Source organism: Streptomyces sp. NPDC020490, assembly GCF_044335305.1.
Classification (GTDB): domain Bacteria; phylum Actinomycetota; class Actinomycetes; order Streptomycetales; family Streptomycetaceae; genus Streptomyces.
This window is the reverse complement of the sequence record NZ_JBIRUY010000035.1, coordinates 1-55,253: the sequence shown is the minus strand read 5'-3', so window position 1 is coordinate 55,253 and position 55,253 is coordinate 1. Positions and strand designations below refer to the sequence as shown.

Genomic DNA, 55,253 nt, shown 5'->3' with positions numbered 1-55,253 from the left:
GACCCGGCCTCGGTCGAGTTCGACCCGACCCTGTACGGCATGGCCGCGTCCTACGACGACCAGGGCAACTACATCTACCCCGAGGGCTTCGACCCGGAGACCAACGACTGGCTGCCGGGCTACGAGAAGCAGCGCGAGGAGTGGGAGCGCCAGTACGCCGAGGCGCAGCAGCGCTTCGAGCAGCACCAGGCGCAGGTCATCAAGTCCCGCGAGGCGGACGCCCAGGCCGCTGCCGAGGGTGGCGAGGCCGCCGCTCCGGCCGCGTCCGGCGGCGGTTCGTACTCCTCCGAGGGCGGCGACACCTCCGGTGCGCTGGCTTCGGACGAGGCGCTGGCGGCGCTCCGCGAGAAGCTGGCCGGCGGCCAGAGCTGACCGCTCGCTGAGCTGTAGGTCCTTCAGCCGAGGGCCCGTACCCTTCCCGGGTGCGGGCCCTCGGCGTTGCCCGGCCGTGCCCCGAAGTCGCGTGCCCGCGGCCGCCGGTGATGCCTGATCAGCGGCGCGGGCGGGAATGCCCGTGTTCCGAGGGTGGTTGTGCAGTACGAACACGAGGAGGAGCGGTCACTGTGCTTGATCCGCAGGGTTTGTACGCATGGGAGCCGAAGGGCCTGGCCGTCGTGGACATGGCGCTCGCCCAGGAGTCGGCCGGTCTTGTCATGCTCTACCACTTCGACGGATACATCGACGCGGGCGAGACCGGCGACCAGATCGTCGACCGGCTCCTCGACTCGCTGCCCCACCAGGTCGTCGCCCGTTTCGACCACGACCGGCTCGTGGACTACCGCGCCCGCCGTCCGCTGCTGACGTTCCGGCGCGACCGCTGGACCGACTACGACGTGCCCGCCCTCGAAGTGCGGCTCGTCCAGGACGCCACCGGGGCGCCCTTCCTGCTGCTGTCCGGGCCCGAGCCGGACGTGGAGTGGGAGCGCTTCGCCGCGGCCGTCCAGCAGATCGTCGAGCGGCTCGGCGTGCGCCTGTCGGTCAACTTCCACGGCATCCCGATGGGCGTCCCGCACACCCGCCCCGTCGGCGTCACGCCGCACGGCAATCGCACCGACCTCGTCCCCGGCCACCGCAGCCCCTTCGACGAGGCCCAGGTCCCCGGCAGCGCCGAGGCGCTGGTCGAGTACCGCCTGATGGAGGCCGGGCACGACGTCCTCGGCGTCGCCGCGCACGTGCCGCACTACATCGCCCGCTCCGCGTACCCGGACGCGGCACTGACCGTCCTGGAGGCGATCACCGCCGCCACCGGCCTGGTGCTGCCCGGGGTCGCGCACGCCCTGCGCACGGAGGCGCTCCGCACCCAGACGGAGATCGACCGGCAGATCCAGGAGGGCGACGAGGAACTCACCGCCCTGGTGTCGGGCCTGGAGAACCAGTACGACGCCGTCGCGGGCGCCGAGACCAGGGGCAACATGCTCGCCGAACCCGCCGACATCCCGTCGGCCGACGAGATCGGGCGCGAGTTCGAACGGTTCCTCGCGGAACGGGAGGGCGACAACTGACGGCCCCCCGGCACCCCGGCCGGCGCCGGGTTCTCTAAGCTCGGCTCATGCTGAAGGTGGGCCTGACCGGTGGTATCGGCGCCGGCAAGAGCGAAGTGTCACGGCTGCTCGTCGCACACGGAGCCGTCCTGATCGACGCGGACCGCATCGCGCGTGAGGTCGTCGCGCCGGGCACGCCCGGCCTCGCCGCGGTCGTGGACGCCTTCGGCGAGGAGGTGCTCGCCGCCGACGGCAGCCTCGACCGGCCCCGGCTCGGCTCGATCGTCTTCGCCGACCCGGACCGGCTGGCCGTCCTGAACTCGATCGTGCACCCCCTGGTCGGCGCCCGCTCCCGGGAACTGGAGGCGGCCGCCGCCGAGGACGCGGTCGTCGTCCACGACGTGCCCCTCCTCGCGGAGAACGGCCTCGCCCCGCTGTACGACCTCGTGATCGTCGTCGACGTGAGCCCCGAGACCCAGCTCGACCGGCTGGTCCGCCTGCGCGGCATGACCGAGGAGGACGCCCGCGCCCGCATGGCCGCCCAGGCGACGCGCGAGAAGCGCCGGGAGATCGCCGACATCGTCATCGACAACGACGTACCGCTCGATGACCTGCGGCGACGCGTGCGAGAGGTCTGGGAGGAGCTGCAGCGCAGGGCCCACGCGGCAGGGACAGAACAGGAATAGCGGGTCACGGCCGGGCGTTGAATCCCTCCAGCGAGGGAAGGATTTCGACGTGCCCGACACCAGCGGTTCGACCGGACGTACCCCGGAGACGCACGTCATCGACTTCCGCGCGGCCGAGCAGCTGCTCAACGCGCGGGACCCGCGGGGCGCGGTGAAACTGCTCGACTCCGTCATCGCCGCCCACCCGGAGAACACCGCTGCCCGGCTGCTGCGCGCGCGTGCCTTCTTCGCCGCCGCCCAGCTGCGGCCGGCCGAGCTGGAGTTCACCGTCGTCCTGGAGCGCGAGCCGGACAACGCGTTCGCCCACTTCGCGCTCGCCCGCACCTACGAGCGGCAGGGCAGGCCCGACCAGGCCAGGCGGCACTTCCGGCTGGCAGCCGCGCTGGACCCCAACCCGCAGTACCTGCGGCGCGCCCGCTTCGAGTCGTCCTGACCTGTCCGACGGTCCGGCCGGTCTACCGCCCCGGTTCGTCCGGTGGCAGGTACGGCGGCACGTCCCGCCCCGGCTGGTAGTGCGGGCCCTGGCGGATGTGCCTGAGGATCAGGGTCATGTCGGTCATGACCAGCAGGAACAGCACCCCGCACGCGACCGCCCACCACACCTGCCCCACGAGGGCGAAGGCGACGGTGCCGAAGACCGACCAGGCCAGCCCCCACAGGCTCAGCCAGAAGCGCATCCGCAGAGGACTGCGGGCGGTCGTGGGTTCACTGCCCGTACGCATCGGATCACCACTCCTTCCTGGCACGTACCGCTTCGGAGCGGAGGTCCGCCCGAAGCGTCCGGACGACGAGGCCGGGATCCTGCTCGATCCCGCGGTACCCCACGAGGACGTCGGTGAACTGACGGGATTCGGCACGTGGGGCACCGATGAGTTCCGGCCGGAGCGCCGGTCCAACCCTGTGACAGCATCACCGACCGCTTCCGCAGGAGATCCCCGTGTCCGAGACCACCTCTCCCGTCACCGCCGCTTCCGGCACGAACGTGTCCGGCACCACCGCCTCCGGCACCGCGCGTTCCGTCGTCGCCGGGGCCGCGTTCCCGCGCGGCCGCCGCGCCCGGATCGCCCTGCGCACGGTGCAGGTGCTGCTCGCCCTCTTCTACGCCGTCGCGAGCGCTCTGCCGAAGCTGATCGCCCATCCCACGGCCGTCGAGTCGTTCGACAGGATCGGCTGGGGCAGCGCGGGCATGTACACCATCGGCGCCCTGGAACTCGCCGGTGCCGTCGCCCTGCTGGTGCCGGTGCTCCAGTCGGTCGCGGCGGTCGCCCTGAGCGCGCTGATGGTGGGCGCGTTCATCGTCCAGATGACCGTCTTCGACGGGCAGAACGCGGCGACGCCCCTGATCCTCATGGTGCCGCTGGCGCTGATCGCCTGGGCCCGGCGGAGCTCCAACGCGGACCTGCTGCGGCTGGTGCGCGGACGTGGCTGAGCACCCTGCCTGGCCCATGGCGGCGTCCGGCGGGGCCGCGCGGGCCCGGGGGTTCGGACACCCCCGGGAGCGCCGCCCCCGGACGCCGCCGCTGTGCGTCACCGTGCGTCACCGTCCGCCCGGCCGTCCTGCGCCACCGCCCGGCCGCCCCGCGCCACCGCCCGGCCGTCCTGCGCCACCGCCCATAAGGCCGCGCAGGCGTTCCAGTTCGCGGCGGTCCCGCTTGGTGGGGCGGCCCGCGCCGCGGTCGCGGATGCCGGCGGGCGCGATCGCCTCGCGCGGCGGCGGGGGCGGCGAGTTGTCGACGTAGCACTGGACCGCCACGGGGGCGCCGACGCGCTTGCGGATCAGGCGCTTGACGACGACGACCCGCTCCCGGCCGTCGTGCCGCAGCCGCACCTCGTCGCCGACCCGCACGGAGTGCGAGGGCTTCACGTTCTGCCCGTTCACGCGCACGTGACCGCCCTTGCAGGCGGTGGCGCCCATCGAGCGGGTCTTGATCAGGCGCACGGCCCAGATCCAGCTGTCGATGCGCACGGTCTCGCCGGGCGCCGGCCCGGCCGCCTCGGCCGCGGCGATCGCGGCGGCGACCTTGGGATCGACGGCCTGCGCGCCGTCGCCGGCGGCGGCCTGCGCCTTGCCGGCGGCTTGCGCGTCGCCCGCGGGGTGCGCGTCGCCGGTGGCCTGCGCGTCGCTGCCCGCGGCCTGCGTGTCGCCCGTGGGCTGGGTGTCGCCCAAGGCCTGCGTGTCGCCGCCCGTGTCGGGGCCCGCGGTCTGCGGGCCCCTCTCCTCGTCACCTTCCAGAGCCATGTTCCCGACCTTAGTCCTCCGCGCCGGGAGTCCCCGAGGGATTTCCGGTCCTGCCGGGCCGCGGCCCGGCCAGGAACACGGCGCTGGTGAGGACGCCGAGGAGCACGACGGCGGCGTTCAGCGCGACCGCCGCCTTCAGGCCGCCGAGCACCGCCGTGGCGCCCGAGCCGGTCATCGCCGCCGTGGCCACGGCGCTCATGACCGGCGTGCCCGTGCGGATGCTCTTCCTCGACGAGCGCTACCGGGAGCTGTACCCGGAGCGCGACGAGGAGGCCCGCCTCGCCGTCGCCTCGCTGCGACTGGCGGCCGGCCGCCGGCCGGGCGACCGCGGCCTGGCCGAGCTGATCGGCGAACTGTCCATGAGATCGCCCGAGTTCGCGTCCCTGTGGGCCCGCCACCCGGTGCGCACCTGCACCTCGGGCGTCAGGCACCTGCGCCACCCGCTGGTCGGCGCGATGAGCCTCGCCTTCGAGGACCTGTGCGTCCCCGGCACCGCGGGGCAGCGGCTCATCGCCTACATCGCCGAGCCCGGTTCCCCGTCGGAGGCGGCACTGCGGCTGCTCGGCGGCGGCGTCACCGACGTACCGTTGGCGCATGGACAGCCTGGCCGAGCTTGACGCCCGTGTCGCCGGGTGCGCCGCGTGCCCCCGGCTCGTGGAGTGGCGCCAGGAGGTCGGCCGGACCCGGCGTGCGGCCTTCCGGGACTGGACGTACTGGGCCCGGCCCGTGCCCGGCTTCGGACCAGCCGACGCCTCCCTGCTGATCGTCGGCCTCGCGCCGGCCGCCCACGGCGGCAACCGCACCGGCCGCATGTTCACCGGCGACCGCTCCGGTGACGTGCTCTACCAGGCGCTGTACGACGTGGGGCTCGCCTCGCAGCCGGCCGCCGTGTCCGCCGACGACGGGCTGACGCTGCACGGCGTCCGCGTCACGGCGCCCGTGCACTGCGCCCCGCCCGGGAACAGGCCGACCCCGGCCGAGCGGGACACCTGCCGCCCCTGGCTCGTACGGGAACTACGGCTGCTGCGGCCGACATTGCGCGCGGTCGTCGTGCTCGGCGCCTTCGGCTGGCAGGCCGCGCTGCCCGCGCTCGCCGAGGCGGGCTGGGCGGTGCCCCGGCCGCGGCCGGCCTTCGCCCACGGTGCCCGCGTCCCGCTCGACGGCCTCGACCTCTTCGGCTGCTTCCACGTCAGCCGGCGCAACACCTTCACCGGCAGGCTCACGCCCGCGATGCTGCGGGAGGTGCTGCGCACGGCGGCGCGGACGGCGGGGCTGCCGGTGACCGGCTGAGCCGACGGCTGCCAGGACAACGGGCCTGCGTGTCGCGGGACTTGCCGTGCCAGGCGGGCGTTCCTTCACGACAATGACCGGCATGAACCTTCCTGACGGACTCATCCCCCTGGCCGACGGGCTCCATCTGTGGGCCCCCGGGCACACCGGCACCTGGGGCTTCGCGAACTGCCTGCTCATCACCTCCGGCCGGCAGGCCGCCCTGGTCGACACCCCCTACGACCGGCCGATGACCGAGGCGCTGATCGCGGCGGCCGGGCGGGTGCTGCCGGACGGCGCGGCCGTGGAGACGATCGTCAACACGCACGTCAACGGCGACCACACCTTCGGCAACGGCTGCTTCCCCGGCGCCGAGATCATCGCCACCCGGGCCGCCGCCGAACACGTCTGCCGCGAACCGTCGCCGGCGCAGATGCACTTCCTCACCCACGGCACACCGGCCGACGAGCCCCTCGGCTGGTACGCCCGCGAGCACTTCGGCCGCTACCGGTACGAGGACGTCGAGGCGGTCCCGCCCACCCGCACCTTCAGCGGCCGGCACGAACTGCGCGTGGGCGGCGTCGAGGCCGAGCTGATCGAGGTCGGCCCGGCGCACTCGGCCGGCGACCTCGTCGTCCACCTGCCCGCGCAGCGCACCGTCTGCGCCGGGGACGTCCTCTTCCACGGCGACCACCCGGTCCACTGGAACGGTCCCCTCGCCGGGGTCGCCGCCGCCTGCGAGACGATCCTCGGCCTGGACCCCGAAACCGTGGTCCCCGGACACGGCCCGGTCATGAGCCCGCAGGACGTTCGCGACCAACTCGCCTATCTGCGCGGACTCGAGGAACTCGTGCACGCCCGTCACGCGGCCGGCCTCACCGCGGCCGAGGCCGCCGCCGACATCATCGCCACCGGCTACCACGACCACCTCGGCCTGCCGGAACGGATCGTGATCCTGACCGCCGTCGAGTACCGCCACCTCGACGGCGACACCGGCGAACCGGACCTCGTCCAGCTCGCCGCGCGGGCCGCCGACTGGGCCTACCGCCACCGGGGCCCGGGAGGCCCGGGAGCGTCCCGCCCCTTCGTGCCGACCCCGGCGGAGGGGACGGCGGCGGCAGCGGCCGGGGACTGACGTGTCCGGCCGGCGGTGCGCTCAGGGACGCCAGACGTAGCGCACGTCCGGCTCGCGCTCCTCGTTGCCGCTGCCGTCCGTGTACTCGACGGCGACGAAGCCGTGGCGTTCGTAGAACCGGTGGGCGGGCTTGTTCACCTGGAAGGTCCACAGGCTGAGCCCGCCGGGACTGCGTTCCTTGGCGAGTGCGACGAACCGGTCCCCGAGACCCCGCCCGCGCCAGTCGGGGCGGAGGTAGAGCTGCGACAACTCGTCGCCGGCGAGCACCATCACGCCGACGATCCCCGCTCCGGCGTCCGCCGCCACCCACGTCTCCCGCAGCGGCACGACCACCTCCCGGAAGTGGTCGCGCACCTCGTCGTCGGAGCGCGGGCTGACGACCGTCGGCAGCGCGGCACGGAAGGACCGCAGCCAGACGTCTGCGGCGGCCGAGGCGTCGGCGGCCACGGCCCGGCGCAGAGTGACGGCGGACGATACGGAGGTCAAGAGCGGATCCTTTCGGCTGTTGCCGGGTGCCGGTTGCCAGTTGCTGGCTATGAAGGTCAGTTGTCAGTCGTCGAGGAGACGGTCGTCGGAGTGGGCGCCGTAGAACTCGCTCTGGCGCGCCATGAGGTCCCGCATGGAGGTGCCGCGCGGCACGCCGTACACCGTGCCGGGGAAGTCCAGCTCCTGCTGCACGGCCCACAGTTCGTCGTGCTGTCCGGGAGCGAAGAGCCGGGCCGTCGGCGCCCCGGCCGCGATCCATCCGATGGGTACCACGGTGCCGGGCGGCAGCACGGAGTTGACCTGCAGCACGCTGTTGATCCGCAACTCGCAGCCGGCGCCGGCCACCGCCCCCGGGAAGACCGAGGCACCGGTGGCCACGAAGACCTCGTCCTCGATGGACGCTCCGTTGACGTGTGCGTGCGGACCGACGAGCACGGCGTCGCCGATGACGGCGGGGTGCCCGGCCCGCCCGCGCACCAGGGCGTTCTCCATGACCACGACGTCCGAGCCGATGCGGACCTCCCCGTCCTCGGCGCTGAGCACGGCCCCGTGGAGCACTCGGGTCCGCTCGCCGAGGACGACGGCGCCGCACAGAACGGCCGTCGGGGCGACGTACGCGGAGTCGGGGACGACGGGGCGCTGTCCACGGTGCTCGATCAACATATGGCTCTCCTGCGCTGCTCACGAGGGGTTCGGACGGCGGACGTCCTGCCGATCGTCCGCCGTGCACGCCGGGCGCGCATCCCCATATCGGGCAGGGTGCCGGCGCGGCCCGCGGGTCGGCGACGACGGCCGGCGGAAATCCGTTCGACGCCCCGCACCCGCGGACGCTACCAATCCGACGGATCCGCGTAGCCGGGCGCCGCCCGAGCCGCGTTCCCGCGGTCCGCGCCGTCGGCTGGGAGGGCGAGGTCTGCGAGGCCGGTGCCTGGGGCGGCGGAGTCTTCAGCGGGAAGGACGCTTCCGGGTGGAGCCGTTGCTGTTCCACCTCGCCGGCGTCCCGGCGTACCTCGTCGTCGCCGAACTGGCCGTCAACCGGGTGCCGCGCGGTGAACTGCCGCGCCCCGCGGCGTACCCGCCGGCCCTGCCGCGGAGCCGTTGCCGTTGCCGTTGCGGGGAAAACGTCACATCACCGAAATGCCCGCGTTCCGTCTTTCCCGCGTGTCCGATCTATCGTGGGCACCACATCTCTTCCGCCCGGCCACCGTCGCCCGAAGGCACACCCCCGCCCTCGTCCGGACAGGAGCCCCGTGTCGCGCCCCGTCGCCGTTCCGCCCTGGCTCGCCCACGCCCTCCGTGCCCAGCGCGGCCCCGTCCCCTGGAACGCGGTCACGCGGGGAGCCCTGTCCGCCGGGCCCCTCCTCGCCGGCGCCGTGCTGCTCGGCCGTACCTCGCTCGGTGTCGTCGCCGCCATCGCCGCCATGCTCGCCGGGATCAACGACCGGCCGGGCAGCCGCCGGGCGGCCGTGCACAGGATCGGTGGGCCGGCGCTCGCCGGGGCGGGCGGGCTGCTCGTCGGGACGTATGCCGGGGACCATGCCGGGGCCGTGGCGCTGACCTTCCTGCTCGCCGGTCTCGGGCTGCTGGCCGGCGGGGTGAGCGCCGTGGGTCCCGTCGCCTCCGGGGCCGGTACCCAACTGCTCGTCGCCTCCGCCGTCGGGGCCGGGATGCCGCTGCCCGACAGCGGACCGGCCAGGGCGCTGGCCTTCCTCGCCGGCGCCGGATGGCTGCTCGGCCTGCGGCTGCTCCTGCCCACGCCCGGCTCGCTCGCGGGCGACTTCCGGTTCGACGGCGAGCGGGCCGCCGTGGCCGCCGTGTACGACGCCGTCGCCGACCTGCTCGACGCCGTCGGCGGTGACGACGCCCTCGTCCGGCGCGCCGCGCTCACCGCCGCCCTCGATCACGCGCAGGACGCGCTCGCCGGGCCCCGGCTGCGGCGGTACGCGTCCTCCTCCGCCGAGCGGCGGCTGCACGCGCAGTACGCCGCGGCGCTGCCGCTCGCCGAGGCGGCGACCGCGCTCGCGTGGGCCGGGGACGCCGTCGCCGGCCGGGCCTCCGAAGGGCCCCGGCGGCTCGCCGCCGCCGTACGCGGCAACACCCCCACCGGGCCGCTGCCCGCGCCCCACCGGTCCGCGCCCGCCCTGCGCGCCCTCGACGACGCCCTGCTGCACGCCGCCGACGCCTTCGACCGGGGCCGGCCGAGCGACCTGCACACCCGGCGGCGCACCGCCGGGGAACTCCTGCGCGTGGCCCACGGCGCCGGCGGCCGGGAGTACGGCCTGCGTGTCGCCCTGTGCTTCGGGGCCGGCGCCGCCGTCGCCCAGGCGCTGCACCACGCCCGCTGGCACGGGCAGCACCAGCACTGGTACTGGCTGCCCGCCACCGCCGTCTTCCTCGTCAAGCCCGACCTCGGACCGCTCGTGTCGAGGGTGCTGTGCAGGGCGGCCGGGACCGTGCTGGGTGCCGTCGTCTTCGCCGGGTTCGCCGCCGTGCTCCCACGGCCGGGAGGGCTCGTCGCGCTGGTCGCCGTCAGCGGGGCCCTCATTCCCGTCGCCACGCGTCACTTCGCCGCGCAGACCGCCGTGGTCACCGTCCTCGTCCTGGCCCTGGTGATGGTCGGCGGCGAGCCGCAGGCCTCCGTCAGCCGGATCGGGGAGACCCTGCTGGCGTGCGCGATCGTGCTCGTCGTCGGGCACTTGCCGATGCCGGGGCAGCGGGGCGGAGCGGTACGGGCCCGTCTGGCGGCGGCGAGCGCGGCCGCGCAGGCCTACCTCAACCAGGTGCTCGGTGAGTCCGCCGACCGCGCGGAGCGCTGGACGCTCCGCCGCGAGGCCTACCGCACGCTAGCCGAGGCCCGTGCGGCCATCGCCCTCGCCGCCGCCGAACTGCCCCCTCTCGCCCGGCACTCGGCGGGCGCGGACCAGATCGTCGCGACCCTGGAACGGCTCGTGGACACGACCACCGCCTGCGCCGTCCACCTCGACGACTCGGGCCGCCTCTCACCCCGGCATGCGCGGCAGCTCGCCGAACTGGTCGAGGAGTTCGGGCAGGGGCGCGGACCGGTGGGCCTGTCACTGCCCGAGCTGCCCGTCGCCGGCCTCCCGGGGCACGCGCCGGTCCTGGCCACGTCCTCGCAGGCGCCGTGCGCCGCAGACCACGGAGAGTCACAGCGAGTAGGGGATCGGAACGGCAAGTGACAATGATCGTCGCAGAGTGATCACGTCCTCACACTCCGCGCGGAACAAGTGTCAAGTACGTCTCAGTCCCGCAACCGGGCGGGGCTTTCCGGCTGTCCAGGGCGTTAACTCCTACAAGCTACGACGCTTTACTGGAGGTGCAGGGTGGTGAACGGGCGAACAGTGCTCGAACGCTTTCCCGCGGGCGGGCCGCGAGGATCGTGGCCCGCGGAGGAGTTCGCGCACGCGCGGCGTCAGGAAGGTCTGCCCGCCGAGGTTGTCATGGACCTCGCGACCGACACGTTCCTGGTGATCGTCCGCACCGGCGAGGCCGCCGACGCGACGGCCTGAGGGTCGGCCCGCCTCCGGGCGGGCACCCGGCCGCTAACCGCTCCGCCCACAGGCCGCTGTAGCTCCGCCTGGGTGCGGCCGTTTCGGATGCGGCCAGCCGGGAAGCAGCCGCCTCGGGTGCGGCCACCCGTCGGCCGGGGCCTCGGTCTCACGGGCCGGGTGAAGCTAGGCGGTCACCGAACGGGACCACGTCGGGGTCGTGCCCGTCACCCGGCACAGCGCCAGGTACAGCGGGATCGGCGGGGTGTACGGCAGCGTGCCGTCCGGCTTGTGGATGAGGCCGGGGACCGCCGGGGCGTCCGGAACGACCGCCCCGGCGGCGTACTCGGCGGGCGCGGGCCACTCCAGCGCGTAGTCCGAGTCGGAGGGCACGATCCACCACCAGTGCGTCTCGTCGGCGTAGACGCACCCCACCCGGGGCAGCCGGGGCAGCACCAGGGGGCCGAGGCGGGCGGGCACCGACACCGCGTCGCAGCCCAGCGGAGCCGTCATGCCCTCCGGCACGGGCAGCCGCCGGGGCGTGCCCGGCGAGTGCAGCCCGCGCTGCAGGCGGACCAGCGTGTCCAGGCTCAGCACCTGACCGCCGGACGCAGCCCTCACGCCCATGCGCCCCCCGTCCCGTACCGCGATTCAGGTTCGTCCTCGTCGCCCGGCCCGTCGACCGGACCGGGCTTGGGCCGGGCTCCCCAGCCCAGGTCGTTGCACGGCCCGCAGTCGTGCCGGGGCTCGTCGGCCTTGCGCGGCAGTTCCGCCCAGACCAGCAACCCCGGGCCGTGCTCCTGGGCGCCCCAGGCGCGACAGAGCGAGTCGATGAGGAGCAGTCCCCTCCCGTGCTCCTCCTCGGGCCGCGCCCGCGCCGGATGGGGCTCACCAGGAGTGCAGCCCTGGTCGCGCACGGCTATGCGCACCAGGTCGTCGCCGTCGTGCAGCTCGCAGACTATGTGCCTGCTCGCGGTGTGCACGACGGCGTTGGTGACCAGTTCGGAGATCACCAGGGCCGCCGTGTCGCAGACGTCCTCGCACACCGACCAGCCGTTCAGCCAGGCCCTGGCCAGGCGTCTGGCCTGCGCGGGAGAGCCTGGATGTGCGGCCAGCTCGAAGCGGAACCGGCGCTCGGCGGCGGCCCGGTCAGGGGTCACCCCCGTGGTGGCGCCGAGACCGACCTGGCGGTCTGCGGCAGCGTCTGTTCCTAAGGGCGCGGACGGAATCACGCTTGCCACTATCTCCCCGGCGTGAACACTTGGCAAGTGTCACTATGAAAAATGCAGAGTGCGGTGTGACGTTGTGGACGGTCGTGGCACACTGCTCGCAACAGCACCTCGAACGGCGCCAGTTGGGATCAACGGGGATCCGCACAGATCTTCGAATGGGTCTTCGAATGGCGCCGTCGGGCTGTCAGGATTCATTCGTGGAGGTGGAGCGTGAGCGAGCCGCGGTCCGCGCCGACGGTCGGTCAGGTCGTCCTCGGTCGCCGTCTGCTGGACCTGCGGGAACGTGCCGGACTCAAGCGCGAGGAGGCCGCCCGTGTCCTGCGTGTCGCGCCGGCCACCGTCCGCCGCATGGAGATGGCCGAGGTCGGTCTCAAGATCCCGTACCTCCAACTGCTGCTGAAGTCCTACGGCGTCTCCGACGAGGAGGCCGAAGCCTTCGTCCAGCTCGCCGAGGAGGCCAACAAGCCCGGCTGGTGGCAACGTTTCCACGACATCCTGCCCGGCTGGTTCTCGATGTACGTCAGCCTGGAGGGCGCGGCGAGCCTCATCCGCTCCTACGACCCGCACTTCGTCCCCGGCCTGCTGCAGACCGAGGACTACGCCCGCGCCGTCATGTGCTCGGGTGCCGTCGGCCAGACCCAGCCCGAGGACATCGAGCGCCACGTCGCGCTGCGCATACAACGCCAGGAACTGCTCACCCGTCAGGACGCGCCCCACTTCTGGGCCGTGTTCGATGAGACCGCACTGCGCCGCCCCGCCGGCGGCCCGGAGGTGATGCGTGCTCAGATCGACAGACTGCTCGAGGCCACGAAGCTGCCCAACGTGACCCTGCAGGTCGCGCCGTTCGCGAACGGGCCGCATCCCGGCACGTTCGGGCCCTTCGTGCTGTTCCGATTTGCCATGTCAGAACTGCCGGACATGGTCTACAGCGAGTACCTGACCGGCGCCGTCTACCTCGACGCGCGCGCCGAGGTGGCGACCCACCTCGAGGTCATGGACCGCATGGCGGCGCAGGCCGCTACGGCACATCGCACGAAGGAGATCCTCCGGGATATCCGCAAGGAGCTGTGAATGGAACGCATCAAGCCACGCAAACACGTCTACAACGGCATGCCCGCACGGGAGCTGGGCAGCGAGGGCTGGCACAAACCGTGGAGCGGCGGCAACGGCGGCAACTGCCTGGAGGCGATGAAGCTCGCCGACGGCCGGATCGCCGTCCGCCAGTCGACCGACCCGGACGGGCCCGCGCTGATCTACACCACCGACGAGATGACCGCCTTCATCGAGGGCGCCAAGGCGGGTGAGGCCGACTTCCTGCTCTCCTGAGCCATGTTTTCAGCCGATTGTGTTCATCGACCCCCCTCCCACCGGCACTGAGTTGATCATTGATTACGTCAATTGCGGCATAAGTCAACGGAGTTCCTCATGACCGGGCACCAGCAGCCTTTCGTCCGGATCGACACGAGCAGACCCCATCCCGCGCGGATGTACGACTGGTATCTCGGCGGAAAGGACAACTACCCCGTCGACGAGGCCATGGGCCGCCAGATGCTCGCCCTCGACCCGCGCGTGCCGGTGATGGCGCGGGTCAACCGGGCGTTCATGCACCGGGCCACCCGCTGGCTCGCCCGGAACGGGGTACGGCAGTTCCTGGACATCGGTACCGGCATCCCGACCGAGCCGAACCTCCACCAGATCGCCCAGGAGACCGCCCCCGACGCCCGCGTCGTCTACTGCGACAACGACCCGATCGTCCTCGCCCACGCCGCCGCCCTGCTGCGCGGCACGGACGAGGGCGTGACGGAGTACCTCCAGGCCGACGCACGCGATCCGGACGCCATCCTGGACGGGGCGCGGAAGATCCTCGACCTCACCCGGCCCGTCGCCCTCTCGCTCATCGCGCTGCTGCACTTCGTCCCCGACGAGGACGGCGCCTACGGGCTGGTCGGCCGGCTGCTGTCCGAACTGCCCTCCGGCAGCTACCTGGTCCTCAGTCACGCCACCGCCGACTTCACCCCCGAGGAGTCCAAGGCGGCCACCGAGAAGCTGAAGGCGGCCGGCGTCACCCTGGCGCTGCGCTCCCGCGAGGAGTTCACCCGTTTCTTCGACGGCCTCGAACTCGTCGAGCCCGGAGTCGAGGTGCCCCAGAACTGGCACCCCGAACTGGGCGACCCGGTCCCCGGCCAGGACGACGGGGTGATCCCCGGCTACGGGGCGGTGGCCCGCAAGCCTTAGCCGCGGTTGCCGGCGGCCGACCCTGGCCGCTGCTCTCTGCAGCAGGCTCTGGCCGCCGCTATAGGCAGCAAGCCTTGACCGGCCGGACGGCTCCCGCCCCAGCTCCCGCTCCCCGCGTCGGCGGCGCGGGAGCGGAGCGCCTCACCCGCGGGCGGGAGCACCCCGCATGGCCGTCGCATGGCCGTCGCATGGCCGTCGCGTGGCTGTCGCGTGGCCGCCGCGCGGGCGTCACACGGCCATCGGCCGGTCGTACGGGGAGATCGGCGCCGGCAGCCGCGAACTGCCCGTGAGATACCGGTCGACGGCCGCCGCCACCGCCCGTCCCTCCGCGATCGCCCAGACGATCAGCGACTGCCCGCGCGCCGCGTCCCCGGCCGCGAACACTCCCGGCCGGTTCGTCGCGAACCCGGCGTCCCGCGCGATCGTCCCGCGCGGCTCCGTCGTGAGCCCCAGCTGGTCGATGAGCCCGTCACCCCGGTCGGGCCCGGAGAAACCGAGGGCCAGCAGCACGAGATCGGCGGGAAGGGAACGCCCGGTGCCCGGCAGCGGGCGTCGCGTCGCGTCCACCTCGACCAGGTGCAGCGACCGGACGTGCCCGCCCGCGTCCCCGGTGAACCGGAGCGTGGACGCCGCGAACAGCCGCGCGTCCACGTCCGCCGCGGGCGCCGTGCGAAGATCACGGGCCTCCTCGTGCGCGGGCGACAGCCGGTACACCTTCGGGTACGTCGGCCACGGCTCGGTGTCCTCGTCGCGCTCGGTCCCCGGCCGGCCGTAGATGTCCAACTGCGTCACCGACGCGGCGCCCTCGCGCACCGCCGTCCCCAGACAGTCCGCCCCCGTGTCGCCGCCGCCGACGATGACCACGTGCTTCCCGGCGGCGGACATCGGGGAGACCTCCAGATCCCCCTCGCACACCCGGTTGGCCAGCGGCAGGTACTGCATCGCCTGGTGGACGCCGGCCAGCTCCCGTCCCGGCACGGGAAGTTCACGCCACGCCGTCGCTCCGGTGGCGATCACGACCGCGTCGTACCGGGCGCGCAGTTCCGCGGCCGCCACGTCCCGCCCGACCGCCGTGGACGTGCGGAATCCGGTCCCCTCGGCCCGCATCTGCTCGATGCGCCGGTCCACACGGTGCTTCTCCATCTTGAACGCCGGTATGCCGTACCGCATCAGCCCGCCGAGCCGGTCGTCCTTCTCGTACACCGCGACCGTGTGCCCCGCGCGGGTCAGCTGCTGCGCCGCGGCCAGCCCGGTGGGCCCCGATCCGATCACCGCGACCGTCCGCCCCGACAGCCGCTCCGGCGGGCTCGGCGGCGCGAGTCCGTCCGCCCAGGCCCGGTCGGCGATGGCGCACTCGACGTTCTTGATGGTGACCGCGGGCTGGTTGATCGCGAGCACGCATCCCGCCTCGCACGGGGCGGGACACAACCGGCCGGTGAACTCGGGGAAGTTGTTGGTGGCGTGCAGCCGTTCCGCGGCCACGCGCCAGTCGTCGCGGCTGACCAGGTCGTTCCACTCGGGGATCAGGTTGCCGAGCGGGCAGGCGTCGTGGCAGAACGGCACCCCGCAGTCCATGCAGCGGTCGGCCTGCCGGCTGATGATGGGCAGCAGAGCACCGGGGACGTAGACCTCGTTCCAGTCCCGGACCCGCTCCGCGACGGGCCGGCGGGGCCACTCCCGGCGAGGCGTGGTGAGGAAACCCTTGGGATCGGCCATGGCCGTCTTCCTTGCGTCCGCGTACGACAGGGCGTGCGTCATCGGGCGGCGCTCTCTGCGGCCACGATACGACCCCCCGGCCGGGCGCGCAGAGGGCGTGACGGTACTTTCCGAGGCGCTCCTCGGCGCTCCTCGGCGCTCCTCACCGAGGCGCTCCTGCCGAGGTCGGGCCGGGCCGGACAAGGCTTCAGGTGAGCGCCAGCACGTACGCCACCGCCGTGCCGGCCGAGGCGATCATCCGCACGTGGTTCCACCTCGTCCACTCGCGCACGTACGACGGCCAGTACGCGGCCGCCTCCGGCGTCTCCGGGTCCAGCCCGAGCAGTGTGTCGTTGCGCGGCACGTTCGCGACCATGGTCACCCCGAACGAGCCGAGCAGAAACAGCGCGCTGCCCACCAGCAGCTCCACCGTCCCGTCGTCCGGCCACAGCACGAACGTCACCACGGCGATCACCGAGCACAGCACCGCCGATCCGACGAACACGACCATGAACGCCGGTGTCACCGCCGTCACGTTGATCGCGTTCATCGCGGCGACGCCCTGCGCCGGCGGCAGCGCGGCGAGACCTCGCATCACGAAGGTCGAGAAGGCACAGAAGACCCCGGCCACCAGAGCGGTCCCGAGCACCCCCAACACCGTCAGCAGGTAATACGGACCGTCGATCATCAGCGTCAACTCCCCTGTCCGGCCGGGACCTCTCCCGGCGCGTCGCCTCACCACCAGTGCATTCCCACACGGGACCCGCGACCATGGAAGGGCCGGAGAAGACGGCCCCCGGTGTGACCCGGCGGCCGCATGCGGCCGTTCCCCGTACGGCCGGGCAGTCCGAGGCCCGCCACCCGTTCCGCTCCGCGTCTGACGCATCATGGCCGGTGTGCGACTCGAAGCGATCACCTGGGACCGGCTCGGCGACATCCTGGCCGAGCGCCTGCTCGATCTGGAACCGGCCGACGGCAGCCCCTGGCCGCGCATCGCCTTCGACGGCGCCCCCGCGGCCCGCCCGGGAGACCTCGCCGAGCGCGTCGCCGAGGCACTGCGCACGCTCGGCCGCCCCTCGCTGGTCGTCGGCACGGAGGGCTTCCTGCGTCCGGCCTCGCTCCGCCTCGAACACGGCCGGCAGGACGTGGACGCCTACTACGACGGCTGGTTCGACACCGGCGCCCTGTGGCGTGAGGTGTTCGGCCCCCTGGAACCCGGCGGCGACGGGCGGGTCCTGCCCGATCTGCGGGATCCGGCCACCGACCGCGCCACCCGCAGCCCGTACGTCCGACTCCGGCCCGGCTCTTGCCTGTTGCTGCATGGTCCGCTCCTGCTGCGCCACTGGTTCCCCTTCGACCTGACCGTGCACCTCCGCCTCTCGCCCGGCGCCCTGCGCCGCCGCACCCCCGAGACCGACCACTGGACGCTTCCCGCCTACGAGCGCTACGAGGCCGAGACCGACCCGGCCGGCACCGCCGACGTGCTGATACGCGCCGACGACCCACGCCACCCGGCCTGGAGCGGGTGACGCACGGCCCCGGTCCCCGCCCGGCTCCGGATGCGCCCGTTCCGTTGCGCGGCGAGAATGAATGTCGCCGGGACAAGCGGTGCGTCCCGTGCCGCGCCGGCCGTCCGGTACCAGGAGGTACTCCATGACCACCGCCGGAGACATCATGCACCGGGGAGCCCAGTGGATCCCCGCCCACGAGACGCTGGACCGGGCGGCCCAGCTCATGCGCGAGCTGAACGTCGGCGCCCTGCCCATCAGCGACGAGAACGAACGGCTCTGCGGCATCCTCACCGACCGTGACATCGTCGTCGGCTGCGTGGCCATGGGGCACGACCCGGCCAGGACCACCGCCGGCGAGATGGCCCACGGCACCCCGCGCTGGATCGACGCGGGGGCCGACATCTCCGACGTCCTGCGTGAGATGAAGGACCACCAGATCCGCAGGCTTCCCGTCATCGAGAACAAGCGGCTGGTCGGCATGATCAGCGAAGCGGACCTCGCCAGGCACCTGCCGGAGAACCAGATCGCCGACTGGGCCGAGAGCGTCTACGCCCGGAGCGGGGCGCGCTGACCCCGCCCGATCACAGCCAGCCGTTGCGCCGGAAACCGCGGTACAGCACCAGGCACGCGACGGATATCACCGCTATGACCAGCGGATATCCGAACCTCCAGTGCAACTCGGGCATGTGGTCGAAGTTCATGCCGTAGAGACCGCAGACCATCGTCGGCACGGCGATCACCGCGGCCCATGCCGTGATCTTGCGCATGTCCTCGTTCTGCGCGACCGTGACCTGGGCCAGGTGCGCCTGCAGGATCGAGTTCAGCAGCTCGTCGAAGGAGGCGATCTGTTCCTTGGCCCGTATGAGATGGTCGAGGACGTCCCGGAAGTAGGCCTGGATCTCCGGGTCCACCACCCGTATCGGCCGGGTCGCGAGGTCCTCGATCGGCCGCCCGAGCGGAACCACGGCCCGCTTCAGCTCCAGCAGCTCCCGCTTCAACTGGTAGATGCGTCCGGGATCGGCCCGCGCGCCGTTCTCCGCGAACACGTCCGTCTCGACCTGGTCGATGTCCTCGTGGACCGCGGCGGTGACGCTCAGGTAGTCGTCGACCACGTGGTCCGCGACCGCGTGCAGCACCGCCGCCGGCCCCTTGGCGAGTTTCTGGGGGTCGGCCTCCAGTTCCTCGCGCAGCGGGCCCAGCGAGCCGTGGCGTCCGTGCCGCACCGTGATCACGAAGTCCTCGCCGACGAACAGCATGATCTCGCCGGTGTCCACCACCTCGCTCGTCGCCGTCAGTTCCTCGTGCTCGACGTAGCAGACCGTCTTCAGCACCGCGAACAGCGTCTCCCCGTAGCGCTCCAGCTTCGGGCGCTGATGGGCCTCGACCGCGTCCTCCACGGCCAGGGGATGCAGGTCGAACAGCTCGGCGATGCCCGCGAACTCCTGGTCCGTCGGCTCGTGCAGGCCCAGCCACACGAAGCCGTGACGGCTTCTGCGTACCCGCTCCACCGCCTCGACGACGTCCTCGCCCCCGGAGGTCCGGGCGCCGTCCCGGTACGTCACGCAGTTCACCACCGAGGACCCCAGTGGGGACCGGGCCGGGTGGCTCAGGTCGACGCGGGGGCGCCGCCTGGCGAGCCGTGCCACCTTGCGGAGGCCGCCGACCTTGCTGAGACGCGTGACCTTCCGCAGGTTCCCCGCCATCGACATCTGGATCTCCTCGCGTGCAACTCCTCGGGCTTGACGCTCTGTTCGTGCGGTGCGCCGTGGGCCGTGCTCCGGTGACGCGTCGCGTTCCTGCCCCGTGGCGCGCCAGTCTGCCAGTTTCCGGCGAACCGTGGGCGAGCCTGTGGGAACTCGGCGTTCCGCTTTGTTCCCTCCTGTGGAGGAAGGGGGCCGGGTGGTGCGGACGCCGGTCGCCCGCGCTCGACGCGGTGTCGCACCGCCCGGCGGGACATCGCCTCACTTCGGCGGGACATCGCCCCGACGGCGCATCGCCCGACCCCGGCGGGACATCGCCCCGACCGCGTATCGGACCGTGCCTCGCGCCGAAGGGGCAGTGCCTCGACCTGCCGGACAAGCAGGACAACTGGGATGATCGCACCATGATGCGATCCGACGGATACCTTCTCGACAACCGGCAGTCCGAGGCGGGCGAGCGCTTCGACGCCTTCGCTTCCCTCTTCGATCCCACGACCTTCCGGCACCTCGCCGAATGCGGTGTCGGACCCGGATGGCGCTGCTGGGAGGTCGGGGCCGGCGGCACGTCCGTGGTGTCCTGGCTGGCCAAGAAGGTCGGGCCGACCGGCAAGGTCGTCGCCACCGACATCGACACCTCGCGCGTCGCCTCCGTCGCCCGGCCCCCGGTCGACGTCCGGGTCCACGACGTCGGCGCCGAGGAGCCGCCGGGGGAGGGGTTCGACCTGGTGCACGCCAGGCTCGTCCTCGTCCACGTCCCCGACCGCGAACGGGCACTGCGCTCGATGGTCAAGGCCCTGCGCCCCGGCGGCCGCCTCCTCGTCGAGGACGCCGACCCCGCCCTCCAGCCACAGCTCTGCCCCGACGAGCACGGCCCCGAACAGCACCTCGCCAACCGGCTGCGGCACGGATTCCGCCGGCTGCTGGCCGACAGCGGAGCCGACCTCTCCTACGGCCGCAAGCTGCCGCGACTGTTGCGTGAGGCCGGTCTGCGGCAGGTCGAGGCCGACGCGTACTTCCCGGTCTCCTCGCCGGCCTGCGCCGCCCTGGAATCGGCCACGATCCGGCAGGTCCGCGACCGCCTCGTCGCCGCGGGCCTCGCCACGGACGAGGACATCGACCGCCACCTGGCGAACGTCGCGTCCGCAGGCATGGACCTGGCGACCGCCCCGTTGATCTCGGCGTGGGGACGCAAGCCGTAGCCGGGCCGGAGCGTCCTCGGTCCACCTACCGGGTCTCCGGTCTCGGGTCTTCCGTCTCGTCGGCCCGTGCCCCGCGCTCACTCCCCGGCCGTCGGCCTCCCGCCCACCCGTTCCACGGCGCGCGCCCCCGCCCGGCAGCCCTCCCGCGCCGCGTGTTCCGGGCCGGCGCCCGTGAGCAGGGCCGCGAGGAACGCGCCGGTGAAGGCGTCACCGGCTCCCGTCGTGTCCCTGGGCGTCGCCGCGACGGCCGGCACCCGGGCGCACAGTTCGCCGGACCGGGCCACCAGCGCGCCGTCCGCGCCCTGCTTGGCGACCACGAGCGGGACGTGCCGGCTCAGCTTCACCGCCGCGTCCTCCGGATCGGGCAGCCCGGTGAGCAGGCAGGCCTCGTCCCGGCTCGGCAGCAGGACGTCCACCTCCTCGACGAGCCGCAGGAAACGGTCGACGCCCAACCGGGTGAGAAAGCCCGCCGACGCCGGGTCCAGGCTCACCGGCACACCACGCGCGCGTGCCGACCGCAGGGCCGCCGCCACCAGCGCCCGGCTCGGTTCGGAGAACAGCAGGTAGCCCGACAGATGCAGTCGCGCGACCCCGTCGAGCAGCGCGTCGGACCAGTCATCGGGATCGAGCCGCAACGAGGCGCCGCTGTCGGTGAGGAAGGTCCGCTCGGCCGCGTCACCGGTGTCCACCAGACAGATCACCGTCCCCGTCGGCGCCCGAGGATCGACGACGAGGCGGGGGCGCACCCCGCAGGCGACCAGCTCACGCTCGTGCCACGCGGCCGACTCCCGGCCCACCCGGCCCAGCAGCCGTACCTCCGGGCAGCCCCAATGCGCCGCCCAGCAGGCCACGTTGGCACCCGCGCCACCCGGCACCGTCCGGATCGCCGCGGCCGTGTCCGTTCCCGGCGCGAGCGGACCCCAATGCCGGGCGACGACGTCCGTGATCACATCCCCGACCACCAGCAGCGCACCGGATCCCGGGCCATGGACGCCGGCCGCGCCGCTCTCGCCGCCTGCCTCCGCTCCGCCTGCCTCCGCTCCGCCCGGCTCCGCGCCGCCCGGCTCCGCAGTCACGCCCCGGCCCAGGCCGCCGCGATCCGCGACGCCAGCCGTACGTTGCCGCGCACCGCCGCCAGATTGGCGCTCAGCGAGGCGCCGTCGGTGTGCCGCACCAGGTAGTCCAGCAGGAACGGCGTGACCGCCTGACCGGTGACACCCTCGGTCTCGCACGCGTGCAGCGCGTCGGCGAGCACACGCGCGTGCAGCCCCGGGTCCAGCTGCTCCGCCTCCGGCACGGGGTTGGCGACGATCAGCGCCGACTCGGGCCCGCCGAGCGCGTCCTGCGCCCTCATCACGCCGGCGACCTGATCGGGCGACTCCAGCGTCCAGTCCACCGGATGGCCCGAGTCCGACAGGTAGAAGCCGGGGAAGCGGTCCGTGCCGTAGCCCGCCACGGCGACGCCCAGCGTCTCCAGCCGCTGCAGGGTCGCCGGCACGTCCAGGATCGACTTCACGCCCGCGCACACCACCGTGATCCGGGTGCGCGCCAGCAGCCCCAGATCGGCCGACTCGTCCTGCGTCACCGTCCACTCCCGGTGCACCCCGCCGAGCCCGCCCGTCGCGAACACCCGCACGCCCGCCAGGGCCGCGAGCAGCGCGGTCGCCGACACCGTGGTCGCCCCGCTCGCACCGGAGGCCAGCGCGAGCGGAAGGTCGCGGTGGCCCAGCTTGCGGATGCCGTCCTCGTTCGCGATCCGCTCCAACTGGTCCTTGGCGAGGCCGATATGGGGCCGCCCGTCCAGCACCGCGATCGTCGCCGGTACGGCACCCTCGCTCCGTACGACCTCCTCCAGCTCCCGTGCCACCTGCAGGTTGCGCGGGCGCGGCAGGCCGTGCGCGATGATCGTGGATTCCAGGGCCACCACGGGGCGACGCGCGTCGACCGCCTCCCGCACTTCTTCCGACACCACCAGCACCACGTGCCCGCCTCCTGTCAGTCGGTCTTCCCTCATCTCTGGCGGGCGGCACCCCCGGTCAAACCCTTGCGGCCCGTCGCTGAGGGGCCCAGCCTGGGACGCATGACGGACAACACGGCACGTCTGGACCACGTCGTCCTGTGGGTGCGCGACCCGGTCGCCTCAGCCGGTTTCTACGAGAAGGCGGTCGGACTCGAGCCCCTCAGGGTCACCGAGTTCGCCGCCGGTACGACGTCCTTCCCCTCCGTACGGCTCAACGACGAGACCATCTTCGACCTCGCACCGCTCACCATGGCGGAGGAGATGAACATGGTCCCCGGGGCCGCCGACAGCGCCGGTCACCCCGTCAACCACGTCTGCGTGTCCCTCCTCGGCCCCGACTTCGAGGCGCTCCGCACCCGCCTGGAGGAACACGGCGTCCCCATGTCCGACATCTCGCACGGCGCCTACGGCGCCCGCGGGATGGCCAGGCGCAGCTTCTACTTCCGCGACCCGGACGGCAACGTCTTCGAGGCCCGGCACTACGACTAGCGGCACGGGGCCGCGTGTGCGCGGCCCCTGTCCGGCTCGGTCCGCTGGGCGGCGCAGGTACCGTCGCCAGGCCTCCCGTCAGAACAGCGGTTCGGGGAGCACCCCTTCCAGCGCGAGCAGCTTCCGCTTGGCCTCCAGGCCGCCGCCGAAGCCGCCGATGCCTCCGTCGCTCTCGACGACCCGGTGGCAGGGCACCACGACCGGCAGCGGGTTGGACCCCATCGCCGCCCCCACCGCCTGGCTCGCGCCGGGCTGGCCGACCCGCCGGGCCAGATCCCCGTAGCCGACGACCTGGCCGAACGGCACGCCGGTCGCCAGCTCACGCAGCACCTGCCGGTTGAAGCCGGAGATCAGCGACCAGTCCAGCGGCAGCTCGAAAGCGCGCCGCTCGCCCGCGAAGTACGCCCCGACCTGCCGTATCGCCTCGGTCAGCAGTGGCGAGCCGGGAGCCTCGACGGGCTCGCCGCCCAACCGGGACGCGAGGCGCCCCAGCGCCCTGTCCCGCACCGCGTCGGTGGCGTGGAACACGACGTTGACCAGGCCCTCGGGGGTCGCGGCCAGCAGCAGCGGACCGATCCCGGTGTCGACGACGGCCCACACGATCCGCTGCTCGTACTGCTGCCCATGGCTGTCCATGCGTCCCACCGTACGGCCCGCCACTGACAACGCCGTGCGAGCAGCGGCCGGGCGGCTTCCCGCGGAGGCCTCAGGGGGCTTGCAACGCGGCCCGCACCAGGTCGGGCTTGTTCGTGATGACGCCGTCGACGCCGTATCCGGCGGCCCGGCGGGCGGTGTTCACGTCGTCTACGGTCCAGATGAACACGGACAGCGGGCTGCCGTGCGGTCCGGTGAGCGCGTGGACGGCGGAGACGTAGCCCGCCGAGACCGAGGCGTACGAGGGATTGATCCCGTCGGTGAAGGCCGCGTACGCGGGCAGGTCGGACACGGCGGGCGTCCCGAGCAGGGCCGTCCGGACGCCCGGCTCAAGGTCGTGGACGATCCGCAGACTGCCGGCGCTGAAGCTCTGCACCACCAGCCGGGCGGCCAGGTGCCGGTGGTCGAGCCAGCCCTCGTTGCCGAGGACCTTCAGCGTCTGGCGCTCGATGCCGGGGTACAGCTCGGGGCTCTTGATCTCCAGCAGCAGGCTCTGCCGGTGCACTCCGACACGGCGCAGGTACTGCTCCAGCGTCGGCACGCGCGTGCCCGCGTACGCGGGACCGAACCAGCTCCCCGCGTCCAGCCGAGCGATCTCGGCCGCGGTGAAGTCCTTCACCTTCCAGGGCGCCCGCCCGGGAAAGACCTGCTCGGCGTCGGTCGTGCGCCGCAGGCTGTCGTCGTGGATCACGACGAGTTCCCCGTCCTTGGTGCGCTGGACGTCGTTCTCGACCCAGGAAACGCCCAGCAGGGCCGCCGCGTCGACGGCGGGCAGCGTGTTCTCGGGCGCGTAGGCGGAGGCGCCCCGGTGGGCGACGACCACGGGCGCCGCGCCGACGTCGCCGGCCCGGGCGTCGGACGTGGGAAACAGGAGGGCGACGGCCCCCAGGAGCGCGGTGGTCAGGGCGACTACGGCGCGCACGTGCATGCGTACTCCTCGCGTCGAGCGGTCGGCGGGATCACGGACAGCTCAACTGTGACAGCATCGCGTAACCGGCGGCGGGGCGCAGAACGGCCACACGGCGAAGGGAGCCGCCCAACTCCGCTCACCGGTGGCGCACAACTGGGTCAGGCGCGTGTTTCTTTGCCGGAAAATCGTTCGACCATTCAGGTGGGGGTCATACTCTCTGCGTCAGCCCTGCACCGCTCGGGCGGTACTGGGAGGGGGGCGCTTTCCACGGATTCCGGACGCAAAGAGGGCGGAAGGGCAGCCGCGCATGCAGGGCACGGTCGACGGATTCAGCTACGGGCTCGTCACACCACTGGTGGGTTTCCTCATGGCCTGCCTGGGCGGTGCGCTCGGCCTGCGCTGCACGACCCGGTCCATGCTCGTGGCGCGCTCCTGGCGCGCCGGCTGGCTCGCCCTCGGCTCCGCCGCGATCGGCTCCGGCATCTGGACGATGCACTTCGTCGCGATGATGGGGTTCGCGGTGAAAGGGGCGGCCATCCACTACGACAGACCCCTGACCTACGCCAGTCTCGGCGTCGCCGTCCTCATGGTGGGCATCGGGATCTTCATCGTCGGCTACCGGGGCGCCAAGGGCGCGGCCCTGTTCACCGGGGGCACCGTCACCGGCCTCGGCATCGCCTCGATGCACTACCTGGGCATGGCCGGCATGCAGCTGAACGGCAAGTTCGAGTACAATACCCTCACCGTCGCCGTCTCCGTCGTCATAGCGATGGCCGCCGCCACCGCCGCCCTGTGGGCCGCCGCACAGGTCAGGGGGTTCCTGTGGAGCGTCGGCGCGAGTCTCGTCATGGGGCTGGCCGTCAGCGGCATGCACTACACCGGCATGGCGGCCCTCAGCGTCCACCTCCACGGCCCCGCCGGCTCCTCCACGGGGGACTCGCCGGCCGGGCTGCTCGCCCCCATGCTGATCGGCCCGCTCGTCTTCCTGCTGCTCGCCGGCGTGATCGTGGTGTTCGACCCGCTGATGGTCATGGGCAAACCGGCCCGGTCCCCGGCCGAGCACAAGCCGGGGGTCCCGGCCCGTCCGGCCGCGCAGCACCCGGCCCGCCGTCCGCCGCACCGCCCCGGCCGGCAGCAGCCGGGCCGCCGCGGCTCCCGGACCCCGCAAAGCCGCTGATCCCGCCGCATTGTCAGTGGCGGGTCGTACGGTGGACAGCATGCGGCCCGTTTCCCAGATCGAACGCACGGTGGCGCCCTTCGAGGTCGTCAGCCCCTACCAGCCGAGCGGCGACCAGCCGCAGGCCATCGCCGAGCTCGCCCGGCGCATCGAAGCGGGCGAGAGGAACGTCGTCCTGCTCGGCGCGACCGGCACCGGCAAGTCCGCGACCACCGCGTGGATGATAGAGAAGCTCCAGCGCCCCACCCTGGTGATGGCGCCGAACAAGACGCTGGCCGCCCAGCTGGCGAACGAGTTCCGCGAGCTCCTGCCCAACAACGCCGTCGAGTACTTCGTCTCGTACTACGACTACTACCAGCCCGAGGCATACGTCCCGCAGTCGGACACCTACATCGAGAAGGACTCCTCGATCAACGAGGAGGTCGAGCGCCTGCGCCACTCCGCGACCAACTCGCTGCTCACCCGCCGCGACGTCGTCGTGGTCGCCTCGGTGTCCTGCATCTACGGCCTCGGCACGCCGCAGGAGTACGTCGACCGCATGGTCCCGCTCAGGGTCGGCGACGAGATCGACCGTGACCAGCTGCTGCGCCGCTTCGTGGACATCCAGTACACGCGCAACGACATGGCGTTCACCCGCGGCACCTTCCGGGTGCGCGGCGACACCATCGAGATCTTCCCGGTCTACGAGGAGCTCGCCGTCCGCATCGAGATGTTCGGCGACGAGATCGAGGCACTCTCCACCCTCCACCCGATCACCGGCGAGATCATCAGCGACGACCGGCAGCTGTACGTCTTCCCGGCCTCCCACTACGTCGCGGGCCCCGAGCGCATGGAGCGGGCCGTCAACGACATCGAGAAGGAGCTGGGGGAGCGGCTGGCCGGCCTGGAGAAGCAGGGCAAGCTCCTGGAGGCCCAGCGGCTGCGGATGCGGACGACCTACGACCTCGAGATGCTCCGCCAGATCGGCACCTGCTCCGGCGTGGAGAACTACTCGATGCACTTCGACGGCCGCTCGCCCGGGTCCCCGCCCAACACCCTGCTGGACTACTTCCCGGACGACTTCCTGCTGGTCATCGACGAGTCGCACAACACGGTCCCGCAGATCGGCGCCATGTACGAAGGCGACGCCTCCCGCAAGCGCACCCTCGTCGACCACGGCTTCCGCCTGCCCTCCGCCCTCGACAACCGCCCCCTGAAGTGGGAGGAGTTCCAGGAGCGGGTCGGGCAGACCGTCTACCTGTCGGCCACGCCCGGCACCTACGAGCTCTCCCGCGCGGACGGCGTCGTCGAGCAGATCATCCGCCCCACCGGCCTCGTCGACCCGGAAGTCGTCGTCAAGCCCACCGAGGGCCAGATCGACGACCTGGTGCACGAGATCCGCACGCGGGCCGAGAAGGACGAGCGCGTCCTGGTCACCACGCTCACCAAGAAGATGGCCGAGGACCTCACGGACTACTTCCTCGAGCTCGGCATCCAGGTGCGCTACCTGCACAGCGACATCGACACGCTGCGCCGCGTGGAACTGCTGCGCGAGCTGCGCTCCGGCGAGTTCGACGTCCTGGTCGGCATCAACCTCCTGCGCGAGGGCCTCGACCTGCCCGAGGTCTCCCTGGTGGCGATCCTGGACGCCGACAAGGAGGGGTTCCTGCGTTCCGGCACCTCCCTCATCCAGACCATCGGCCGCGCCGCGCGCAATGTCTCCGGCCAGGTCCACATGTACGCCGACAAGATCACACCGGCGATGGAGCGGGCCATCGAGGAGACCAACCGCCGGCGCGAGAAGCAGATCGCGTACAACAAGGAGCGGGGCATCGACCCCCAGCCACTGCGCAAGAAGATCAACGACATCGTGGCGCAGATCGCCCGCGAGGACGTCGACACCGAGCAACTGCTCGGCTCGGGCTACCGCAAGACCAAGGACGGCAAGGGCGCCAAGGCCCCCGTGCCCTCCCTCGGCAAGGCGGCCGGCGCCGGCGCGGCCGGCACCAAGGCGGCCAAGGCGGCCAAGGGCAAGGCCAGGCAGACGGTGCCGACCGACCGTCCCGCGGCCGATCTCGCCGAGCAGATCGAGGAGCTGACGGAGCGTATGCGCGCCGCCGCCGCGGACCTTCAGTTCGAGATCGCCGCCCGGCTGCGCGACGAAGTCTCCGAGATGAAGAAGGAACTGCGTCAGATGAAGGAGGCGGGCCTGGCCTGACCGGCCGTCGGCACGCTTCTTCCGGGCCCCGTCCGCACGCGCTGTGTTTCAAGACCGACACAAAGTACGGGCCGGGGTACGGCACTGTCAGTGGCCCTGCGTAGGGTGCTCATCAACCGCGGATTCCGCGGCAACAGGGGAAAGCACGAGAGGGGAATCAGCGCGTGACCGTCAACATGACCAAGGGTCAGGCCATTAGTCTGCAGAAGAACGACGGAGGCAGCCTGTCCGCGGTCCGTATGGGTCTCGGCTGGCAGGCGGCTCCCCGGCGCGGCCTGTTCGGTTCGCGCACCCGGGAGATCGACCTGGACGCCTCCGCCGTCCTGTTCGCGGACAAGCAGCCGGTCGACGTCGTCTTCTTCCGCCACCTGGTGAGCGACGACGGCTCGGTCCGCCACACCGGCGACAACCTCGTCGGCGGCGCCGGCCAGGGCGGCGACGACGAGTCCATCCTCGTCGACCTGCAGCGCGTCCCGGTCCACATCGACCAGATCGTCTTCACCGTGAACTCCTTCACGGGGCAGACCTTCCAGGAGGTGCAGAACGCGTTCTGCCGCCTGGTCGACGAGACCAACGGCCAGGAGCTCGCCCGCTACACGCTCGCGGGTGGCGGCGCCTACACCGCCCAGGTCATGGCGAAGGTGCACCGCGCGGGCGCGGGCTGGACCATGACGGCCCTCGGCAACCCGGCCAACGGCCGCACGTTCCAGGACCTGATGCCGGCGATCCTGCCGCTTCTCTAGCGGGACCGGCGAGCGGCACACGACACGACACACCAGCGACACAGGGGGACGAAGGCGATGACGGCCGAGCTGGTGCGGGGGCAGAACCACCCGCTTACCCAGGTCCGTCTCGAGGTCCGGGTCTCGGCCGGCAAGCCGATCGTGGCGGCTGCCACGCTCAGCGACGAGAACGGCAAGATCCGCGGCGTCGAATGGGTGGCCCATCCGGGCGCACCCACCCTGCCCGGTCTGGAGGTCTCCCGGCAGGCGGCCGCCGACCACCGTCTCGCGGTCGACCTGGACGCCATGCCGGAGGCCGTGCATCGCGTCAGTGTGCTGCTCGCCCTGCCCATGGGAGTCGGCGGCCCGGTCCGGTTCGGCGCCGTCGCCGCCCCCTTCGTCGCGGTCACCGGCCTCGACGGCACCGAGGTCGCCAGCTATACGATCACCGGCCTGGAGGCCGAGTCGGCGGTCGTCGCCCTGGAGCTCTACCGCAGGCAGGGCGCCTGGAAGGTGCGCGCCGTCGGCCAGGGGTACGCCGGCGGCCTCGCCGAGCTCTTCACCGACCAGGGCCTGGCCGAGGCCCAGCAGCTGGCGACCGGCATCAACGAGGCGGTGGCACAGGGCCTGGCCCGCTCGGTGCAGGCGCCGCAGGCGCGTACCGCGGACGGCGGCCGCAGCCGCCAGGCGACCGCACCGGCGCACGGTCCCGACCAGGGCGGTCCCGTGCCCCGGACAACCCCGGGTCACGCGGCCCCCGACGCCGCGTCCCCGTACGCGACGCAGGGTGCGCAGTCCGGTCCTTCGGCGGGTCCGGCGGATCCCTCCGCCGGCCCCCAGCCGTCCGCGCCCACCGCGGGTGGCCCGATCGACTACAGCCACCCGGGCCGGCACACCGGCGCCCCGCCGCCGCCCCCGCCGACCGCACCCCCGGCCCAGCCGGGCCGGCCCGCGCAGCCCGTGGCGGGCGACGCGACCGGCTGGTCCATGGACGAGCGGCTCTACAACCAGGTCTGGGGCATGTTCGAGGACCTGGCCCGCTCCACGGCGGCCTACCGCAGCGCGGTCGACTTCGCCGACTCCCGCATGGAGAAGGAACTCGACCAGGTCCTGTCCGACCCCCGCAGCAGGATCGGCGGGCAGGGCGACGCCGCGCGGGAGGCGGCCCGGGCGAAGCACACCCAGCTCGTCGACCAGGCCCGGCAGGCACTCGACCGGGACCTCGCCCAGCTCGGCGCCGAGGCCGACGTCGTGGAGCCGGCGCTGCCGCCGGCGTACGCGCGCTGGGACAACCCCGTCTGGCACGCCTACCAGGTGCCGATGGAGATCCCGATGGCCGTGCGCCTGGGCGACCTCTACCTGCCGGAGAGCGACCCGCTGCGCATCCCGATGCTGGTCCGCCTGCCGCTCGAACGCGGACTGTGGATCGACAGCGGGCGTGTCGGAATGCTCGACGAAACCTTCGCCGACGCCCACGACCTGCGGCGCCTCGGGATGGAGACCGCGGTGGCGCTCGCCGCGCGGCTGCTCGCCGTCTACCCGGCGGGCGAGTTCACCGTGCACGTCATCGACCCGGCGGGGTCGGCGGCGCAGCAGCTCGTACCGCTGGTGCAGAACAGCGTGCTCGCGGGCCCGCCCGCCCTGGGCGCCGCGGGGGTCTCGGACGTCCTGGCGCGGCTGACACAGCGCGTCGACCTGGTGCAGATGGCCATGCGCGGCGGCGCGGCCGACTCGCTGCCGCACGACCTGGACACGGCCGAGCAGCTGCTGATCGTCAACGACTTCCCGCACGGCTTCGACGACCGGGCCGTGAACCAGCTGCGCTACCTGGCGGACGAGGGACCGGCCGTCGGCGTCCATCTGATGATGATCGCGGACCGCGAGGAGGCCGCCGGATACGGCCCCTTGCTCGACCCGCTGTGGCGTTCGCTGCTGCGACTCACCCCGGTGCCCGACGACCACCTCGCCGACCCGTGGGTGGGCCACGCCTGGACCTACGAGCCGACCCTCGTGCCGCCGCACAGCCAGGTGCTGAACCAGGTTCTCGCGCAGGTCGCACAGGCCCGCCGCGAGTGGAAACGGTGACCGTCGAAGCGAGCGTCAAGCCTGAGTAAAGCTCTCTGAGCTGCGTCTTTGGAATTTTCTTTACCGATCTCTTTACCTTTCCTTGGTGATAGGGGTACTGTCTTCCGTACGGAGGGGAGTACTCCCTGCCTGCTGCGGCGTTCCCGTCAATACGGATCCGGCCAGATCCCGGGGCGTCGGCCCAGAGTTGTGTCACTGGGTGGAAGAGACCTCCGGCAGCGACGACGCTGACATTTGCCGTTACGTACTGCCGGAGGCGCAGTGGATGTTTCGACGACCCTGTGGGTCCTGACCATCGTGGGTCTCGCCGCCCTGATCGCGGTCGACTTCTTCATCGGCCGCAAACCGCACGACGTGTCCCTCAAGGAAGCCGGGATCTGGACGGGCGTCTGGATCACTCTCGCCGTGCTCTTCGGTCTCGGCCTGCTCGTCCTCGGCGGCGGCCGTCCCGCCGGCGAGTTCTTCGCGGGCTTCATCACCGAGAAGTCGCTGAGCGTCGACAACCTCTTCGTCTTCGTCCTGATCATGGCGAAGTTCGCCGTGCCCTCGCAGTACCAGCAGCGGGTGCTGTTCATCGGCGTGCTCATAGCCCTGGCCCTGCGGGCGGTCTTCATCGCCGCGGGAGCCGCGATCGTCGCCAGCTTCTCGTGGGTGTTCTACCTCTTCGGCGCCTTCCTGATCTGGACCGCCTGGAAGCTGGTCCAGGAGGCCCGGGCCGAGGAGGAGAACGAGGAGTACGAGGAGAACAAGCTGCTCAAGGCAGTCGAGCGCCGATTCGGCGTCGCCGACCGCTACCACGGCACCAAGCTGTGGATCCGGCAGAACGGCAAGCGGGTCATGACCCCGATGCTGGTCGTGATGCTGGCGATCGGCACCACCGACATCCTGTTCGCGCTCGACTCCATCCCCGCGATCTTCGGCCTGACCCAGGACCCGTACATCGTGTTCACCGCCAACGCCTTCGCGCTGATGGGTCTGCGGCAGCTGTACTTCCTCATCGGCGGCCTGCTGAAGAAGCTGGTCCACCTCAGCTACGGCCTGTCGGTCATCCTCGGCTTCATCGGCGTCAAGCTGGTCCTGCACGCGCTGCACGAGTCCGGCGTCCACGTCCCGGAGATCTCCATACCGGTCTCCCTCGGCGTGATCTGCTCGGTCCTCCTGGTCACCACGCTCACCAGCCTCAGGGCGTCCAGGAAGCAGGCGGAGGCCGAGGCGGCGCCGTCCGGGACCGAAGGCGCCGCGAAGGACAGCGTCCAGGCCTGAGCACGGCGGACGCCGGAACGACGACCGCCGGGAGCCCACGACGGGTGCGGGTCGCGCAGCGCCGGGCGCACCGTGATAGACCGGGGCCGATCAGCTCGCCCGCCCCGGACCGGAGGAACCGTGCCCCGCACCCTGGCCAACGCCCCGATCATGATTCTCAACGGACCCAACCTGAACCTTCTCGGCCAGCGGCAGCCGGAGATCTACGGCAAGGACACACTGGCCGACGTCGAGGCACTGTGCGCCAGGACAGCGGCCGCGCACGGCGGCACCGTGGACTTCCGGCAGTCCAATCACGAGGGCGAACTGGTGGACTGGATCCATGAGGCGCGGCTCAACCACTGCGGCATCGTGGTCAACCCCGGCGCCTACTCGCACACGTCGGTCGCGATCCTGGACGCGCTCAACACCTGTGACGGGCTGCCGGTGCTGGAGGTGCACATCTCCAACATCCACCAGCGCGAGTCCTTCCGGCACCACTCCTACGTCTCGCTGCGGGCCGACGGGGTCATCGCGGGATGCGGAGTGCAGGGGTACGTCTTCGGCGTGGAGCGCGTCGCGGCGCTGGTGGGGGCGGCGCAGGCCCAGGCGTGAGCGCCGGCCCCCAGGCCGCTCACAGCCGGCCCGCCTCCACGATCCGCCGCAGGAACCGCCGGGTGCGTTCCCGCTGCGGGTCGCCGAAGACCTCCTCGGCCGTACCGCGCTCCAGAACCACGCCTCCGTCCAGAAAACAGACCTGGTCGGCGACGTCCCGGGCGAAGCCCATCTCGTGCGTGGCCAGCACCATGGTCATGCCGTCCTCCTTCAGGTCGCGCACCACCGTCAGGACCTCGCCCACGAGTTCCGGGTCGAGGGCGGCGGTGATCTCGTCGAGCAGCAGCAGGCACGGGCGCACGGCGAGGGCGCGGACGATCGCCACACGCTGCTGCTGGCCGCCGCTGAGCCGGTCCGGGTAGGCGTCCGCCCGGTCGCCGAGCCCGAGCCGCTCCAGCAGCTCCCTGGCACGCTGCTCGGCCTCCTCGCGGGAGGCGCCGTGCACCCGGCGCGGGGCGAGCGTGATGTTCTCCAGCACGGTCATGTGCGGGAACAGGTTGTACGCCTGGAAGACGACGCCGATACGGCGGCGTACCGCGTCCTGGTCGGCGCGCGGGTCGGTGATCTCCTCGCCGTCCAGCCAGATCGCGCCGTCGTCGATCTCCTCCAGGAGGTTGGCGCAGCGCAGCAGCGTCGACTTGCCGGAGCCGGAGGCGCCGATCAGCGCGGTCACCGTGTGCGGGGCCACTTCCAGGTCGACGTCGCGCAGGACGACCGAGTCGCCGAAGGTCTTCCGGACGGACTCCATGCGCAGCACGGGCGCGTCGCTCACAGTGCTCCTCCCTGGGCCCGGCGGCGGTCCATCCGGGCGGTGACCCAGTCCGTGAACCGCGTCATCGGAATGGTCAGCGCCACGAAGACCAGGCCCGCGACGATGTACGGCGTGTAGTTGAGGCTGCGGCCCACGATGATGTCCGCGGCCCGGACGGCGTCGATCGCGCCGCCGATGGAGACGAGCCCGGTGTCCTTCTGCAGCGACACCAGGTCGTTCAGCAGCGGCGGCACCTGACGGCGCACGGCCTGGGGGAGCACGACGTACCGCAGCGCCTGCCGGTTGGTCAGGCCGAGCGAGCGGGCCGCGGCACGCTGCGAGGGGTGCACGGACTCGATGCCGGCGCGGAACACCTCGGCCACGTACGCCGAGTACGTCAGCGTGAGCGCCGTACCGCCGAGCAGCACGGGGTCCACGGTGACGCCCTGCAGACGCAGCGCGGGGACGCCGAGGACCACGATCATCAGGTTGATGATCAGCGGCAGCCCGCGGAAGAAGTCCGTGTACGCGGCGGCCAGCACCCGCAGCGGGAAGAACACCGGGCCGCGCAGGGTGCGGGCGACGGCGATCAGCATGCCGAGGACCAGCACCGCCGCCCCGCAGACCAGCAGCAGCCGGACGTTGAGCCACAGCCCTTCGAGGACCTTGGGAAGCGCCTCGCGCGCGTACCGCGTGTCGAAGAACGTCTCCTTGGTGCGCGGCCAGCCGGGCGCCTTGACGACGATCAGGTAGAGGACGAACCCGGTGACGAGGGTCGACAGCGCGGCGATCGCCGTCGCCCGGCGGGCACGCGCGCGCCTGTGGCGCTCGCGCTCCAGCCGCCGCGGCGACGGGACGTACCCGTCGCGCATGCCGTCCTCGACGTCGTTGCCGGAGCCCTGGCCCGACTCCTCCCCCGACTCCTCCTTCGCCACCGTCACTTGAGCACCGGGGCGTCGATGGCCTCGGACAGCCACTGCTTCTCGATCCTGGCCAGCGTGCCGTCCTCGCGCAGCGCGTCGACGGCGCCGGTCACGCATGAGGTGAGCGCGCTGCCCTTGTCGAGGACGAGTCCGAACTGCTCCGGCGTGCCGCCCTGGTTCTCGAACTGGCCCACGATCTTCGCGTCGGTGACCTCCGCGGCCGTGATGTAGAAGGCGGTCGGCAGGTCGGTGACGATGGCGTCCACCTGGCCGTTCTTCAGGGCGGACTTGGCCTGGTCGTTCTTGGCGAAGACGGCGGGCTGCTGCTTCGGCTTCACCACGTCGGTGATGTAGTCGAGGCTGGTGGTGCCGACCTGCGCGCCGAGCTTGAGACCCCTGAGGTCCGCGATGCCGGTCGCCTTCGCGGCCTTGGTGCCCTTCAGCGCGATGACGGCCTGGCGCACGTCGTAGTAGCCGGAGGAGAAGTCCACGGCCTTCTTGCGCTCGGTGCTGATCGACACCTGGTTGATGTCGAAGTCGAAGGTCTTCACGCCGGGCGCGAAGGCCTTGTTGAACGGCACGCTCTGCCAGACGACGGCGCTCTTGCCGTAGCCCAGTTGCTTCGCCACGGCGTAGGCGACCGCCGACTCGAAGCCCTGGCCGTTGGCGGGCGCGTCGTCCTTGAACCACGGCTCGTACGCGGGCTTGTCGGTGGCGATCGTCAGCTTGCCGGACGTCTTGGTGGCCAGCTCGCCCTTGGCACACGTGTTCCCGGCCGACCCGGACGGCTTGGCGGCGGCCTTGTCCTCCGGCTGCGGAGCACAGCCGACGGCGGTGGCGAGCAGGGCGATGGTGGCGGCGGCGACGGCGCGGTGCAACGCGCGAGGGGCAAGATGCATGGCGGGAGATTGGCAGCCCGCCGTCCCGTTTGTCGAGGTCATGGCGGCAACTGTCCGCATGATGGGAAAGCGTGTTTCATCACTGTGAACAGTGCCGGGCGGAACGCCCGGGCCGCCGGCCGAGGGCGGGATCGGGAAGGCCGGCGGCCCATATCGCCCAGGAGCCGTCATCCTGTGCGGGGCGGCTTCCAGTTGACTGCGTGACAGGGCGGACCGCGAGCGCGCGTACGGTGCCGGTGTGTGCGAAGGGTTCACACGGGGCGCGCACGGTGGGCGTCGGGCGGGCGGGTGGCAGTGTGCGCGGGGCGCGCAGCCTCGCACCGCACGCCCCGTGGTGTGACGCATCCGCCGCTCCGCACGCTGTACGGCATGACTCCCCATGGGTCACCGGCCCGTCCTCACCGAGGCGGCAAGCGGGCCGACGCGGCAGGGGCGGCAGGTCACAGGACCCGACCGCCCCTGTGTGCTGTCCGGGTGGGCTGCGGGACCGCCGTGCGGTGCGGGCGGCCCGGCGCGGTCACCACCCGCGGGCGTGCCACTCCGGCAGATGCGGGCGCTCGTCGCCCAGCGTGGTGTCGTTGCCGTGGCCCGGGTAGACCCAGGTCTCGTCCGGCAGCACGTCGAAGATCTTGGTCTGCACGTCGTGGATCAGACGGGCGAACGCCTTCGGGTCCTTGCGGGTGTTGCCCACGCCGCCCGGGAAGAGGCAGTCGCCCGTGAACACGTGCGGGTGCCCGTGCGGGTCGTCGTAGACCAGGGCGATCGAGCCCGGCGTGTGGCCGACCAGGTGGCGCGCGGTGAGCTCCACCTGCCCCACCCGGATGACGTCGCCGTCGTCGACGAGGACGTCGGTGGGCACGGGGATGCCGTCGGCGTCGTCCCGGCCCGCGTACGTGCGGGCGCCGGTGGCCTCGACGACCTCGGCCAGCGCCTGCCAGTGATCGCCGTGCTGGTGCGTGGTGACGACGGAGGCGATGCCGTCGTCACCGATCATGCCGAGCAGCGTGCCGGCGTCGTTGGCCGCGTCGATCAGCAACTGCTCGTCGGTGGCCCGGCAGCGCAGCAGATAGGCGTTGTTGTTCATCGGGCCGACCGCGATCTTGGTGATCATCAGGTCCTTCAGCTCGTGCACGTCCGCCGGGCCGCCGACCGTCACCTGTCCGCTGTACGTCATGCCGGTCAGCCTATAGCGGGGGACCGGCGAAGGGTCCCCCGCCATGGGCCGGTGGCCCGGGGCATCGGCCGTCAGAGCGGGGGCAGCGCCGGCAGCGGACCGCCTTCCACGGTGAGCGTGGAGCCGTCGCGGCGCCCGGAGAGCCAGCCGAGCAGGTCGGGCGCCGGGCCGGTGACGGTGATCTCCGGCTTCTCCGCCTCCCGGCCCGTGCTCCACGCGCGCGTGCCGTCGGTCAGGCGTGTGCGCGGCACGTCCGGGCGGCCCGCGAACCGCTCGGCGAGGAAGGCGGTCTCGCGCTCCAGGAACTCCGCCGGCAGGTCCTCCAGCTCGTAGCCGATCCCGAGGTCCACGTGGTGCAGTTCCACCTCGACCCACCGCCGGAACGGCACCCGGGCCGCCGAGTCGGTGACGCCGTTGCGCAGTTCCACCGTCCGCGACCAGTCCGCCGGCACGGCGCTCGCCGCCCGGAGGCGGGCCGCGCTCTCGCGCACGTCGGAGAGGTGCACGTCCAGCGGGCGCGGTGCGTCCCGCTCGATGTCGGCGTCCCGGGCGTCGCCGGAGGCGTACATGGGGCGGCCCTCCAGGACGTTCACGAGGGCGTCCGCGTTGCGGGCGAGGTGGGCCAGGATGTGGCCGAGGGTCCAGCCGGGCAGCCGTGACGGCCGGGCCACCGCGGCGTCGTCCAGCTCGGCGGCCGCGCTGAGCAGCCGTTCGGTCGCGTCGTGCAGAGACGCCAGGTCATGACCGTGATCAATCATGGTGCTGACCCTAGCTCCGCCACACCTTCGGGTGAAGCTGGTGAAGCAATGCCGGAAATCGAATGCACGTGCTATAGGGTCGGGTGTGGCGTCGGGCATCCTGGAGGTGCGGGGATTGTTATGCATCCCGAGAATCCGACCCGGCGTTGTCAGTGGCTCCCCCTAGTCTGAGAAGGACGGGGGCCCCGCCCCTGTCACTTCTCTCAAGAAAGGTGCGGACCGGCGTGGCCGACCGTCTCATCGTCCGTGGCGCGCGCGAGCACAACCTGAAGAACGTGTCGCTCGACCTGCCCCGGGACTCGCTCATCGTCTTCACGGGCCTGTCCGGGTCGGGCAAGTCCTCCCTGGCCTTCGACACCATCTTCGCCGAGGGCCAGCGGCGCTACGTGGAGTCGCTCTCCTCGTACGCCCGCCAGTTCCTCGGCCAGATGGACAAGCCGGACGTCGACTTCATCGAGGGCCTGTCCCCGGCGGTCTCCATCGACCAGAAGTCGACCTCGCGCAACCCGCGCTCGACGGTCGGCACGATCACCGAGGTCTACGACTACCTGCGCCTGCTCTTCGCGCGCATCGGCAAGCCGCACTGTCCCGAGTGCGGCCGCCCGATCTCGCGGCAGTCGCCGCAGGCCATCGTCGACAAGGTGCTGGAACTGCCGGAGGGGAGCCGCTTCCAGGTGCTCTCGCCGCTGGTGCGCGAGCGCAAGGGCGAGTTCGTCGACCTCTTCGCCGACCTCCAGACCAAGGGCTACAGCCGCGCGCGCGTGGACGGCGAGACCGTCCAGCTGTCCAGCCCGCCCACGCTGAAGAAGCAGGAGAAGCACACCATCGAGGTGGTCGTCGACCGCCTCACGGTGAAGGCGAGCGCCAAGCGCCGCCTGACCGACTCCGTGGAGACCGCGCTCAGCCTGTCCGGCGGCATGGTCGTGCTGGACTTCGTCGACCTTCCCGAGGACGACCCCGAGCGCGAGCGCATGTACTCGGAGCACCTGTACTGCGCCTACGACGACCTGTCCTTCGAGGAGCTGGAGCCGCGGTCCTTCTCCTTCAACTCGCCCTTCGGCGCCTGCCCCGAGTGCACCGGCATCGGCACGCGCATGGAGGTCGACCCCGAGCTGATCGTCCCGGACGAGGACAAGCCCCTCGACGAGGGAGCCATCCACCCCTGGTCGCACGGCCACACCAAGGACTACTTCGACCGCCTGATCGGAGCCCTCGCGGACGCGCTCGGCTTCCGTACGGACATCCCCTTCGCGGGGCTGCCGCAGCGCGCGAGGAAGGCGCTGCTGTACGGCCACAAGACGCAGATCGAGGTCCGCTACCGCAACCGGTACGGGCGCGAGCGCGTGTACACGACGCCCTTCGAGGGCGCGGTCCCGTTCGTCAAGCGCCGGCACGGCGAGGCGGAGAGCGACGCCAGCCGGGAGCGCTTCGAGGGCTACATGCGCGAGGTGCCCTGTCCGACCTGTGAGGGCACGCGCCTGAAGCCGGTCGTCCTCGCGGTCACGATCATGGACAAGTCGATCGCGGAGGTCTCCGCGATGTCGATCAGCGACTGCGCGGACTTCCTGGGCGAGCTGAAGCTCAGCGCGCGCGACAAGAAGATCGCCGAGCGCGTCCTGAAGGAGGTCAACGAACGGCTGCGGTTCCTGGTCGACGTCGGCCTGGACTACCTCTCCCTCAACCGCGCGGCCGGCACGCTCTCCGGCGGCGAGGCCCAGCGCATCCGCCTGGCCACCCAGATCGGCTCCGGCCTCGTCGGCGTGCTGTACGTGCTCGACGAGCCGTCCATCGGGCTGCACCAGCGCGACAACCACCGGCTCATCGAGACCCTGGTCCGGCTGCGCGACATGGGCAACACCCTCATCGTCGTCGAGCACGACGAGGACACCATCAAGGTCGCCGACTGGATCGTCGACATCGGCCCCGGCGCGGGCGAGCACGGCGGCAAGGTCGTGCACAGCGGCTCCCTGAAGGAACTGCTGGCCAACGACGAGTCGCAGACCGGCCAGTACCTGGCGGGCCGGAAGTCCATCCCGCTGCCGGACATCCGCCGCCCGCACGACCCGTCCCGCCGGCTCACGGTGCACGGCGCCCGCGAGAACAACCTCCAGGACATCGACGTGTCCTTCCCGCTGGGCGTGTTCACCGCGGTCACCGGCGTCTCCGGATCCGGCAAGTCGACGCTGGTCAACGACATCCTGTACACACACCTGGCGCGCGAGCTGAACGGCGCTCGGAGCGTCCCCGGACGGCACACGCGCGTGGACGGAGACGACCTCGTCGACAAGGTCGTGCACGTCGACCAGTCGCCCATCGGCCGCACCCCGCGGTCCAACCCGGCGACGTACACCGGTGTCTTCGACCACATCCGCAGGCTGTTCGCCGAGACCACCGAGGCCAAGGTCCGCGGGTACCAGCCCGGCCGCTTCTCCTTCAACGTCAAGGGCGGCCGCTGCGAGAACTGCGCGGGCGACGGCACGATCAAGATCGAGATGAACTTCCTCCCGGACGTGTACGTCCCGTGCGAGGTCTGCCATGGCGCCCGCTACAACCGGGAGACCCTGGAGGTCCACTACAAGGGCAAGTCCATCGCCGAGGTCCTGAACATGCCGATCGAAGAGGCGATGCACTTCTTCGAGGCCGTCCCGGCGATCAACCGCCACCTCAAGACGCTCAACGACGTCGGTCTCGGCTACGTCCGGCTCGGGCAGGCCGCGACCACCCTGTCCGGCGGTGAGGCGCAGCGCGTGAAGCTCGCCAGCGAGCTGCAGAAGCGCTCCACCGGACGCACCGTCTACGTCCTGGACGAGCCGACCACCGGTCTGCACTTCGAGGACATCAGCAAGCTGCTGAAGGTGCTCTCCGGTCTGGTCGACAAGGGCAACACGGTCATCGTCATCGAGCACAACCTCGACGTGATCAAGACCGCCGACTGGGTCGTCGACATGGGTCCCGAGGGCGGCGCCGGCGGCGGACTCGTCGTCGCCGAGGGCACTCCCGAGGAGGTCGCCGGGGTCCCGGCCAGCCACACCGGCAAGTTCCTCCGGGAGATCCTCGGCGCCGACCGGATCAGCGACGCGGCCTCGGTGAAGGCACCCCGCAGGGCGACGGCGAAGAAGGCGGTCGCGGCCAGGACGGCGGCGAAGAAGGCGGCGGCGACCAGCACCGCCGACAGCCCGGCCACCACGGCCACCACGGCCGGCAAGACCGCCAAGAGCACCGCCGGCAAGAAGGCGGCGCCCGCGAAGAAGACCACGCGGGCCCGGAAGGCCTGAGGCCGTCCGCCGGCAGGACCGGCTGACGCCAGAACCGAACAGCACGGCGCCCCGCGGACGGAGCCAACCCGTCCGCGGGGCGCCGCGCGTCGTCCGCGACCCGGCCCCTGCATGTCACGTCGCCCGGCCCCTGCGCGTCGCCCGCGCCCTACGCCTCGTTCACTTCATCCGCGTACGGCGGCTCGGCGCCCGCTCGGGAGCAGGTGACCGCCGCCGCGCGCGCCGCGAACCGCAGCAGCCGCTTCCAGCCGTCAGCCCCCAGACCCGCCAGAGCCGGGCCGGACAGGGCGTCCCGGGCGGCCAGCCCGTGCAGCAGCGCCGCGTTCACCGTGTCGCCGGCGCCGATCGTGTCCACGACGTCGACCTTCTCACCCGGCACCGCGTACTCGCCGCCGTCCCGGACGAAGGCGGTCAGGCCGTCGCCGCCATGGGTCATCACGACGGCCGCGGGACCCGCGGCCAGCCACTCGCGCGGGGAACCGCCGAGCCACCGGGCGTCCTCCTCGGACAGCTTGAGCAGCGACACCGAGGACAGCCAGCTCAGGAAACGTGCGCGGTAGGCGTCCGCGTCCGCGATCAGCCCCGCCCGGATGTTGGGGTCGAGCGCGGTGAACACCCCCTGGGCGGCCGCGCTCCGCAGCAACTCCTCGTAGGCGCTCGCGCCCGGCTCCAGGACCAGCGAACAGGTGCCGAAGGACACGGCTCGCGTCCCGGCGGGGAGCGCCGGGGGCGTCGCGAACAGCCGGTCCGCGGTGCCCTCGACGTAGAAGGAGTAGGCGGCGGAGCCGTGCTCGTCGATCGTGGCGACCGCGAGGGTGGTGGGTTCCGGGCCGCGCTGCACGCCGGAGACGTCCACGCCCGCCGCCCGCAGCCCGTTCAGCAGCGCATCCCCGAAGGCGTCGTAGGAGGTGCGGGAGCAGAAGGCGGTGGGGGAGCCGAGACGGCCGAGGGCCACGGCGGTGTTGTACGGGCCGCCGCCGAGCGCCGGCCTCAGGGCGGCGAGGGCACCCGTGCCCTGCGGGACCAGATCGATCAGAGCCTCACCGGCGACGACGATCACGAGACGGTTCCTTCCTCGGACTGCGTGGACTGCTTGGACTGCATGGGCTGCGCGGACTGCATGGGCTGCCTGGGCTGCCTGGACTGCGTGGGCTGCCCGGACTGTGTGGAGCGGACTGGTGCACCGCGTGGCCGGTCCCGCGTCCGAGCCCGGTACATCGCCCCGGTATCGTGCGGTCTGTACAGCCCCTCACCAGTGGAGATCCTCATGCCCGGCCGTCCCTCCCCGAGCCGTCGTACCGTCCTGCGCGGAGCCGCCGTCGCTCCGGTGGCGGGGCTCGGCCTGACCGCGTGCTCCCTGGCCGGCGGCACCACCACCTCCGCCGTGCCGACCGCGCCCGTCGACCTCGGCGCCGAGAGCGAGATCGCCGAGGGGAGCGCCAAGCTGTACCAGGACCACAACGTCGTGGTCAGCAGGGCCGCGGACGGCTCGCTGAAGGCGTACAGCACGATCTGCACGCACGCGCGGTGCGCGATCAACACGCTGCAGGGGACGAAGCTGATCTGCCCGTGCCACGGCAGCGAGTTCGACGCCACCACCGGCAAGGTGCTGCGCTCCCCGGCCGCCGCGCCGCTCGACGAACTGCCGGTGCGGGCCGAGAAGGGCAGGATCGTCGCCGGTCCGCAGGCCTGAGCCGCGGCGGGTATCACCGGGCATCACCGGGCCCGGGGGCGGCTCACTCCCACTCCCAGCCGATCCCCACGAGTCCCGTCCGCACCCGCGCCTCCACGAGGTGGACCGAGTGGTGCCGCCCGCTGAGGGCGAGTTCCTGGCGGCCGCTGCGGGGAGCGGCCGCCGAGTGCTGCGCGAAGCGGTGACAGCGCACCGGCAGCGCACGTTCGTCGAAACACACCTGGAGCGCGTACTGCCCGCCGGCCGGCCCGAAGGCGCGGACGTACTCGCGCGACACGCCCGCGGTGCCGTCCTCGACGCCGTACCGGAAGAGGAACGTGTCCCCGGCCCGCAGCCGCGTGTCGAAGAGCAGCTCCGCCACGAGCACGCCGGTCTCCGGGTGCGTGCGCACCCGTCCGGTGCGGCAGTTCTCCAGCGCCTGCACGCCCATGCGCTCCGGCACGCACCCGGGATCGCCGTGGTGCACGGCCACGAACCGGTCGACGCCGTCCCGGTGGGCGCGCACGATGTGGTGCGACTCGCGTCCCGCCAGTTCACGGCGCGCTCCGATCCGTATCCGCTCGTGGTGGCCGAGGGTGTGCAGACCGCCGTCGGAGGGCAGGCCCAGCTCGGCCAGCAGCCGGTCCAGGATGCCCGACGCCTCCACCAGGGAACGGTAGGAGCGGCCGCCGGGCCGCTGCCCGGAAGGGCCGTCCCCCTCGGAGAGCAGCCTGATCAGGGACTCCTCCGGCAGTTGCAGGATCTCCTCCAGCGCCCGTACCGCGCGCAGGGACTCCGGCCGCTGCGGGCGCCGGGCGCCCTGCTGCCAGTAACTCAGGCTCGTCACGCCGACCTTGACTCCGTACCGCGACAGATGGTGCTGCACTCGTTGCAGCGGCAGTCCACGGGCGGCGATCGCGGCGCGCAGCGCGACGTGGAACGGGCCGCCCCTCAGGGCCGTGGCCAGTTCCGCGGTGGCGACGGCGGCGACGTCCGCGTGCTGTGTGGCGTGCGGCATGCAGGGGCCTTTCTGTGAAAGCTCGCTTCGGCTGGTCAGACCGGTTCGCGTGGCCGTGGGGCATCCGTCGGCGTCCGGGCGTCTTCACATCCGTAGGCCCTGGTTCACGGCCCCGGATGCCTCCGCATTGAAGCGTGTCGGCCAAGTCCCGACAACACCTGAGGCCCTACGGCGTCGTACTCCTGGCCGAGACGCGATCGGACGCCGGGGACCGGGGCCTGTCCTGGTCCCGGGACCTCCGTGAACGGGTCCGCTGCCCGGGCCGGGCAGGCCGGAACGACCGGAAAGCGGCCGTCCCGCCACAGCGCGGCGAGCCTGTGGACGACGGTCCCCCGGCGTTGTCCACAGGCTCGCCGCGCTGTCACCCCTCGCCAGTAGGGTGTGAGACATGGCCGACCCCTCCAGCTACCGCCCCCGTCCGGGACAGATCCCGGACTCTCCCGGGGTGTACAGGTTCCGCGACGAGCACCGCCGGGTGATCTACGTCGGAAAGGCGAAGAGCCTGCGCCAGCGCCTGGCGAACTACTTCCAGGACCTGGCGAACCTGCACCCGCGCACCCGGTCGATGGTCACCACGGCCGCGTCGGTGGAGTGGACGGTGGTGTCCACCGAGGTCGAGGCGCTGCAGCTGGAGTACTCCTGGATCAAGGAGTTCGACCCCCGGTTCAACGTCAAGTACCGCGACGACAAGAGCTACCCCTACCTCGCGGTGACGATGAACGAGGAGTACCCGCGCGTGCAGGTGATGCGCGGTCACAAGAAGAAGGGCGTGCGGTACTTCGGCCCGTACGCGCACGCGTGGGCGATCCGCGACACCGTCGACCTCCTGCTGCGCGTCTTCCCGGTCCGCACCTGCTCGGCCGGCGTCTTCAAGAACGCCGCCCGCACCGGCCGGCCCTGCCTGCTGGGCTACATCGGCAAGTGCTCCGCGCCCTGCGTGGGCCGTGTCTCCGCCGAGGAGCACCGCGAACTGGCCGAGGAGTTCAGCGACTTCATGGCCGGCCGCACCGGCACGTACCTCCGCCGCCTGGAGCAGCGGATGCGGGAGGCGGCGGAGGAGATGGAGTACGAGCGGGCTGCCCGCCTGCGCGACGACATCGAGGCCCTGAAGAAGGCCATGGAGAAGAACGCCGTCGTGCTCGCCGACGCGACCGACGCCGACCTGATCGCCGTCGCGGAGGACGAGCTGGAGGCGGCCGTCCAGATCTTCCACGTGCGCGGCGGACGCGTGCGCGGCCAGCGCGGCTGGGTGACCGACAAGGTCGAGGAGATCACCACCGGCGCCCTCGTCGAGCACGCCCTGCAGCAGCTCTACGGTGAGGAGAGCGGCGACGCGGTCCCCAAGGAGGTCCTGGTCCCCGCCCTGCCCGACCCGGTGGAACCCGTCCAGGAGTGGCTCGCCGGGCGGCGCGGCTCGGGCGTCTCGCTGCGCATCCCGCAGCGCGGCGACAAGCGGGCCCTGATGGAGACCGTGGAGCGCAACGCCCAGCAGGCTCTCGTGCTGCACAAGACCAGGCGCGCCTCCGACCTCACCACCCGCTCGCGCGCCCTGGAGGAGATCGCCGAAGCCCTCGACCTGGACAGCGCCCCGCTGAGGATCGAGTGCTACGACATCTCGCACCTCCAGGGCGACGACGTGGTGGCCTCCATGGTCGTCTTCGAGGACGGCCTGCAGCGCAAGAGCGAGTACCGCCGCTTCCAGATCAAGGGCTTCGAGGGTCAGGACGACGTCCGCTCCATGCACGAGGTGATCAGCCGCCGCTTCCGGCGCTACCTCGCCGAGAAGGAGCGGACGGGGGAGTGGGCGGACGGCGAGAACCCGGACGCCGACGGCTCCGGCAACAGCACCGACAACAGCGTCGGCAACGGCCTCACCGAGGACGACGGCCGCCCCAGGAAGTTCGCCTACCCGCCCCAGCTGGTCGTGGTCGACGGCGGTCAGCCGCAGGTCGCCGCGGCCAGGAAGGCCCTCGACGAGCTCGGCATCGACGACATCGCGGTGTGCGGGCTCGCCAAGCGCCTGGAGGAGGTCTGGCTGCCGGACCAGGACGACCCGGTGGTCCTGCCCCGCACCAGCGAGGGCCTCTACCTGCTGCAGCGCGTCCGTGACGAGGCCCACCGGTTCGCCATCACCTACCAGCGCACCAAGCGTGCCAAGCGATTCCGCGCGAGCCCCCTGGACGACGTGCCGGGCCTCGGAGACACCCGCAAGCAGGCGCTGCTGAAGCACTTCGGTTCGCTGAAGAAGCTGCGCTCGGCCACCATCGACCAGATCTGCGAGGTGCCGGGCATAGGCCGCAAGACGGCCGAGACCATCGCCGTGGCCCTCGCCCAGGCCGCTCCGGCCGTACCCGCCGTGAACACGGCGACCGGAGAGATCATGGAGGAGGAACCCGGCACCATGGGTTCCGACGGGGAACCCGTGACGACGGGGGCACCGGACCAGCGACGGGGGCAGGAGACATGAACGACACCGAACACGGACGACAAGACCACAGCGGAGACGGAGCACAGGTGAGTACGGGCCCGACCATCGAGGCGGCCGGGGTGCCCGACGCCGCGATCCCCGAACTGGTGATCATCTCCGGCATGTCCGGAGCCGGGCGGTCGACGGCGGCCAAGTGCCTGGAGGACCTCGGCTGGTTCGTCGTGGACAACCTGCCGCCCGCGCTGATCCCCACCATGGTGGAGCTCGGCGCCCGCTCCCAGGGCAACGTGGCACGCATCGCGGTCGTCGTCGACGTCCGCGGCCGCCGTTTCTTCGACAACCTCCGCGAGTCACTCGCGGACCTGGAGGCCAGACACGTCACCCGGCGGATCGTCTTCCTGGAGTCCTCCGACGAGGCCCTGGTGCGCCGCTTCGAGTCGGTGCGCCGCCCACACCCGCTCCAGGGCGACGGACGCATCGTCGACGGCATCGCCGCCGAACGCGAGCTGCTGCGCGAACTGCGCGGCGACGCCGACCTGGTCATCGACACCTCCAGCCTCAACGTGCACGAGCTGCGCGCCAAGATGGACGCCCAGTTCGCCGGCGAGGAGGAGCCCGAGCTGCGGGCCACCGTCATGTCCTTCGGCTTCAAGTACGGCCTCCCGGTCGACGCCGACCTGGTCGCGGACATGCGCTTCCTGCCCAACCCGCACTGGGTCCCGGAGCTGCGCCCCTTCACCGGCCTCAACGAGGAGGTCGCCGCGTACGTCTTCAACCAGCCCGGCGCGAAGGAGTTCCTCGACCAGTACGCCGAGCTGCTGCGGCTGATCGCGGCCGGGTACCGCCGCGAGGGCAAGCGCTACGTGACCATCGCCATCGGCTGCACCGGCGGCAAGCACCGCTCGGTCGCCACGTCGGAGAAGCTCGCCGCACGTCTCGCGGCCGAGGGTGTGGAGACGGTGGTCGTGCACCGGGACATGGGACGGGAATGACGCAACGCTCTCTGCGGCTGAGCAGGCTGCGCAGGGCCGTGCCCGAGGGGCGCGGCGGCCGGCTCGTCGAGGCCCGTGGCGGCCGGCTCGTCGAGGCCCGCGGCGCCCGGCCCCGCCGCCGCGGCGCACAGCCCAAGGTGGTCGCCCTCGGCGGCGGCATGGGCCTGTCCGCCTCGCTCGCCGCGCTGCGCCGGATCACCGGCGACCTCACCGCCGTCGTCACCGTGGCCGACGACGGCGGCTCCAGCGGGCGCCTGCGTGACGAGCTGGGCGTACTGCCGCCCGGCGACCTGCGCAAGGCACTGGCCGCCCTGTGCGGCGACGACGACTGGGGCCAGACCTGGGCCCGGGTCATCCAGCACCGCTTCCACTCCCAGGGCGACCTGCACGACCACGCGGTCGGCAACCTGCTGATCGTCGCCCTGTGGGAACAGCTCGGCGACCACGTCCAGGCGCTGGACCTGGTCGGCAGACTGCTGGGCGCGCACGGGCGCGTGCTGCCCATGTCCGCCGTACCGCTGGAGCTGCAGGCGCTGGTCAAGGGCCACGACCCGGACCGGCCGGACCAGGTCGAGACCGTACGCGGTCAGGCGACCGTCGCCCTCACCCGCGGCGAGGTGCAGTCCGTGCACCTCGTACCGAACGACCCGCCCGCCGTCCCGGAGGCCGTGGAGGCGGTGCTGGACGCGGACTGGGTGGTGCTCGGCCCGGGTTCCTGGTTCTCGTCGGTCATCCCGCACCTGCTCGTCCCCGAGCTGCTGGACGCGCTCACGCAGACCAAGGCACGCCGGGTACTCTCACTGAACTTGGTGCCGCAGCCCGGAGAAACCGAAGGCTTCTCCCCGCAGCGTCATTTGGAGGTTTTGGGACGACACGCCCCTAAACTCGCCCTGGACGTGGTGCTGGCCGACGAGGCCGCCGTGCCCGACCGCGACGTACTCGTCGAGGCCGCCAAGCGGCTGGGGGCCGCGGTCGAGCTGGCGCCGGTGGCCCGGACGGACGGGACTCCAAGACATGACCCGGAGCTCCTCGCCGCCGCGTACGACCGTATTTTTCGGATGCATGGAAGGATCGGCCCATGGCGATGACGGCAGCGGTGAAGGATGAGATCTCCCGGCTCCCCGTCACCCGGACCTGCTGCAGGAAGGCGGAGGTCTCGGCCGTCCTGCGGTTCGCCGGCGGCCTCCACCTGGTCAGCGGGCGCATCGTGATCGAAGCGGAGCTGGACACCGCTATGGCGGCCCGCCGCCTCAAGCGGGACATCCTGGAGATCTTCGGCCACAGCTCCGAGCTGATCGTGATGGCGCCGGGCGGACTGCGCCGCGGTTCGCGCTACGTCATCCGGGTCGTCGCCGGCGGCGACCAGCTGGCCCGGCAGACCGGCCTGGTGGACGGCCGCGGCCGCCCGATCCGCGGCCTGCCCCCGCAGGTGGTGTCCGGCGCCACCTGCGACGCCGAGGCCGCCTGGCGCGGAGCCTTCCTGGCGCACGGCTCGCTCACCGAGCCCGGCCGCTCCTCCTCCCTGGAGGTGACCTGCCCGGGCCCCGAGGCCGCGCTCGCCCTGGTCGGCGCCGCCCGCCGCCTGTCGATCGCCGCGAAGGCCCGCGAGGTGCGCGGCGTCGACCGGGTCGTCGTCCGTGACGGTGATGCCATCGGCGCGCTGTTGACCCGGCTCGGCGCCCACGAGTCGGTGCTGGCCTGGGAAGAGCGCCGGATGCGCCGCGAGGTGCGCGCCACCGCCAACCGGCTCGCCAACTTCGACGACGCGAACCTGCGCCGTTCCGCCCGCGCGGCCGTCGCCGCCGGCGCGCGCGTGGCCCGCGCCCTGGAGATCCTCGGTGACGACGTCCCCGAGCACCTCGCCGCCGCCGGCCGGCTGCGCATGGAGCACAAGCAGGCCTCCCTGGAGGAACTGGGCGCCCTCGCCGACCCGCCGCTGACCAAGGACGCCGTGGCCGGCCGCATCCGCCGCCTGCTGGCGATGGCCGACAAGCGCGCCTCCGACCTCGGCATTCCGGGCACGGAGTCGAGCCTCACCGAGGAGATGGCGGAAAACCTGGTGGGCTGACCACGCACACGCCCGGCCTGCCGGTCCCCGTTGCGTGCGGGTCCGGCACCGGCTCCCCTCCCCCCGCGCGGCCCCGTTCCCCGGAGAGACACGCCCGCCGCCCGCATCGGACCGCCCGCATCGGACCGCCCGCATCGGACCGTCCGCATCGGACCGCCCGCATCGGACCGCCCGCATCGGACCGTCCGCATCGGACCGTCCGCATCGGACCGCCCGCATCGGACCGTCCGCATCGGACCGTCCGCATCGGACCGTCCGTACCGGACCACCCGTATCGGACCGCCCGCGCCGGGATGCGCTCCACCTGTTCCCCACCGTCCCGTGGGGTCACCGCACCGCCTTCGGTTCCGGCGTCTTCGGCGCTGCGGAGGCGGCGGCCATGACCCGGTCGACGGTGAGGATCGGCAGCACCGTCGCCACGCTGCCCACGACGCCGACCCACAGCGCGCCGACCACGCCGATCGCCGAGCCGAGCCACCCGGCCACCAGCGCCGCCACCGGCATGCTCCCCCAGACGACGAAGCGGACGGAGGCGTTCATCCGGCCCAGGAGATGCTTCGGGCACAGTGCCTGCCGCAGGCTGACCTGGGTCACGTTGAACAGCAGCGCGCCCGCCGTCAGACCGAACTCCCCGACCAGCAGGACCGCCCCGGCGAGGACCTTGCCGTGCGGTGAGACGGCTGCGGCCAGGGGGTTGGCGACGGTGAAGAGGGCCGCCACGATCAGGCCGCACGACATCACGGCGCCGGCGCTGAAACGCCGCCGGGCCCTCGGCGCGAGCAGGGCGCCCACCACGCCCCCCGCGGCCCCGCAGGTCATGATGAGCCCGAGCGCGAACGAGTCGAAGCCGATGGTGCGCATGACCAGGACCGGGACCAGGGTGGACACGAGGGTGGCGAAGAAGTTGGACACCCCCATGGAGACCGCCAGCCGCCGGATGACGGGCTGGTCCCGGACGAACCGCAGGCCCTCCCCGATGTCGGCCATCAGGTGCCCGCGGGCCCCGCCCGCCTCCGGTGCCGGCCCGCGCTCACCGTCCCTGGTCACACCGAGGGACAGGAAGCTGACCAGGTAGGCGAGGGCGTCGACGAGCATCACGACCGGTGCGCTGACGGCCCGCATGAGCAGCCCGGCCACCGCGGGCCCGCCCAGCGCGGACACCTGCGCCGTGGCCTCGAGCCGGGCGTTGGCGGCCCCTATGTCCTCCTCCGGCACCAGGACCGGAACGTACGACTGGCAGGCGACGTCGAAGAAGACGCTCACCACGCCCACGGCGACGGCGACGGCGTAGAGCACCTCGATACGCAGGTCCCCGGTGAGCCAGAGGACCGGGACCACGAGGATGGCCAGGCAGCGTGTCAGGGCCGCCCCCATCATCGTCCGGCGCTTCAGCATCCGGTCCACCCAGGCGCCCGCGGGCAGGCCGATGACGAGGTAGCAGACGGTGGACGCCGCGGCGAGCACACCCACCTGCCGGGTGTCCGCGTCGAGCAGCCCGACGGCCGTCACGGACAGCCCGAGCGTGCCGATCCGGGTCCCGAACTGGGAGAGCGTCTGCCCGAACCAGAAGCGTCTGAAATTCGCCGACGCCACGGAGTACGTGCTCACGACATCACCATGAGGACCTGCGCCGTGAGGACCCGCTCCGTCAGGGCCCGCGCCGTGAGGACCTCGACGGCCTCCTTCCCCCTCGCCTTCCCCCTCGGTATTCGAGCCGGACCTTGCGTTCATGGCTGACCATGCGTGATCGGGCCCGGTTTGCGGCCGATGGAGATCGTCGACGACCGGCCGGCGAAAGTCATCAGGGTCCCGGCAGGTTGACCGGAAAACGCCCCGCGGCACCGCCGCGGAAGGCCGGTTCGCGAGCCGGTCGCCGGCCGCTCCGGCACCGGCCGGACCGCCCCGGCCGGGCGGTCCGTACCTCTACTGACGGGTACGTCGCGACGTGCCGGGTATGGGGCGACTCGATGTCACCCGGAAGCCCCCGGGGAGGTAGGGTCGGGGGTGGTCGGGGACATCCCATACAGCTCGCCGGCACGTGCCGGCGTACCAACGAGGAGATCGGTTCGTGACGATCCGCGTAGGCATCAACGGCTTTGGCCGCATCGGTCGTAACTACTTCCGCGCGCTGCTGGAGCAGGGTGCAGACATCGAGATCGTGGCTGTCAACGACCTGGGTGACACCGCGACCACCGCACACCTCCTGAAGTACGACACCATCCTGGGCCGCCTCAAGCAGGAGGTCTCCCACACCGCCGACACCATCACCGTGGACGGCAAGACCATCAAGGTGCTCTCCGAGCGCGACCCCGCCGACATCCCGTGGGGCGAGCTGGGCGTCGACATCGTCATCGAGTCGACTGGCATCTTCACGAAGAAGGCCGACGCCGAGAAGCACATCGCCGGCGGCGCGAAGAAGGTCCTCATCTCGGCTCCGGCCAAGGACGAGGACATCACCATCGTGATGGGCGTCAACCAGGACAAGTACGACCCGGCGAACCACCACGTCATCTCCAACGCCTCCTGCACCACCAACTGCGTGGCGCCGATGGCGAAGGTCCTCGACGAGAACTTCGGCATCGTCAAGGGCCTGATGACGACGGTGCACGCGTACACCAACGACCAGCGCATCCTGGACTTCCCGCACCGCGACCTGCGCCGCGCCCGCGCCGCCGCGGAGAACATCATCCCGACCACCACCGGTGCCGCCAAGGCCACCGCCCTGGTGCTGCCGCAGCTCAAGGGCAAGCTGGACGGCATGGCCATGCGCGTCCCGGTCCCCACCGGCTCCGTCACCGACCTCGTCATCGAGCTCAGCCGCGAGGTCACCAAGGAAGAGGTCAACGCCGCCTTCCTCAAGGCCTCCGAGGGCGAACTGAAGGGCATCCTCGAGTACACCGAGGACCCGATCGTCTCCTCCGACATCGTCAACGCCCCCGCGTCCTGCACCTTCGACTCCTCCCTGACGATGGTTCAGGAGGGCAAGAACGTGAAGGTCATCGGCTGGTACGACAACGAGTGGGGCTACTCCAACCGCCTCGTCGACCTCACGGTCTTCGTCGGCGACCAGCTCTGATCACCCCAGCAGGCACCTCGATGTGAGAACAGGGCTCGGGCAGCGCACCGCCGCGCTGTCCGAGCCCTGTGTCGCGTGGCTGTGGCCCGGTCGGCCCTCGCGGCCGCGCCGCGCGGACAGCAGCCTCACGGACATGAGCCGCCCTCTCGGGCGTCCGAGCCTCCCGAGCCCCCTTTAGGAGCCCTCACATGAAGACGATCGACGAACTTCTCTCCGAAGGCGTCGGCGGCAAGCGGGTCTTCGTCCGCGCCGACCTCAACGTGCCGCTGGACGGCACCACGATCACCGACGACGGCCGCATCCGTGCCGTCCTGCCCACCGTCAAGGCCCTCGCCGAGGCCGGCGCCCGCGTGGTCGTCGCCTCGCACCTCGGCCGTCCCAAGGGCGCCCCGGACCCGGCCTTCTCGCTCGGCCCGGCCGCCGCGCGCCTCGGTGAACTCCTCGGCGCCACCGTAGAGTTCGCGACCGACACGGTCGGCGAGTCCGCCCGTTCGACGGTCGCGGGCCTCGCCGACGGCCAGGTCGCCGTCATCGAGAACCTCCGCTTCAACGCCGGCGAGACCTCCAAGGACGACGCCGAGCGCGGCGCCTTCGCCGACCAGCTCGCCGAACTCGCCGACCTCTACGTCGGCGACGGCTTCGGCGCGGTGCACCGCAAGCACGCCTCGGTCTTCGACCTCCCGGCCCGCCTGCCGCACGCCGCCGGCTACCTCATCGCGAACGAGGTCGCCGTGCTGAAGAAGCTCACCGAGGACGTCCACCGTCCCTACGTCGTCGCGCTCGGCGGCGCCAAGGTCTCCGACAAGCTCGCCGTCATCGACCAGCTGCTCGGCAAGGCCGACCGTCTCCTCATCGGCGGCGGCATGGCCTACACCTTCCTCAAGGCCAAGGGCTACGAGATCGGCAAGTCCCTCCTGCAGGAGGACCAGGTCCCGGCCGTGCGCGAGTACATCGAGCGGGCCGAGAAGACCGGCGTCGAGCTGGTCCTCCCCGTCGACGCGCTGGTCTCCACCGAGTTCCCGGACCTGAAGACCAAGGCGCCCGCCAACCCCACCACCGTCGCCGCGGACGCCATCCCGGCCGACCAGCAGGGCCTGGACATCGGTCCCGAGACCCGCAAGCTGTACGCCTCGAAGCTCGCCGACGCCGCCACCGTCTTCTGGAACGGTCCCATGGGCGTCTTCGAGCACCCCGACTACGCCGAGGGCACCAAGGCGGTCGCCCAGGCCCTCCTCGACTCCCCGGCCTTCACGGTCGTCGGCGGCGGCGACTCCGCCGCGGCCGTGCGCCTGCTGGGCTTCGACGAGAGCGCATTCGGCCACATCTCGACCGGCGGCGGCGCCTCCCTCGAATACCTCGAGGGCAAGACGCTCCCCGGCCTCGCCGCACTGGAGGACTGACCCACAATGAGCACGCGCACGCCGCTGATGGCGGGCAACTGGAAGATGAACCTCAACCACCTCGAGGCCATCGCGCACGTCCAGAAGCTCGCTTTCGCCCTGGCCGACAAGGACTACGAGGCCGTCGAGGTCGCCGTCCTGCCGCCCTTCACCGACCTGCGCTCCGTGCAGACACTGGTCGACGGCGACAAGCTCAGGATCAAGTACGGCGCCCAGGACCTCTCGGCGCACGACTCCGGCGCCTACACCGGCGAGATCTCGGGCCCGATGCTGGCCAAGCTGAAGTGCACGTACGTGGCCGTCGGCCACTCCGAGCGCCGCCAGTACCACAACGAGACCGACGAACAGGTGAACGCCAAGGTCAAGGCGGCGTTCAAGCACGGCCTGACCCCGATCCTGTGCGTCGGCGAGGAACTGGAGGTCCGCGAGGCGGGCAACCACGTCACGCACACGCTCGCGCAGGTCGAGGGCGGCCTGAAGGACGTGCCGGCCGAGCAGGCCGAGACCGTCGTGATCGCCTACGAGCCCGTCTGGGCCATCGGCACCGGCAAGGTCTGCGGCGCCGGGGACGCCCAGGAGGTCTGCGCCGCCATCCGCGGGAAGATCGCCGAGCTGTACACGCGGGAGCTGGCCGACAAGGTCCGCATCCAGTACGGCGGCTCCGTCAAGGCCGGCAACGTCGCTGAGATCATGGCGCAGGCCGACATCGACGGCGCCCTGGTCGGAGGCGCCTCGCTGGACGCCGACGAGTTCGTCAAGATCGTGCGCTTCCGCGACCAGTGAGCAACCAGTGAGCGACCGGTGACACGACCTGTGAGTATGCGGTAGCGGCGATCCGTCGTACCCTTGCGGGGGCACAGCCATGGCGCTGTGCCCCCGTCGTCCATCCGAATCCGAGGAAGTTGGTCCAGCCGTGGTTTTGGGGTTCTCGATCGCCCTGATCGTCTTCAGCCTGCTGCTGATGCTGCTGGTGCTGATGCACAAGGGAAAGGGCGGCGGCCTCTCCGACATGTTCGGTGGCGGCATGCAGTCGTCCGTCGGCGGCTCCTCGGTCGCCGAGCGCAACCTCGACCGCATCACCCTGGTGGTCGGTCTGCTGTGGTTCGCGTGCATCATCGTGCTGGGCATCCTGATGAAGACCAACAGCTGATCAAGGCTGACGCGGTTCACCACGCAGGCACCTACCGCAGCACATTTCGCACGCAAGGCCCCATGTTCGGTACGCGCACCTGAGCGCGGCCTATCATGGGGCTTGCGTCTGGGTGTGGGGCGGTAACTCCAGTCACTGGACGCGCGTTGGGCCTTACGTAGACTGAGGCGCTCGCAGCGAAGCGGAACGCCGACTCGCTTCGCGGCACCATCACGCAGGGAGTTACGACCGTGGCAAGTGGCAACGCGATCCGAGGTAGCCGGGTCGGGGCGGGGCCGATGGGCGAGGCCGAGCGTGGCGAGTCCGCGCCGCGGCTGCGCGTCTCCTTCTGGTGCTCCAACGGGCACGAGACGCAGCCGAGCTTCGCCAGCGACGCGCAGGTACCCGAAACCTGGGACTGCCCGCGCTGCGGCTTTCCGGCCGGACAGGACCAGGACAACCCGCCGGACCCGCCGCGCACCGAACCCTACAAGACGCACCTCGCCTACGTCCGGGAGCGGCGCAGCGACGCGGACGGCGAGGCGATCCTCGCCGAGGCGCTCGCCAAACTGCGCGGCGAGATCTGACAGTTGAGAGCCGGCCGGGCGCCCAGGGGTGCCTGGCCGCAGGTGTCCGCCGTGCCCGTGCGCGCGTGTGCGCACCCGGCCCGCGGAGCGCCGCCGTGCCCCGGCTCCGCCGCCGCCCCACCGGGCCGTGCCCTGCCGCCGCCCGCCGGGCGGCCGTCTTCTTCGCCCTGTCCGTCATTTCGCTGACACCTGCGCTCAAGCCGGACGTACCTGTTGTTGCGCCGTACGACGACGCGACGACGGCTCACGTCATCGGCTGATCAACTAGGTTGGAACAGCCCAGAGCAGGCAGGAAAGAAGGCTGAAGTCGGACATGAACGCACACGGCCGTACCAGGCTCAACCAGACGCCCGAGTGGACCGCGCTGACCAGGCACCGCCAGGAACTCGGCGAGACGCGGTTGCGCGACCTGTTCGCCGCCGCCCCCGGCCGCGGCACCGGCTACGCGCTCGAGGTCGGTGACCTGTACGTCGACTACTCCAAGCACCTCGTCACCGACGAGACGCTGCGGCTGCTGCGCGAGCTGGCCGCCGCCACCGACGTGTTCGGCCTGCGCGACGCCATGTTCCGCGGCGAGAAGATCAACACGACGGAGGACCGGGCGGTGCTGCACACCGC

Annotated in this window: 56 protein-coding genes and 2 pseudogenes (1 of these 58 running past the window's edge); 36 read left to right on the top strand and 22 right to left on the bottom strand. The window is 71.9% G+C overall.

The window, feature by feature from the left end; all coding sequences use genetic code 11:
- From rpsA to ACH4ZX_RS30625, 4 genes are all read left to right on the top strand, one after another.
- Positions 1–372, top strand: the 3' portion of a protein-coding gene (gene rpsA, locus ACH4ZX_RS30640; RefSeq protein WP_360744681.1) for a 30S ribosomal protein S1. 1,122 nt of this gene lie to the left of the window's left edge; only the last 372 of its 1,494 coding nucleotides appear in the window; the start codon falls outside the window, past its left edge; its stop codon occupies positions 370–372.
- Between the two features lie 191 nt (positions 373–563).
- Positions 564–1,502 carry a PAC2 family protein gene (locus ACH4ZX_RS30635; RefSeq protein WP_398279763.1) on the top strand — a complete coding sequence of 313 codons (939 nt, stop codon included), beginning with the start codon at positions 564–566 and terminating at the stop codon, positions 1,500–1,502.
- A 47-nt stretch (positions 1,503–1,549) separates the two neighbouring features.
- Entirely contained in the window at positions 1,550–2,167 is a 618-nt protein-coding gene (coaE, locus tag ACH4ZX_RS30630; RefSeq protein ID WP_398279760.1) for a dephospho-CoA kinase, read from the top strand.
- Between the two features lie 49 nt (positions 2,168–2,216).
- Positions 2,217–2,600 carry a tetratricopeptide repeat protein gene (locus ACH4ZX_RS30625; RefSeq protein WP_360744672.1) on the top strand — a complete coding sequence of 128 codons (384 nt, stop codon included), beginning with the start codon at positions 2,217–2,219 and terminating at the stop codon, positions 2,598–2,600.
- A 22-nt stretch (positions 2,601–2,622) separates the two neighbouring features.
- Here the strand turns inward: ACH4ZX_RS30625 and ACH4ZX_RS30620 are convergent, their stop codons facing one another.
- Positions 2,623–2,889, bottom strand: coding sequence for a DUF6343 family protein (locus ACH4ZX_RS30620; RefSeq protein WP_398279755.1), 267 nt, complete (start codon positions 2,887–2,889; stop codon positions 2,623–2,625).
- A gap of 215 nt (positions 2,890–3,104) precedes the next feature.
- On the opposite strand from ACH4ZX_RS30620, the gene ACH4ZX_RS30615 reads away from it, so the two are divergent.
- Positions 3,105–3,596, top strand: coding sequence for a DoxX family protein (locus ACH4ZX_RS30615; RefSeq protein WP_398279752.1), 492 nt, complete (start codon positions 3,105–3,107; stop codon positions 3,594–3,596).
- 108 nt (positions 3,597–3,704) lie between these two features.
- Here the strand turns inward: ACH4ZX_RS30615 and ACH4ZX_RS30610 are convergent, their stop codons facing one another.
- A complete protein-coding gene (locus ACH4ZX_RS30610) occupies positions 3,705–4,406 on the bottom strand; it encodes an RNA-binding S4 domain-containing protein (protein ID WP_398279749.1) in 702 nt (233 codons plus the stop codon).
- Between the two features lie 10 nt (positions 4,407–4,416).
- Positions 4,417–4,605: a hypothetical protein gene (locus ACH4ZX_RS30605; protein ID WP_398279746.1), complete on the bottom strand. Its 189-nt coding sequence runs from the start codon at positions 4,603–4,605 to the stop codon at positions 4,417–4,419.
- On the opposite strand from ACH4ZX_RS30605, the gene ACH4ZX_RS30600 reads away from it, so the two are divergent.
- The 3 genes from ACH4ZX_RS30600 (at position 4,589) to ACH4ZX_RS30590 (ending at position 6,810) form a co-directional block, all read left to right on the top strand.
- Entirely contained in the window at positions 4,589–5,023 is a 435-nt protein-coding gene (locus ACH4ZX_RS30600; protein ID WP_398279743.1) for a hypothetical protein, read from the top strand. The genes ACH4ZX_RS30605 and ACH4ZX_RS30600 overlap by 17 nt on opposite strands.
- Positions 5,001–5,696, top strand: coding sequence for a uracil-DNA glycosylase (locus ACH4ZX_RS30595; RefSeq protein WP_398279740.1), 696 nt, complete (start codon positions 5,001–5,003; stop codon positions 5,694–5,696). The genes ACH4ZX_RS30600 and ACH4ZX_RS30595 overlap by 23 nt, the downstream gene beginning before the upstream one ends.
- An 82-nt stretch (positions 5,697–5,778) precedes the next feature.
- Positions 5,779–6,810: an MBL fold metallo-hydrolase gene (locus ACH4ZX_RS30590; RefSeq protein ID WP_398279738.1), complete on the top strand. Its 1,032-nt coding sequence runs from the start codon at positions 5,779–5,781 to the stop codon at positions 6,808–6,810.
- Positions 6,811–6,831: 21 nt separating this feature from the next.
- Here ACH4ZX_RS30590 and ACH4ZX_RS30585 read toward each other — a convergent pair whose 3' ends face one another.
- Both ACH4ZX_RS30585 and ACH4ZX_RS30580 read right to left on the bottom strand, forming a co-directional pair.
- Positions 6,832–7,296, bottom strand: coding sequence for a GNAT family N-acetyltransferase (locus ACH4ZX_RS30585; protein ID WP_398279735.1), 465 nt, complete (start codon positions 7,294–7,296; stop codon positions 6,832–6,834).
- Between the two features lie 63 nt (positions 7,297–7,359).
- The gene (locus tag ACH4ZX_RS30580; RefSeq protein WP_398279732.1) at positions 7,360–7,959 is read right to left on the bottom strand and encodes a gamma carbonic anhydrase family protein; all 600 of its coding nucleotides are present in this window, start codon (positions 7,957–7,959) and stop codon (positions 7,360–7,362) included.
- Between the two features lie 221 nt (positions 7,960–8,180).
- On the opposite strand from ACH4ZX_RS30580, the pseudogene ACH4ZX_RS30575 reads away from it, so the two are divergent.
- From ACH4ZX_RS30575 to ACH4ZX_RS30565, 3 genes and pseudogenes are all read left to right on the top strand, one after another.
- A pseudogene (locus tag ACH4ZX_RS30575) lies at positions 8,181–8,392 on the top strand (nucleotidyltransferase domain-containing protein); the annotation flags it as partial.
- Between the two features lie 154 nt (positions 8,393–8,546).
- Positions 8,547–10,493, top strand: a complete 1,947-nt coding sequence (locus ACH4ZX_RS30570) for an FUSC family protein (protein WP_398279729.1) — start codon at positions 8,547–8,549, stop codon at positions 10,491–10,493.
- A gap of 144 nt (positions 10,494–10,637) precedes the next feature.
- Positions 10,638–10,823, top strand: a complete 186-nt coding sequence (locus ACH4ZX_RS30565) for a hypothetical protein (protein ID WP_324783632.1) — start codon at positions 10,638–10,640, stop codon at positions 10,821–10,823.
- 165 nt (positions 10,824–10,988) lie between these two features.
- Here ACH4ZX_RS30565 and ACH4ZX_RS30560 read toward each other — a convergent pair whose 3' ends face one another.
- Both ACH4ZX_RS30560 and ACH4ZX_RS30555 read right to left on the bottom strand, forming a co-directional pair.
- Positions 10,989–11,429 (bottom strand): hypothetical protein, encoded by a 441-nt coding sequence (locus ACH4ZX_RS30560; protein ID WP_398279726.1) that lies wholly within the window; start codon positions 11,427–11,429, stop codon positions 10,989–10,991.
- Positions 11,420–12,043 carry an ATP-binding protein gene (locus ACH4ZX_RS30555; RefSeq protein WP_398279723.1) on the bottom strand — a complete coding sequence of 208 codons (624 nt, stop codon included), beginning with the start codon at positions 12,041–12,043 and terminating at the stop codon, positions 11,420–11,422. Before ACH4ZX_RS30555 ends, ACH4ZX_RS30560 begins: the two co-directional genes overlap by 10 nt.
- A gap of 201 nt (positions 12,044–12,244) precedes the next feature.
- Between ACH4ZX_RS30555 and ACH4ZX_RS30550 the strand changes: the two genes are divergently transcribed.
- The 3 genes from ACH4ZX_RS30550 (at position 12,245) to ACH4ZX_RS30540 (ending at position 14,269) form a co-directional block, all read left to right on the top strand.
- Complete coding sequence (locus ACH4ZX_RS30550) at positions 12,245–13,105, top strand: helix-turn-helix domain-containing protein (protein ID WP_398279720.1); 861 nt, start codon at positions 12,245–12,247, stop codon at positions 13,103–13,105.
- The gene (locus tag ACH4ZX_RS30545) at positions 13,106–13,360 is read left to right on the top strand and encodes a DUF397 domain-containing protein (protein ID WP_324783627.1); all 255 of its coding nucleotides are present in this window, start codon (positions 13,106–13,108) and stop codon (positions 13,358–13,360) included.
- Between the two features lie 99 nt (positions 13,361–13,459).
- Positions 13,460–14,269 (top strand): SAM-dependent methyltransferase, encoded by an 810-nt coding sequence (locus ACH4ZX_RS30540; protein WP_398279716.1) that lies wholly within the window; start codon positions 13,460–13,462, stop codon positions 14,267–14,269.
- Between the two features lie 228 nt (positions 14,270–14,497).
- Here the strand turns inward: ACH4ZX_RS30540 and ACH4ZX_RS30535 are convergent, their stop codons facing one another.
- Both ACH4ZX_RS30535 and ACH4ZX_RS30530 read right to left on the bottom strand, forming a co-directional pair.
- The gene (locus ACH4ZX_RS30535) at positions 14,498–15,985 is read right to left on the bottom strand and encodes a glutamate synthase subunit beta (protein ID WP_398279713.1); all 1,488 of its coding nucleotides are present in this window, start codon (positions 15,983–15,985) and stop codon (positions 14,498–14,500) included.
- 187 nt (positions 15,986–16,172) lie between these two features.
- The gene (locus ACH4ZX_RS30530; RefSeq protein ID WP_398279711.1) at positions 16,173–16,652 is read right to left on the bottom strand and encodes a DUF1772 domain-containing protein; all 480 of its coding nucleotides are present in this window, start codon (positions 16,650–16,652) and stop codon (positions 16,173–16,175) included.
- A gap of 199 nt (positions 16,653–16,851) precedes the next feature.
- On the opposite strand from ACH4ZX_RS30530, the gene ACH4ZX_RS30525 reads away from it, so the two are divergent.
- Both ACH4ZX_RS30525 and ACH4ZX_RS30520 read left to right on the top strand, forming a co-directional pair.
- Complete coding sequence (locus tag ACH4ZX_RS30525; RefSeq protein WP_398279708.1) at positions 16,852–17,493, top strand: uridine kinase; 642 nt, start codon at positions 16,852–16,854, stop codon at positions 17,491–17,493.
- A gap of 124 nt (positions 17,494–17,617) precedes the next feature.
- A complete protein-coding gene (locus tag ACH4ZX_RS30520; protein ID WP_398279705.1) occupies positions 17,618–18,046 on the top strand; it encodes a CBS domain-containing protein in 429 nt (142 codons plus the stop codon).
- A 10-nt stretch (positions 18,047–18,056) separates the two neighbouring features.
- Here ACH4ZX_RS30520 and ACH4ZX_RS30515 read toward each other — a convergent pair whose 3' ends face one another.
- A complete protein-coding gene (locus ACH4ZX_RS30515; RefSeq protein ID WP_398279702.1) occupies positions 18,057–19,184 on the bottom strand; it encodes a magnesium and cobalt transport protein CorA in 1,128 nt (375 codons plus the stop codon).
- 395 nt (positions 19,185–19,579) lie between these two features.
- Between ACH4ZX_RS30515 and ACH4ZX_RS30510 the strand changes: the two genes are divergently transcribed.
- Positions 19,580–20,374: a methyltransferase gene (locus ACH4ZX_RS30510; protein ID WP_398279699.1), complete on the top strand. Its 795-nt coding sequence runs from the start codon at positions 19,580–19,582 to the stop codon at positions 20,372–20,374.
- 77 nt (positions 20,375–20,451) lie between these two features.
- Here the strand turns inward: ACH4ZX_RS30510 and ACH4ZX_RS30505 are convergent, their stop codons facing one another.
- Together ACH4ZX_RS30505 and ACH4ZX_RS30500 are read right to left on the bottom strand one after the other, a co-directional pair.
- On the bottom strand, positions 20,452–21,342 hold the full coding sequence (locus ACH4ZX_RS30505) for a carbohydrate kinase family protein (protein WP_398279889.1): 891 nt from the start codon (positions 21,340–21,342) through the stop codon (positions 20,452–20,454).
- 104 nt (positions 21,343–21,446) lie between these two features.
- Complete coding sequence (locus tag ACH4ZX_RS30500) at positions 21,447–22,352, bottom strand: pseudouridine-5'-phosphate glycosidase (RefSeq protein ID WP_398279886.1); 906 nt, start codon at positions 22,350–22,352, stop codon at positions 21,447–21,449.
- A gap of 102 nt (positions 22,353–22,454) precedes the next feature.
- Here ACH4ZX_RS30500 and ACH4ZX_RS30495 point away from each other — a divergent pair, with 102 nt between their 5' ends.
- Positions 22,455–22,883 carry a VOC family protein gene (locus ACH4ZX_RS30495; RefSeq protein WP_398279696.1) on the top strand — a complete coding sequence of 143 codons (429 nt, stop codon included), beginning with the start codon at positions 22,455–22,457 and terminating at the stop codon, positions 22,881–22,883.
- 78 nt (positions 22,884–22,961) lie between these two features.
- Here ACH4ZX_RS30495 and ACH4ZX_RS30490 read toward each other — a convergent pair whose 3' ends face one another.
- Together ACH4ZX_RS30490 and ACH4ZX_RS30485 are read right to left on the bottom strand one after the other, a co-directional pair.
- Positions 22,962–23,519 (bottom strand): methylated-DNA--[protein]-cysteine S-methyltransferase, encoded by a 558-nt coding sequence (locus ACH4ZX_RS30490; protein ID WP_398279693.1) that lies wholly within the window; start codon positions 23,517–23,519, stop codon positions 22,962–22,964.
- Between the two features lie 70 nt (positions 23,520–23,589).
- Entirely contained in the window at positions 23,590–24,465 is an 876-nt protein-coding gene (locus ACH4ZX_RS30485) for a glycerophosphodiester phosphodiesterase (RefSeq protein WP_398279690.1), read from the bottom strand.
- 289 nt (positions 24,466–24,754) lie between these two features.
- Here ACH4ZX_RS30485 and ACH4ZX_RS30480 point away from each other — a divergent pair, with 289 nt between their 5' ends.
- The 6 genes from ACH4ZX_RS30480 to aroQ all read left to right on the top strand — a co-directional run bounded on the left by ACH4ZX_RS30480 (position 24,755) and on the right by aroQ (position 32,485).
- Positions 24,755–25,624, top strand: a complete 870-nt coding sequence (locus ACH4ZX_RS30480; RefSeq protein ID WP_398279687.1) for an MHYT domain-containing protein — start codon at positions 24,755–24,757, stop codon at positions 25,622–25,624.
- Positions 25,625–25,664: 40 nt separating this feature from the next.
- A complete protein-coding gene (uvrB, locus tag ACH4ZX_RS30475) occupies positions 25,665–27,821 on the top strand; it encodes an excinuclease ABC subunit UvrB (protein ID WP_398279684.1) in 2,157 nt (718 codons plus the stop codon).
- Between the two features lie 164 nt (positions 27,822–27,985).
- On the top strand, positions 27,986–28,564 hold the full coding sequence (locus tag ACH4ZX_RS30470; RefSeq protein WP_360744591.1) for a TerD family protein: 579 nt from the start codon (positions 27,986–27,988) through the stop codon (positions 28,562–28,564).
- A gap of 57 nt (positions 28,565–28,621) precedes the next feature.
- Positions 28,622–30,628, top strand: coding sequence for a TerD family protein (locus ACH4ZX_RS30465; RefSeq protein WP_398279681.1), 2,007 nt, complete (start codon positions 28,622–28,624; stop codon positions 30,626–30,628).
- A gap of 261 nt (positions 30,629–30,889) precedes the next feature.
- A complete protein-coding gene (locus ACH4ZX_RS30460; RefSeq protein ID WP_398279677.1) occupies positions 30,890–31,891 on the top strand; it encodes a TerC family protein in 1,002 nt (333 codons plus the stop codon).
- 120 nt (positions 31,892–32,011) lie between these two features.
- Positions 32,012–32,485 (top strand): type II 3-dehydroquinate dehydratase, encoded by a 474-nt coding sequence (gene aroQ, locus ACH4ZX_RS30455; protein ID WP_398279674.1) that lies wholly within the window; start codon positions 32,012–32,014, stop codon positions 32,483–32,485.
- Positions 32,486–32,504: 19 nt separating this feature from the next.
- On the opposite strand, the gene ACH4ZX_RS30450 is transcribed toward aroQ, so the two are convergent.
- The 5 genes from ACH4ZX_RS30450 to ACH4ZX_RS30430 form a co-directional block, all read right to left on the bottom strand.
- Positions 32,505–33,233 carry an amino acid ABC transporter ATP-binding protein gene (locus ACH4ZX_RS30450; RefSeq protein ID WP_398279883.1) on the bottom strand — a complete coding sequence of 243 codons (729 nt, stop codon included), beginning with the start codon at positions 33,231–33,233 and terminating at the stop codon, positions 32,505–32,507.
- A gap of 20 nt (positions 33,234–33,253) precedes the next feature.
- A complete protein-coding gene (locus ACH4ZX_RS30445) occupies positions 33,254–34,177 on the bottom strand; it encodes an amino acid ABC transporter permease (protein WP_398279671.1) in 924 nt (307 codons plus the stop codon).
- Positions 34,174–35,058 carry an ABC transporter substrate-binding protein gene (locus ACH4ZX_RS30440; protein ID WP_398279669.1) on the bottom strand — a complete coding sequence of 295 codons (885 nt, stop codon included), beginning with the start codon at positions 35,056–35,058 and terminating at the stop codon, positions 34,174–34,176. The genes ACH4ZX_RS30445 and ACH4ZX_RS30440 overlap by 4 nt, the downstream gene beginning before the upstream one ends.
- 517 nt (positions 35,059–35,575) lie before the next feature.
- Entirely contained in the window at positions 35,576–36,232 is a 657-nt protein-coding gene (locus ACH4ZX_RS30435) for an MBL fold metallo-hydrolase (RefSeq protein ID WP_398279666.1), read from the bottom strand.
- Positions 36,233–36,303: 71 nt separating this feature from the next.
- Positions 36,304–36,990 carry a maleylpyruvate isomerase family mycothiol-dependent enzyme gene (locus tag ACH4ZX_RS30430; RefSeq protein WP_398279663.1) on the bottom strand — a complete coding sequence of 229 codons (687 nt, stop codon included), beginning with the start codon at positions 36,988–36,990 and terminating at the stop codon, positions 36,304–36,306.
- 224 nt (positions 36,991–37,214) lie between these two features.
- On the opposite strand from ACH4ZX_RS30430, the gene uvrA reads away from it, so the two are divergent.
- Positions 37,215–40,265, top strand: a complete 3,051-nt coding sequence (uvrA, locus tag ACH4ZX_RS30425; RefSeq protein WP_398279660.1) for an excinuclease ABC subunit UvrA — start codon at positions 37,215–37,217, stop codon at positions 40,263–40,265.
- Between the two features lie 148 nt (positions 40,266–40,413).
- Here uvrA and ACH4ZX_RS30420 read toward each other — a convergent pair whose 3' ends face one another.
- Complete coding sequence (locus ACH4ZX_RS30420; RefSeq protein ID WP_398279657.1) at positions 40,414–41,325, bottom strand: carbohydrate kinase; 912 nt, start codon at positions 41,323–41,325, stop codon at positions 40,414–40,416.
- Positions 41,326–41,532: 207 nt separating this feature from the next.
- On the opposite strand from ACH4ZX_RS30420, the gene ACH4ZX_RS30415 reads away from it, so the two are divergent.
- Positions 41,533–41,958: a Rieske 2Fe-2S domain-containing protein gene (locus tag ACH4ZX_RS30415; protein WP_398279654.1), complete on the top strand. Its 426-nt coding sequence runs from the start codon at positions 41,533–41,535 to the stop codon at positions 41,956–41,958.
- 43 nt (positions 41,959–42,001) lie between these two features.
- Here the strand turns inward: ACH4ZX_RS30415 and ACH4ZX_RS30410 are convergent, their stop codons facing one another.
- Complete coding sequence (locus ACH4ZX_RS30410; protein WP_398279651.1) at positions 42,002–42,955, bottom strand: hypothetical protein; 954 nt, start codon at positions 42,953–42,955, stop codon at positions 42,002–42,004.
- Between the two features lie 388 nt (positions 42,956–43,343).
- Between ACH4ZX_RS30410 and uvrC the strand changes: the two genes are divergently transcribed.
- Genes uvrC through whiA form a run of 4 tightly spaced genes read left to right on the top strand, consistent with a single transcriptional unit; the run spans position 43,344 to position 48,443 of the window.
- Positions 43,344–45,422 carry an excinuclease ABC subunit UvrC gene (gene uvrC, locus ACH4ZX_RS30405; RefSeq protein ID WP_398279648.1) on the top strand — a complete coding sequence of 693 codons (2,079 nt, stop codon included), beginning with the start codon at positions 43,344–43,346 and terminating at the stop codon, positions 45,420–45,422.
- Entirely contained in the window at positions 45,419–46,375 is a 957-nt protein-coding gene (rapZ, locus tag ACH4ZX_RS30400) for an RNase adapter RapZ (RefSeq protein WP_398279645.1), read from the top strand. Before uvrC ends, rapZ begins: the two co-directional genes overlap by 4 nt.
- The gene (yvcK, locus tag ACH4ZX_RS30395; RefSeq protein WP_398279642.1) at positions 46,372–47,463 is read left to right on the top strand and encodes a uridine diphosphate-N-acetylglucosamine-binding protein YvcK; all 1,092 of its coding nucleotides are present in this window, start codon (positions 46,372–46,374) and stop codon (positions 47,461–47,463) included. Before rapZ ends, yvcK begins: the two co-directional genes overlap by 4 nt.
- Positions 47,454–48,443 (top strand): DNA-binding protein WhiA, encoded by a 990-nt coding sequence (gene whiA, locus ACH4ZX_RS30390; RefSeq protein ID WP_398279639.1) that lies wholly within the window; start codon positions 47,454–47,456, stop codon positions 48,441–48,443. Before yvcK ends, whiA begins: the two co-directional genes overlap by 10 nt.
- A 327-nt stretch (positions 48,444–48,770) precedes the next feature.
- Here whiA and ACH4ZX_RS30385 read toward each other — a convergent pair whose 3' ends face one another.
- Positions 48,771–50,051 (bottom strand): MFS transporter, encoded by a 1,281-nt coding sequence (locus ACH4ZX_RS30385; protein ID WP_398279636.1) that lies wholly within the window; start codon positions 50,049–50,051, stop codon positions 48,771–48,773.
- A 460-nt stretch (positions 50,052–50,511) separates the two neighbouring features.
- Between ACH4ZX_RS30385 and gap the strand changes: the two genes are divergently transcribed.
- From gap to ACH4ZX_RS30355, 6 genes and pseudogenes are all read left to right on the top strand, one after another.
- Positions 50,512–51,519 carry a type I glyceraldehyde-3-phosphate dehydrogenase gene (gap, locus tag ACH4ZX_RS30380; RefSeq protein ID WP_398279633.1) on the top strand — a complete coding sequence of 336 codons (1,008 nt, stop codon included), beginning with the start codon at positions 50,512–50,514 and terminating at the stop codon, positions 51,517–51,519.
- Between the two features lie 188 nt (positions 51,520–51,707).
- Complete coding sequence (locus ACH4ZX_RS30375) at positions 51,708–52,919, top strand: phosphoglycerate kinase (protein ID WP_398279630.1); 1,212 nt, start codon at positions 51,708–51,710, stop codon at positions 52,917–52,919.
- Positions 52,920–52,925: 6 nt separating this feature from the next.
- The gene (gene tpiA, locus ACH4ZX_RS30370; RefSeq protein WP_398279627.1) at positions 52,926–53,702 is read left to right on the top strand and encodes a triose-phosphate isomerase; all 777 of its coding nucleotides are present in this window, start codon (positions 52,926–52,928) and stop codon (positions 53,700–53,702) included.
- Between the two features lie 136 nt (positions 53,703–53,838).
- Entirely contained in the window at positions 53,839–54,069 is a 231-nt protein-coding gene (secG, locus tag ACH4ZX_RS30365; protein ID WP_398279880.1) for a preprotein translocase subunit SecG, read from the top strand.
- Between the two features lie 230 nt (positions 54,070–54,299).
- Positions 54,300–54,635: an RNA polymerase-binding protein RbpA gene (locus ACH4ZX_RS30360; protein ID WP_360744526.1), complete on the top strand. Its 336-nt coding sequence runs from the start codon at positions 54,300–54,302 to the stop codon at positions 54,633–54,635.
- 313 nt (positions 54,636–54,948) lie between these two features.
- Positions 54,949–55,253: pseudogene (locus ACH4ZX_RS30355) on the top strand (glucose-6-phosphate isomerase); the annotation flags it as partial.

What these genes read in the sequence shown, in the direction of transcription:
- ACH4ZX_RS30560 (WP_398279726.1), bottom strand. Translation starts at nt 11,429, where the DNA reads ATGGGCGTGAGGGCTGCGTCCGGCGGTCAGGTGCTGAGCCTGGACACG.
- ACH4ZX_RS30415 (WP_398279654.1), top strand. Translation starts at nt 41,533, where the DNA reads ATGCCCGGCCGTCCCTCCCCGAGCCGTCGTACCGTCCTGCGCGGAGCC.
- ACH4ZX_RS30490 (WP_398279693.1), bottom strand. Translation starts at nt 23,519, where the DNA reads ATGGACAGCCATGGGCAGCAGTACGAGCAGCGGATCGTGTGGGCCGTC.
- uvrB (WP_398279684.1), top strand. Translation starts at nt 25,665, where the DNA reads ATGCGGCCCGTTTCCCAGATCGAACGCACGGTGGCGCCCTTCGAGGTC.
- uvrC (WP_398279648.1), top strand. Translation starts at nt 43,344, where the DNA reads ATGGCCGACCCCTCCAGCTACCGCCCCCGTCCGGGACAGATCCCGGAC.
- ACH4ZX_RS30525 (WP_398279708.1), top strand. Translation starts at nt 16,852, where the DNA reads ATGGCCGGTGTGCGACTCGAAGCGATCACCTGGGACCGGCTCGGCGAC.
- rapZ (WP_398279645.1), top strand. Translation starts at nt 45,419, where the DNA reads ATGAACGACACCGAACACGGACGACAAGACCACAGCGGAGACGGAGCA.
- ACH4ZX_RS30465 (WP_398279681.1), top strand. Translation starts at nt 28,622, where the DNA reads ATGACGGCCGAGCTGGTGCGGGGGCAGAACCACCCGCTTACCCAGGTC.
- ACH4ZX_RS30480 (WP_398279687.1), top strand. Translation starts at nt 24,755, where the DNA reads ATGCAGGGCACGGTCGACGGATTCAGCTACGGGCTCGTCACACCACTG.
- ACH4ZX_RS30545 (WP_324783627.1), top strand. Translation starts at nt 13,106, where the DNA reads ATGGAACGCATCAAGCCACGCAAACACGTCTACAACGGCATGCCCGCA.
- ACH4ZX_RS30515 (WP_398279702.1), bottom strand. Translation starts at nt 19,184, where the DNA reads ATGTCGATGGCGGGGAACCTGCGGAAGGTCACGCGTCTCAGCAAGGTC.
- ACH4ZX_RS30430 (WP_398279663.1), bottom strand. Translation starts at nt 36,990, where the DNA reads ATGATTGATCACGGTCATGACCTGGCGTCTCTGCACGACGCGACCGAA.
- coaE (WP_398279760.1), top strand. Translation starts at nt 1,550, where the DNA reads ATGCTGAAGGTGGGCCTGACCGGTGGTATCGGCGCCGGCAAGAGCGAA.
- ACH4ZX_RS30610 (WP_398279749.1), bottom strand. Translation starts at nt 4,406, where the DNA reads ATGGCTCTGGAAGGTGACGAGGAGAGGGGCCCGCAGACCGCGGGCCCC.
- ACH4ZX_RS30495 (WP_398279696.1), top strand. Translation starts at nt 22,455, where the DNA reads ATGACGGACAACACGGCACGTCTGGACCACGTCGTCCTGTGGGTGCGC.
- ACH4ZX_RS30520 (WP_398279705.1), top strand. Translation starts at nt 17,618, where the DNA reads ATGACCACCGCCGGAGACATCATGCACCGGGGAGCCCAGTGGATCCCC.
- ACH4ZX_RS30580 (WP_398279732.1), bottom strand. Translation starts at nt 7,959, where the DNA reads ATGTTGATCGAGCACCGTGGACAGCGCCCCGTCGTCCCCGACTCCGCG.
- ACH4ZX_RS30375 (WP_398279630.1), top strand. Translation starts at nt 51,708, where the DNA reads ATGAAGACGATCGACGAACTTCTCTCCGAAGGCGTCGGCGGCAAGCGG.
- ACH4ZX_RS30410 (WP_398279651.1), bottom strand. Translation starts at nt 42,955, where the DNA reads ATGCCGCACGCCACACAGCACGCGGACGTCGCCGCCGTCGCCACCGCG.
- ACH4ZX_RS30510 (WP_398279699.1), top strand. Translation starts at nt 19,580, where the DNA reads ATGATGCGATCCGACGGATACCTTCTCGACAACCGGCAGTCCGAGGCG.
- ACH4ZX_RS30485 (WP_398279690.1), bottom strand. Translation starts at nt 24,465, where the DNA reads ATGCACGTGCGCGCCGTAGTCGCCCTGACCACCGCGCTCCTGGGGGCC.
- ACH4ZX_RS30540 (WP_398279716.1), top strand. Translation starts at nt 13,460, where the DNA reads ATGACCGGGCACCAGCAGCCTTTCGTCCGGATCGACACGAGCAGACCC.
- ACH4ZX_RS30535 (WP_398279713.1), bottom strand. Translation starts at nt 15,985, where the DNA reads ATGGCCGATCCCAAGGGTTTCCTCACCACGCCTCGCCGGGAGTGGCCC.
- ACH4ZX_RS30590 (WP_398279738.1), top strand. Translation starts at nt 5,779, where the DNA reads ATGAACCTTCCTGACGGACTCATCCCCCTGGCCGACGGGCTCCATCTG.
- ACH4ZX_RS30595 (WP_398279740.1), top strand. Translation starts at nt 5,001, where the DNA reads ATGGACAGCCTGGCCGAGCTTGACGCCCGTGTCGCCGGGTGCGCCGCG.
- ACH4ZX_RS30435 (WP_398279666.1), bottom strand. Translation starts at nt 36,232, where the DNA reads ATGACGTACAGCGGACAGGTGACGGTCGGCGGCCCGGCGGACGTGCAC.
- yvcK (WP_398279642.1), top strand. Translation starts at nt 46,372, where the DNA reads ATGACGCAACGCTCTCTGCGGCTGAGCAGGCTGCGCAGGGCCGTGCCC.
- ACH4ZX_RS30605 (WP_398279746.1), bottom strand. Translation starts at nt 4,605, where the DNA reads ATGAGCGCCGTGGCCACGGCGGCGATGACCGGCTCGGGCGCCACGGCG.
- ACH4ZX_RS30440 (WP_398279669.1), bottom strand. Translation starts at nt 35,058, where the DNA reads ATGCATCTTGCCCCTCGCGCGTTGCACCGCGCCGTCGCCGCCGCCACC.
- ACH4ZX_RS30450 (WP_398279883.1), bottom strand. Translation starts at nt 33,233, where the DNA reads ATGGAGTCCGTCCGGAAGACCTTCGGCGACTCGGTCGTCCTGCGCGAC.
- whiA (WP_398279639.1), top strand. Translation starts at nt 47,454, where the DNA reads ATGGCGATGACGGCAGCGGTGAAGGATGAGATCTCCCGGCTCCCCGTC.
- ACH4ZX_RS30620 (WP_398279755.1), bottom strand. Translation starts at nt 2,889, where the DNA reads ATGCGTACGGGCAGTGAACCCACGACCGCCCGCAGTCCTCTGCGGATG.
- tpiA (WP_398279627.1), top strand. Translation starts at nt 52,926, where the DNA reads ATGAGCACGCGCACGCCGCTGATGGCGGGCAACTGGAAGATGAACCTC.
- ACH4ZX_RS30530 (WP_398279711.1), bottom strand. Translation starts at nt 16,652, where the DNA reads ATGATCGACGGTCCGTATTACCTGCTGACGGTGTTGGGGGTGCTCGGG.